The 57,671-nt window shown below is 58.0% G+C and carries 49 protein-coding genes and 1 tRNA gene (2 of these 50 running past the window's edge); 34 read left to right on the top strand and 16 right to left on the bottom strand.

Going from position 1 to position 57,671, the window contains the following annotated elements; translation table 11 throughout:
• The 4 genes in view from ASE07_RS04945 to cheB are tightly spaced (at most 8 nt apart) and all read left to right on the top strand, a layout consistent with a single transcriptional unit that may run on beyond the window.
• On the top strand, positions 1-581 hold the 3' end of the coding sequence (locus ASE07_RS04945) for a CheR family methyltransferase (RefSeq protein WP_057289696.1). Its footprint begins 667 nt before the window's first position; only the last 581 of its 1,248 coding nucleotides appear in the window; its start codon lies beyond the left edge, outside the window; the stop codon is at positions 579-581.
• 8 nt (positions 582-589) lie between these two features.
• A complete protein-coding gene (locus tag ASE07_RS04940; RefSeq protein WP_235548354.1) occupies positions 590-1,252 on the top strand; it encodes a chemotaxis protein CheW in 663 nt (220 codons plus the stop codon).
• Entirely contained in the window at positions 1,252-3,588 is a 2,337-nt protein-coding gene (locus ASE07_RS04935; protein WP_057289694.1) for a hybrid sensor histidine kinase/response regulator, read from the top strand. Before ASE07_RS04940 ends, ASE07_RS04935 begins: the two co-directional genes overlap by 1 nt.
• Positions 3,585-4,610 carry a chemotaxis-specific protein-glutamate methyltransferase CheB gene (gene cheB / locus ASE07_RS04930; protein WP_057289693.1) on the top strand — a complete coding sequence of 342 codons (1,026 nt, stop codon included), beginning with the start codon at positions 3,585-3,587 and terminating at the stop codon, positions 4,608-4,610. The genes ASE07_RS04935 and cheB overlap by 4 nt, the downstream gene beginning before the upstream one ends.
• Before the next feature lie 30 nt (positions 4,611-4,640).
• Here the strand turns inward: cheB and ASE07_RS04925 are convergent, their stop codons facing one another.
• Positions 4,641-7,955 carry a UvrD-helicase domain-containing protein gene (locus tag ASE07_RS04925; protein WP_057289692.1) on the bottom strand — a complete coding sequence of 1,105 codons (3,315 nt, stop codon included), beginning with the start codon at positions 7,953-7,955 and terminating at the stop codon, positions 4,641-4,643.
• On the bottom strand, positions 7,949-10,651 hold the full coding sequence (locus tag ASE07_RS04920; RefSeq protein ID WP_057289691.1) for a PD-(D/E)XK nuclease family protein: 2,703 nt from the start codon (positions 10,649-10,651) through the stop codon (positions 7,949-7,951). Before ASE07_RS04920 ends, ASE07_RS04925 begins: the two co-directional genes overlap by 7 nt.
• Before the next feature lie 291 nt (positions 10,652-10,942).
• On the opposite strand from ASE07_RS04920, the gene trxA reads away from it, so the two are divergent.
• The gene (trxA, locus tag ASE07_RS04915) at positions 10,943-11,269 is read left to right on the top strand and encodes a thioredoxin TrxA (protein ID WP_057289690.1); all 327 of its coding nucleotides are present in this window, start codon (positions 10,943-10,945) and stop codon (positions 11,267-11,269) included.
• A gap of 116 nt (positions 11,270-11,385) precedes the next feature.
• Positions 11,386-12,651 carry a transcription termination factor Rho gene (gene rho / locus ASE07_RS04910; RefSeq protein ID WP_057289689.1) on the top strand — a complete coding sequence of 422 codons (1,266 nt, stop codon included), beginning with the start codon at positions 11,386-11,388 and terminating at the stop codon, positions 12,649-12,651.
• A 101-nt stretch (positions 12,652-12,752) separates the two neighbouring features.
• Here rho and ASE07_RS04905 read toward each other — a convergent pair whose 3' ends face one another.
• Positions 12,753-13,031 carry a hypothetical protein gene (locus ASE07_RS04905; RefSeq protein ID WP_057289688.1) on the bottom strand — a complete coding sequence of 93 codons (279 nt, stop codon included), beginning with the start codon at positions 13,029-13,031 and terminating at the stop codon, positions 12,753-12,755.
• Positions 13,032-13,367: 336 nt separating this feature from the next.
• Positions 13,368-13,790, bottom strand: a complete 423-nt coding sequence (locus ASE07_RS27935) for a DUF2778 domain-containing protein (protein WP_268793405.1) — start codon at positions 13,788-13,790, stop codon at positions 13,368-13,370.
• Between the two features lie 276 nt (positions 13,791-14,066).
• Between ASE07_RS27935 and ASE07_RS04900 the strand changes: the two genes are divergently transcribed.
• The 6 genes from ASE07_RS04900 to ASE07_RS04870 all read left to right on the top strand — a co-directional run bounded on the left by ASE07_RS04900 (position 14,067) and on the right by ASE07_RS04870 (position 23,518).
• Positions 14,067-14,333 carry a type B 50S ribosomal protein L31 gene (locus ASE07_RS04900; RefSeq protein ID WP_057289687.1) on the top strand — a complete coding sequence of 89 codons (267 nt, stop codon included), beginning with the start codon at positions 14,067-14,069 and terminating at the stop codon, positions 14,331-14,333.
• Between the two features lie 201 nt (positions 14,334-14,534).
• Positions 14,535-16,250, top strand: a complete 1,716-nt coding sequence (locus ASE07_RS04890) for an ArnT family glycosyltransferase (RefSeq protein ID WP_057289685.1) — start codon at positions 14,535-14,537, stop codon at positions 16,248-16,250.
• The gene (locus ASE07_RS04885; RefSeq protein WP_057289684.1) at positions 16,247-17,611 is read left to right on the top strand and encodes an MATE family efflux transporter; all 1,365 of its coding nucleotides are present in this window, start codon (positions 16,247-16,249) and stop codon (positions 17,609-17,611) included. Before ASE07_RS04890 ends, ASE07_RS04885 begins: the two co-directional genes overlap by 4 nt.
• Before the next feature lie 177 nt (positions 17,612-17,788).
• On the top strand, positions 17,789-19,216 hold the full coding sequence (locus ASE07_RS04880; RefSeq protein ID WP_057289683.1) for an efflux transporter outer membrane subunit: 1,428 nt from the start codon (positions 17,789-17,791) through the stop codon (positions 19,214-19,216).
• 44 nt (positions 19,217-19,260) lie between these two features.
• Positions 19,261-20,388 (top strand): efflux RND transporter periplasmic adaptor subunit, encoded by a 1,128-nt coding sequence (locus ASE07_RS04875; protein WP_057289682.1) that lies wholly within the window; start codon positions 19,261-19,263, stop codon positions 20,386-20,388.
• Positions 20,389-20,398: 10 nt separating this feature from the next.
• Entirely contained in the window at positions 20,399-23,518 is a 3,120-nt protein-coding gene (locus tag ASE07_RS04870) for an efflux RND transporter permease subunit (RefSeq protein ID WP_057289681.1), read from the top strand.
• Positions 23,519-23,590: 72 nt separating this feature from the next.
• Here the strand turns inward: ASE07_RS04870 and ASE07_RS28650 are convergent, their stop codons facing one another.
• Both ASE07_RS28650 and ASE07_RS04860 read right to left on the bottom strand, forming a co-directional pair.
• Positions 23,591-23,731 (bottom strand): hypothetical protein, encoded by a 141-nt coding sequence (locus ASE07_RS28650; RefSeq protein ID WP_156396397.1) that lies wholly within the window; start codon positions 23,729-23,731, stop codon positions 23,591-23,593.
• Positions 23,732-24,304: 573 nt separating this feature from the next.
• Complete coding sequence (locus tag ASE07_RS04860) at positions 24,305-24,844, bottom strand: DUF2939 domain-containing protein (protein ID WP_057289679.1); 540 nt, start codon at positions 24,842-24,844, stop codon at positions 24,305-24,307.
• A 552-nt stretch (positions 24,845-25,396) separates the two neighbouring features.
• Here ASE07_RS04860 and ASE07_RS04855 point away from each other — a divergent pair.
• The gene (locus ASE07_RS04855) at positions 25,397-25,792 is read left to right on the top strand and encodes a hypothetical protein (RefSeq protein ID WP_156396395.1); all 396 of its coding nucleotides are present in this window, start codon (positions 25,397-25,399) and stop codon (positions 25,790-25,792) included.
• A 147-nt stretch (positions 25,793-25,939) separates the two neighbouring features.
• On the opposite strand, the gene ASE07_RS04850 is transcribed toward ASE07_RS04855, so the two are convergent.
• A complete protein-coding gene (locus tag ASE07_RS04850) occupies positions 25,940-27,895 on the bottom strand; it encodes an APC family permease (protein WP_057289677.1) in 1,956 nt (651 codons plus the stop codon).
• A gap of 127 nt (positions 27,896-28,022) precedes the next feature.
• On the opposite strand from ASE07_RS04850, the gene ASE07_RS04845 reads away from it, so the two are divergent.
• Together ASE07_RS04845 and ASE07_RS04840 are read left to right on the top strand one after the other, a co-directional pair.
• A tRNA-Leu gene (locus ASE07_RS04845) sits at positions 28,023-28,109 on the top strand.
• Between the two features lie 258 nt (positions 28,110-28,367).
• Positions 28,368-29,297, top strand: coding sequence for a 5'-nucleotidase (locus ASE07_RS04840; RefSeq protein WP_057289676.1), 930 nt, complete (start codon positions 28,368-28,370; stop codon positions 29,295-29,297).
• Positions 29,298-29,490: 193 nt separating this feature from the next.
• Here the strand turns inward: ASE07_RS04840 and ASE07_RS04835 are convergent, their stop codons facing one another.
• Positions 29,491-31,803: an NADP-dependent malic enzyme gene (locus ASE07_RS04835; RefSeq protein ID WP_057289675.1), complete on the bottom strand. Its 2,313-nt coding sequence runs from the start codon at positions 31,801-31,803 to the stop codon at positions 29,491-29,493.
• Between the two features lie 240 nt (positions 31,804-32,043).
• Here ASE07_RS04835 and ASE07_RS04830 point away from each other — a divergent pair, with 240 nt between their 5' ends.
• The 6 genes from ASE07_RS04830 to ASE07_RS04805 all read left to right on the top strand — a co-directional run bounded on the left by ASE07_RS04830 (position 32,044) and on the right by ASE07_RS04805 (position 36,390).
• Positions 32,044-32,520 (top strand): rubrerythrin family protein, encoded by a 477-nt coding sequence (locus tag ASE07_RS04830; RefSeq protein WP_057289674.1) that lies wholly within the window; start codon positions 32,044-32,046, stop codon positions 32,518-32,520.
• 79 nt (positions 32,521-32,599) lie between these two features.
• On the top strand, positions 32,600-32,764 hold the full coding sequence (locus ASE07_RS04825; RefSeq protein WP_057289673.1) for a rubredoxin: 165 nt from the start codon (positions 32,600-32,602) through the stop codon (positions 32,762-32,764).
• A 23-nt stretch (positions 32,765-32,787) separates the two neighbouring features.
• The gene (locus ASE07_RS04820; protein ID WP_057289672.1) at positions 32,788-33,969 is read left to right on the top strand and encodes an FAD-dependent oxidoreductase; all 1,182 of its coding nucleotides are present in this window, start codon (positions 32,788-32,790) and stop codon (positions 33,967-33,969) included.
• A gap of 115 nt (positions 33,970-34,084) precedes the next feature.
• Positions 34,085-35,056, top strand: coding sequence for a thiamine-phosphate kinase (gene thiL / locus ASE07_RS04815; protein ID WP_057289722.1), 972 nt, complete (start codon positions 34,085-34,087; stop codon positions 35,054-35,056).
• Positions 35,053-35,577, top strand: a complete 525-nt coding sequence (locus ASE07_RS04810; protein WP_057289671.1) for a phosphatidylglycerophosphatase A family protein — start codon at positions 35,053-35,055, stop codon at positions 35,575-35,577. The genes thiL and ASE07_RS04810 overlap by 4 nt, the downstream gene beginning before the upstream one ends.
• A gap of 318 nt (positions 35,578-35,895) precedes the next feature.
• Entirely contained in the window at positions 35,896-36,390 is a 495-nt protein-coding gene (locus ASE07_RS04805) for a CinA family protein (protein WP_057289721.1), read from the top strand.
• 6 nt (positions 36,391-36,396) lie between these two features.
• On the opposite strand, the gene pyrF is transcribed toward ASE07_RS04805, so the two are convergent.
• Entirely contained in the window at positions 36,397-37,230 is an 834-nt protein-coding gene (gene pyrF, locus ASE07_RS04800) for an orotidine-5'-phosphate decarboxylase (RefSeq protein WP_057289720.1), read from the bottom strand.
• Positions 37,231-37,308: 78 nt separating this feature from the next.
• Here pyrF and ASE07_RS04795 point away from each other — a divergent pair, with 78 nt between their 5' ends.
• The 4 genes from ASE07_RS04795 (at position 37,309) to ASE07_RS04780 (ending at position 40,242) form a co-directional block, all read left to right on the top strand.
• On the top strand, positions 37,309-38,208 hold the full coding sequence (locus tag ASE07_RS04795; RefSeq protein ID WP_235548352.1) for a DMT family transporter: 900 nt from the start codon (positions 37,309-37,311) through the stop codon (positions 38,206-38,208).
• A gap of 89 nt (positions 38,209-38,297) precedes the next feature.
• Positions 38,298-38,891 (top strand): LemA family protein, encoded by a 594-nt coding sequence (locus tag ASE07_RS04790; RefSeq protein WP_057289718.1) that lies wholly within the window; start codon positions 38,298-38,300, stop codon positions 38,889-38,891.
• 28 nt (positions 38,892-38,919) lie between these two features.
• A complete protein-coding gene (locus ASE07_RS04785) occupies positions 38,920-39,741 on the top strand; it encodes a TPM domain-containing protein (RefSeq protein WP_057289717.1) in 822 nt (273 codons plus the stop codon).
• The gene (locus tag ASE07_RS04780; RefSeq protein WP_057289670.1) at positions 39,742-40,242 is read left to right on the top strand and encodes a TPM domain-containing protein; all 501 of its coding nucleotides are present in this window, start codon (positions 39,742-39,744) and stop codon (positions 40,240-40,242) included. It begins immediately after the preceding gene.
• A gap of 160 nt (positions 40,243-40,402) precedes the next feature.
• Here the strand turns inward: ASE07_RS04780 and ASE07_RS04775 are convergent, their stop codons facing one another.
• The 3 genes from ASE07_RS04775 to dacB form a co-directional block, all read right to left on the bottom strand.
• Complete coding sequence (locus tag ASE07_RS04775) at positions 40,403-41,551, bottom strand: M48 family metallopeptidase (RefSeq protein WP_057289669.1); 1,149 nt, start codon at positions 41,549-41,551, stop codon at positions 40,403-40,405.
• A complete protein-coding gene (locus ASE07_RS04770; RefSeq protein ID WP_156396393.1) occupies positions 41,548-42,831 on the bottom strand; it encodes a YjgN family protein in 1,284 nt (427 codons plus the stop codon). Before ASE07_RS04770 ends, ASE07_RS04775 begins: the two co-directional genes overlap by 4 nt.
• 160 nt (positions 42,832-42,991) lie before the next feature.
• Positions 42,992-44,404, bottom strand: coding sequence for a D-alanyl-D-alanine carboxypeptidase/D-alanyl-D-alanine endopeptidase (dacB, locus tag ASE07_RS04765; protein WP_057289667.1), 1,413 nt, complete (start codon positions 44,402-44,404; stop codon positions 42,992-42,994).
• A gap of 57 nt (positions 44,405-44,461) precedes the next feature.
• Between dacB and ASE07_RS04760 the strand changes: the two genes are divergently transcribed.
• The 5 genes from ASE07_RS04760 to groL all read left to right on the top strand — a co-directional run bounded on the left by ASE07_RS04760 (position 44,462) and on the right by groL (position 48,379).
• Positions 44,462-44,932: a MarR family winged helix-turn-helix transcriptional regulator gene (locus ASE07_RS04760; protein ID WP_057289666.1), complete on the top strand. Its 471-nt coding sequence runs from the start codon at positions 44,462-44,464 to the stop codon at positions 44,930-44,932.
• 158 nt (positions 44,933-45,090) lie between these two features.
• A complete protein-coding gene (locus ASE07_RS04755; RefSeq protein WP_057289716.1) occupies positions 45,091-45,510 on the top strand; it encodes an organic hydroperoxide resistance protein in 420 nt (139 codons plus the stop codon).
• A 259-nt stretch (positions 45,511-45,769) separates the two neighbouring features.
• Entirely contained in the window at positions 45,770-46,192 is a 423-nt protein-coding gene (locus ASE07_RS04750; RefSeq protein ID WP_057289665.1) for a VOC family protein, read from the top strand.
• A gap of 203 nt (positions 46,193-46,395) precedes the next feature.
• Complete coding sequence (groES, locus tag ASE07_RS04745) at positions 46,396-46,686, top strand: co-chaperone GroES (RefSeq protein WP_057289664.1); 291 nt, start codon at positions 46,396-46,398, stop codon at positions 46,684-46,686.
• A gap of 37 nt (positions 46,687-46,723) precedes the next feature.
• Complete coding sequence (groL, locus tag ASE07_RS04740; RefSeq protein WP_057289663.1) at positions 46,724-48,379, top strand: chaperonin GroEL; 1,656 nt, start codon at positions 46,724-46,726, stop codon at positions 48,377-48,379.
• Positions 48,380-49,189: 810 nt separating this feature from the next.
• Here the strand turns inward: groL and ASE07_RS04735 are convergent.
• The 3 genes from ASE07_RS04735 to ASE07_RS04725 form a co-directional block, all read right to left on the bottom strand.
• Positions 49,190-49,972, bottom strand: a complete 783-nt coding sequence (locus ASE07_RS04735; RefSeq protein ID WP_235548351.1) for an enoyl-CoA hydratase — start codon at positions 49,970-49,972, stop codon at positions 49,190-49,192.
• Positions 49,962-50,885, bottom strand: a complete 924-nt coding sequence (ylqF, locus tag ASE07_RS04730) for a ribosome biogenesis GTPase YlqF (RefSeq protein WP_082583959.1) — start codon at positions 50,883-50,885, stop codon at positions 49,962-49,964. Before ylqF ends, ASE07_RS04735 begins: the two co-directional genes overlap by 11 nt.
• Before the next feature lie 126 nt (positions 50,886-51,011).
• Positions 51,012-51,953 carry a histone deacetylase family protein gene (locus ASE07_RS04725; RefSeq protein ID WP_057289660.1) on the bottom strand — a complete coding sequence of 314 codons (942 nt, stop codon included), beginning with the start codon at positions 51,951-51,953 and terminating at the stop codon, positions 51,012-51,014.
• Between the two features lie 245 nt (positions 51,954-52,198).
• Here ASE07_RS04725 and ASE07_RS04720 point away from each other — a divergent pair, with 245 nt between their 5' ends.
• Genes ASE07_RS04720 through mltB form a run of 4 tightly spaced genes read left to right on the top strand, consistent with a single transcriptional unit; the run spans position 52,199 to position 57,310 of the window.
• A complete protein-coding gene (locus ASE07_RS04720) occupies positions 52,199-53,119 on the top strand; it encodes an AAA family ATPase (RefSeq protein ID WP_057289659.1) in 921 nt (306 codons plus the stop codon).
• Positions 53,116-54,156 carry a DUF58 domain-containing protein gene (locus ASE07_RS04715; protein ID WP_327196042.1) on the top strand — a complete coding sequence of 347 codons (1,041 nt, stop codon included), beginning with the start codon at positions 53,116-53,118 and terminating at the stop codon, positions 54,154-54,156. The genes ASE07_RS04720 and ASE07_RS04715 overlap by 4 nt, the downstream gene beginning before the upstream one ends.
• Positions 54,153-56,195, top strand: a complete 2,043-nt coding sequence (locus ASE07_RS04710; protein ID WP_057289658.1) for a transglutaminase TgpA family protein — start codon at positions 54,153-54,155, stop codon at positions 56,193-56,195. Before ASE07_RS04715 ends, ASE07_RS04710 begins: the two co-directional genes overlap by 4 nt.
• Positions 56,192-57,310: a lytic murein transglycosylase B gene (gene mltB, locus ASE07_RS04705; RefSeq protein WP_156396391.1), complete on the top strand. Its 1,119-nt coding sequence runs from the start codon at positions 56,192-56,194 to the stop codon at positions 57,308-57,310. Before ASE07_RS04710 ends, mltB begins: the two co-directional genes overlap by 4 nt.
• A gap of 47 nt (positions 57,311-57,357) precedes the next feature.
• On the opposite strand, the gene ASE07_RS04700 is transcribed toward mltB, so the two are convergent.
• A protein-coding gene (locus ASE07_RS04700; protein WP_057289656.1) for a YaeQ family protein crosses the window boundary here: on the bottom strand, positions 57,358-57,671 show its 3' portion. It continues 232 nt past the right edge of the window; 314 of the gene's 546 nt are visible here — the last part of the coding sequence; its start codon lies off the right edge, out of view; its stop codon occupies positions 57,358-57,360.

Below are 57,671 nucleotides of genomic sequence, written 5' to 3'. Positions count from 1 at the left end.
ATCTACTGATGAACGACGGTCTTCTGTTTGCCGGCTATGCGGAAGTCACCACTTTTTGCCAGCATGGATTTTCGATGGCGCCATTTCCGAAAGCCTTTGCGTTGCGCAAGACGAACAGCGTGGTCCAGTTTGCGCCCCTGGCCTGCCCCAAGCCGCCAATGCGTCGAAGTCCCATGCGTACGGCGGCAGCGGCAGTCGCGGAAAGTCGCCCACGCCTCCGGATACCCGAAGCGGCGGCTCCCGCCGCTCCCCTCGATGACCTGCTCCAGCGCGGACGCGAGCTGGCGGATCGCGGCGCATTTGATGATGCGGAGCGGGCCTATCGGCAGTGCCTGCAGATAGCGCCGGATTGTGCAGAAGCTTACTTCATGCTGGGGCTGCTGAACGAGCAGAGCAACAACATTGCTGCGGCGGCCGAGTATCTTCGACGCACTATTTATCTTGACCCGAATCACTACGATGCATTGTGTCACCTGGCGTTGCTGGCCGGGCATGAAGGCGATAGCAACACCTCTGAACAATACCGAAGGCGCGCTGCGCGTGTCTATCAGCGCAGAAGTACGGAGCAAAACGAGCCATGAGCCAGCATATGACTGAACAATCGGTTGAGGATTGCTGGAACCGCATCGGCGTACGCGGCGATCGCAGCTGCGACCGACTGCCGCAGCATGGACATTGTCGGCACTGCGATGTGCATGCTGATGCTGCCTCCGCACTACTACAACGTTCCCTGCCACCAGATTACCGTCAGGAGTGGGCACGGGAATTTGCACCGGTGGCGAAAACGGAAGCCGCGGTCGACCAAAGCGCGCTGGTCTTCCGCCTAGGCTATGAATGGCTGGCTTTGCCGGCGCGAATGACGATCACCATTGCCGAGCGTGTACTTCCGCATCGATTGCCGCATCGGCATGGCGGCTCCCTGCTGGGGATCGTTAATGTCAAGGGAAGGCTCTATCCCTGCATGTCGCTCGACCGCCTGCTGGGTATCTCTCCCGATGAACCGCCGGCAGTGCCAGGGCAGCGTGTCTATCCCCGCCTGCTAGTCATGCAGTTCGAGCAGCAGTCTTTTGCCTTGCCGGTACAGGACCTGACCGGCATTCACCGTTATGCTGCACATGACTTGCAAGCCTTGCCAGCCACGTTCAACAGTGCGATGCGGCGTTTCCTGACTGGCATGCTGGTGGTCGGTGATCGACGCGTGGGTTGCCTTGATGCGCAGCTGATTGGCCATCAGCTTGCCGGAGAACTGTGATGAACGGCGAAGACGACTACAGCCAGCTGTCGCTGCACCAGCTATTCCGCAGCGAGGCGGAAAGCCAGGCGCAAATACTGACGCAGGGGCTGCTCTTGCTGGACCGGAACGGCCAGGACTTGAAAGCGATCGAGCCACTGATGCGTGCCGCCCACTCACTCAAGGGGGCGGCACGCATCGTTAACATGGAGCCGATCGAAAGACTGTCGCATGTGATGGAAGATTGCTTCGTCGCAGCGCAAAAAGGAAAGCTACAGCTGACCGGTGCGCGTATAGACCGCCTGCTGTCGGGTGTCGACCTGATCACACAGCTTGCTTCCCTGAGTGAAGCCGACGTGCCAGCCTGGCTTGAGCAGAACAAGCTGCATGTCGCAAATCTATTGGTCAGCATGTACGATGCGGCCGATCCGGCCAAGCTGAATGATCCATCGCCCATCGCACCTCCGTTGCCTTCGACCACTGCTGTCACTGCTGCCGCTGCTGCCACTGCTCCCGCGCCATCTGTACCCGATGCAATTGCCGCCGCCACTCCTACGATCGTGCCCACGGCTATCCCCGTTGCTCCCATTACGCCATCCGCCATTCCGCGCGACGAACAAGTATTGAAAGTCAGCGTGCGCAGCTTCGACCGGCTTCTGTCGCTGGCAAGTGAATCACGGGTAGCCACGCATTCGCTGGGGCCTTACGTGCAGGCGATGCAGCGCTATAAAAAGAAGAAGCATGAAATGGTGACGGCGTTCGAACAGTTGTCGGACGCACTGTCTTCGATGCCAATAGACGATACCGTGCGCGAACGGCTGTTGCAGGTACGCCAGCGTATTAATCCCGTACGCCAGGAACTGGTATCACGTATTGCGGAACTGGAAGCCTATGAGCGGCGTCTGCTGGCGGCGTCACAGGAAATACTGGATGAAGTGCTGACCCTGCGCATGCGTCCCTTCCGCGACGGTGTGCAGGGCTTTCCACGAATGGTGAGAGACCTCGCAAAAAGTCTGGGGAAAGATGCACATCTCGAGATCGTCGGTGAAGATACGCTGGTCGACCGCGACATTCTTGCCCGGATTGAAAGCCCGATTAACCACATGCTGCGCAATGCGATTGACCACGGCATGGAAGTTCCGGAACAGCGACTCGCCAATGGAAAGCCGGCACGGGGAAACCTGCGCCTGGAGGCGCGCCACAGTGCCGGCATGCTGACCATCCTCATCAGTGACGATGGTCAGGGCGTGGATCTCGATAGCATCCGTAAAAAGCTTGTCGAACGGAAGATGGCTAGCGAGGCAATGGCCGCCGAAATGAGCAGCGCTGAGCTGCTCGACTTTCTACTGCTGCCGGCATTCAGTCTCAAGGACACCGCGACGCACGTCTCGGGCCGTGGCGTTGGGCTTGATGCCGTGTCCGCTACGGTGCGGCAACTGAACGGCACCGTTCGCCTTGAAACCGAACGCGGCAAGGGTTTTTTCATCACCATCACACTTCCCTTGTCGCAGTCCGTTGTTCGTGCGCTGGTAGTGGATATCGCGGGCGAACCTTACGCAATTCCGATTACTAAAATCGATCGCGTGATGGAGATCTCGCCGTCCGATATTTTTTCCCTGGAAAACAAACAGTTCTTCGCCATCGGCAAAGACCATATAGGCATGGTATCGGCAGCGCAGTTGCTGGACCTTGGCGATACGCAGACGACAGACCGTAACCTGCCGGTCATCATTGTCGGCTCGGGCCAGCGCCGTCATGCGCTTGCAGTGGATGCCATCATCGGGGAACAAAGTCTCGCCGTGCAACCGATCGACGCCATCTTCGGCAAGCTGCGCGACATATCGGCGGCAGCATTGCTGGACGATGGTTCCCCGGTGCTCATTCTGGACATCGACGATGTACTGATCAGCATCGACAAGCTTGCCAGCGAGGGTTCATTGCGGCAGGTACAGCGTGTAACACCAGAACTCGATGCGATGGCGAAACGTGTACTGGTGATCGACGACTCACTGACGGTACGGGAAATGGAACGCAAGTTACTGTCTACGCGCGGGTATAAGGTCGACGTCGCAGTGGATGGCATGGACGGATGGAACGCTGTGCGCAGCGTGAACTACGACCTGGTCATCACCGATGTCGACATGCCGCGCATGGATGGCATAGAACTCGTCACGCTGATCAAGCAGGATGCGCGGCTGCGAACGATCCCGGTGATGATTGTGTCGTACAAGGACAGGCCCGAAGACCGGGCGCGCGGCATCACTGCCGGTGCCGATTACTATCTGACAAAAGGCAGTTTCCATGATGAGACCCTGCTGGACGCCGTGGTTGACCTGATCGGAGAAAGCGACAAATGAGAATCGCTATCGTCAATGATGTATTGATTATTGGCGAAGCCCTACGCCGCGTCATTACCAATACGCAAGAACATGAGGTGATCTGGGTTGCGCGCAGCGGCGAACAGGCAGTGCAATTCTGCATGAATAACCGCCCTGACCTTATCCTCATGGATCTCGTGATGCCTGGTATGGATGGCGTTGAAGCCACGCGACAGATCATGCAGAATTCTCCTTGCGCGATCCTCCTGGTAACGGCATCGCCGGAAGACAACACCGGCATGGTATTTCGCGCGCTTGGCGCAGGGGCGCTTGATGTTGCGGCTACCCCGCTCATCACCGGGCAGCCGGGAACCGATCTCGCATTGCTATCCAAAATACGCACCATTGGCAAACTGATCAGCGCAGACGCCCAGACAGCGCGCCCGGCATCCCCCCGCTCCAATTCTTCCGCAAATCATGAGCAGGAACCTGAAGTGCTGGTCGCGATCGGCGCCTCCACCGGCGGGCCGATGGCACTGGCCAAGGTCTTTGGTCAATGGACGCCACCGGAGGACGGCGCAGCGGTCATCGTGCAACACATCGACCAGAATTTCACCGATAGTTTTGCCAGCTGGCTGGGCGACCAGATTCGCGTGCCGATCACTGTGATCGATGAAAGCACCCGCCTTGCGCGTGGCAGGATCTACATCGCGAAGACCAATGACCACCTGGTCATGGATGGCCGGCATCGATTGAGTTATAGCGCTACGCCACTCGATTATCCTTACCGGCCTTCAGTCGATGTGTTTTTTCAATGCGTCGCCAAATACTGGCAAAAACCGGCAGTAGGCGTCCTCCTGACCGGGATGGGGCGTGATGGTGCGCGCGGCCTGCTGGCGATGCGTGATGCCGGCAAGACGACTATTGCGCAGGACCAGACGAGTAGCGCGGTATATGGCATGCCGCGCGCGGCGGCCGATCTGAATGCCGCCGAAATGATTCTTCCGCTGGACAAGATCGGGGCGACGCTTCGTCAGCGAACGCAGCGCAACGGCGAATAAGCGACAGCGCTGTCAATACTTTCCCTGCCGTCATAGCTCCTCGATTTGCCACAACTGGCCATCGGACGTGATCAGCGCCGCGCGCAGTTCCTTGCCCGGGAAGACTTCCTTCGCCGCTTCCCGGTAACGATCCAGTTGCGCCTGATAGCCCGCGCGTTCCGCATCCAGCAAGTCGCGCTTGTAATCAAGAATCCATACTTCCCGCTCGCAGACGACGGCACGGTCGAAGCGCATAACCTCGGTCAGCGTGATGATTTCCAGCTCATTGAACGCCGCATTAAAATGCGCGGGATTGAAGAATCTTTCCAACGTGGGATGACTGAGGATGCGCACGGCCTGCTCGCGCACCGCCCTTGCAATATCCGGCGTGCAGCGCAGCCAGCGCGACAGCTGTCGCGTATCCGGCAGGATGAGGGGCCATTGCGGCCCAATGGTCATCCGCTCCAGCAAGGCATGCAGCGCAAGTCCTTCCTCGATGGCGCGATTGGTGAACTCCCTGATCGGCCGTGCAGGGCCTGACAGCACAGGGGGTTCGAATACCGATAGCTCGAACTCCGCGTCGACCGCCATTGTGCGGTCGGTAACCAACATCGCCGTATCAACCTGCATCTCCGGCACGGCAAGCAGACGGTGATACCAGCTACCTTCATAACAGCCATTGTCAACAGCGCCCCGGGTCGCCGCCACGCCACTGATTATCAGGACTTGCTTGGCACGCGTTGCGGCGACATACAACAGGTTCCAGTCCTCCTGTTCCTTGAAACTTTCTTCCGCCGCGAACAAGGTATCGCGCGCCGCGCCGCGCTCGGCCTTGCGTCCAAAGCAGGAAAAATGTGTCGGCGCATCGGCGTCCTGCGGCCAGTCGCACAGGATGCCTGCATCGTCGCGTGCCGGGTCGCTATGATTGGCATCGACCAGCACCACAATCGGCGCCTCCAGTCCTTTCGCACTATGGATCGTCAGGATGCGCACCGCATCGACCGCCGCGTCCACAGTGGCCTCGTCCGGCGCCTCGTTCACCACGCCGTTGCGCAGCAAACGAACTGCATCAATGAATTTTGGCAGGCTGGGGTACCGCCCGGCATCCAGATTCAGTGCGAGTTCGATAAAGGCATCGATGTTGCCCAGCACCTGTGCACGCACCATCGGCGGTGCAGATTGCGCATAGCGGGCGACGAGGCTGCCCTCATGCACGATCAGATCGAGCAGATCATGCACCGGAAGACGAGGAGCAGCGTCGAGCCAATGCCGCAGCAGTGCCGAAGCACGTTGCAATGCCGGCGATATGACGGCTTCCCTTGCCGCCTGAAGGCGCAACCACCATGTCGGCTCGGGCCGTTGAGCAAGAAGGATCAGATCGTCATCCGAGGCGCCAAAGATCGGCGATTTGAGAACGTGTGCGAGCGCCCGGTTATCGCCCGGCGTGATGAGGAATCCCAGCAGCGCAATCAGGTCGGCCACCTCCAGGGATTCCAGCAAGCCGCCGCGCTTGTCCGAAATGAACGGAATACCGGCCGCACGCAAGGCACTTTCATACGCCGTCAGATAGCTGCGCTTCTTGACCAGCAGCATGACGTCCGACCATTTCACCGGCGTGTCCTGTCGCCTGCCAAGTTCTTGCATCGCAGCGCGGATCACCGCCGCAACGGCCTTGCCCTCGTCGAGGCGACGGGCGTCTTCCTCTTCTTCGCGTGCCATGCTTAGGGGGTCGCGCAGGGTGAAGCCCCCAGCCGCCACCTGTTCTTCTTCCTCAATACGGATCAGCGGCAAACGCCACACTGTGCCGCCTTCGCTGCCCAGGGTAGTCTGCGCGGCATAGATGGGATTGCCGACAAATGCTGCATTCAGCACGTCCACGATCGCCAGCGCATTGCGTCGCGTCTGGTTGGTGCGCAACACATCGGCGCCTAGTCCGGCCAGCATGTCGCGCGCCGCTGTAAACACGCGCGGTTCGGCACGGCGGAATCGGTAGATTGACTGTTTGGGATCGCCGACGACAAATACGCTCGGCGCCTGCGTGTCATCGCCATAAGCATTCAGCCATGCCCTGACGATGCTCCACTGCAGCGGATTGGTGTCCTGGAACTCATCGAGCAGGATATGCTTGTAGCGTGCATCAAGGCGGCTCTGCAGATAGGCCGCATGATCGATGTCATTGAGCAAACGGTAAGCCTGCCATTCAAGATCGCTGAAATCGAATACACGTTGCTCCGCTTTGGCGGCCTGATAGTGTTCCAGGTAGGCGGGGCCAACCGTAAACAACGCTTCATTCAATGCCAGTACCTGACGCTCGCAGCTACGACGTTGCAATTGCAGAAAGTGCTCGGCGACCGAGGTGAACTCTTCTTCAAAGATAGTGGGTCCGTCCGGACCGATGTTTGTTTCGAGCGCCGTGAGCAGCTTGCCGCGCCTGTGATCGTTGCCGCGCGGCTTGCCCTTGTCGTCACAGAACTGGCTCTGCAGCTTGTCGAAATTGTCGATGCAGGCGCCTGCCGTCAACGCGCTTTCGATAGCGACCGCGCGGTCCTGATTGCGCTTGGCGCCCTGGCCGAGAAGCCATGCGATATTGAGCAGACGGGCGCGCAGCTTCTCGTCTTCCCAGACAAGCAATCGCGCATCGCTTACACCATCTTCGCCACACAACTCGCGCAGCCACTCCAGCGGCGCGTCGGTCGACTGCTGCACACTCGCCCACCACTCTGCCCGCTTGGATACGAAACTGTCGATCAGGCCGCGCGCGTTCCAGTCGCCGACCATTTCGTACAACTGCATCAGCGCAGCCCTGACGTGTTGATTATCATCGTCGTTCAGCGACTGCATGAAACGGCCGTAAGCTTCACGCAATAACTCGCCGGTCGATTCAGTGAGGCTGTAACCGTGCGGGACGCCGGAGGAAAGCGGCGCAATCTGCACCAGCCTCGCGAACCAGCTATGGAAGGTATCAATGGAAAGGCTTTGCGGGCTGGACAGGACGCGTTCATACAATCCGCGTGCCACCGGCAACAAGCGCGGCGCCTCATGTTGCGGGACACCACGTTCAACCAGCAGTACCGTGACGTCGGCTTCGGAGCGCAAGGCCAGGTCATGCAGCAGTTGCATCAGGCGCTCACGCATTTCCTGCGCCGCCTTGCGCGTGAACGTGATCGCCAGCAGTTCTGCCGGCTGGGCGCCAGCGAGCAGAAGGCGCAGCATGCGTGCGACCAGCAACCAGGTCTTGCCGCTACCCGCGCAAGCTTCGACCACAACGGAACGGGTGGGGTCGCAGGCGATCCGGGTGAAGGATGCGGCATCGACCGCTTCGCCATTGGCTTCGTAAGCACGTGGGGAATGCAGCGTCATCACCATGCTCCCTTACGGCACAAGCCGCGCACTTCGCAGAATACGCATACGCGTTCAATGCCGCTTGCCCGAAGCGGTGTGCCCGAAGCAATGGCGCTTACGTTAGCGACGATCTGTTTTTCCAGCATGGCTTGCCATTCGATGAAATTCTTTGCTTCGGCATCGCCGGTCTTGTCCTTGGTGACTTCGAGTGCGACGAAGTGCGCCGCAGCGACCGGGAGGTCCGACAACATGCCATAGAAAGCAAGCTGATGATCTTCCGTTTCCTTGATCTTGTCGCGTAGCGACTGCACATTGCGGGTCTTGTAATCCAGCACCGCACGTGAACCGTCTTCATGTTCGTCAATGCGGTCAATGCAGCCATGCAAGGTGATCTGCCCGCCATCCCAGTTCAGGATTTTTTCGAAACGCTGTTCGCCGAACACAAACCGCCATCCGCTGGCTTCGCGCTCATTGGCCCATTCCAGGTAAGCCGGAATCACCTTTTGCCAGCGCGCATAGTAGCCGAGCGCAGCGGCGCTTTGTGCCAGCGCCTCGCCAAAGATTTTTTGCGAGATGTCGCGCAACAGTTCTTCGCGCGCGGCCGAGGCTATCTTGTAATCGCGCACGGTCTCATGATAAGTCCTGAGGATGGCATGCAGCCAATCGCCGTAATCGCGCTTCTCGGGCATATCGGACAATTCGTCGAGGCCGGCGAGACCCAGCATGCGGGTTGCAAAAAACTGGTAGGGGCAGGCGACAAGGCTGTTGTAGGCGCTTGCCGAGAGCTTGCGCGGCAATAACTGCGGCGCCGCCGGCGACGGCATGCGTACCGGTAAAGTCTTCAGCACCTGGCGAGCGATGTCGATACTGTGCACAGGCAGTACTTCAGCACCAGCGCGTTCCAGTGTCAGTTGCAGGCGCTCGACCCAGGTGCTCGCTGCATTCGGCTCACCGTTGCGATATGACTGGTACGACAGCACGACATGCGGATTCGCATGTAACAACTCGGCAAAATCCCGCATTTGCATGCGTTGCCGCATTTCCTTTGTCGCCAGGCCAAGTTCGCGCCGTACGGCGTCGGCAAAGAACAGGGTTTCATTGAGCTGCGACGGCAGGTGATCGGCATCGGCGCCCACCATGATGACCGCGTCGAAGGTCCGAAGCTGGGCACCGTTCAATTGCAGCATGACGACACGGCGATCGAAATCTTCCGGCACATACGGTGTGGATTCCAGCTGCAGGCTGAGGAAGGCGCGCCATTCCGCAAATGAAAATGCGTGGTGCGTATCGCCACAGTCGTGGATCAGCATGTCGAGCAGGGACACGACCTGGACGCCTGCTTCATCGGTTTCGAGTGCGGCGCGCATGCCGAGCGCACGCAAGGCATTGTCTGTCGCCTCACCCCATTCGCTGAGTGTCTTGCGGCCGGTCAGTGTGCTCGCCTGCGCAGCGATCAATTCAATCAGCTGTCGTGATTCCGGCGCGTTCTTCAGTACGTTGAGCGCCGCATCCCAACCGCCCAGGATATTGTAGCGGCGTAGTGCATGTTCGATTTCCATCACGCGGTCGGGCTTGTCCGGCCGGTCGGAAAGTACGCATGGCGATTTGAGCAGGTCCAGCAGTGCAACGGTTTCCGCGCGCGTGCTGACGACATCGAGCAGCGCGGCGATCGCGGCTGCGGTACGCGTGGTCGAAAGCTTCCAGCCGGTCTCGTCGGACACGTAGATAGCGGCGCGCTCCAGCAGCGCACGGATACGGCGTGCCACCACCCGGTCCTGCGCGATGATGGCGATGCAGGACTTGCCTTGCTGCAGCCAGTCAATGATGGTCTGCGCCGCATGCCGGGCTTCTTCTTCGAGGCTGCCGCAGGCATGCAGCGACACGCCATCTGGCCTGGTGATGTGTGTCTCGTCGACATATGCCGGAGGCTGGTGTTCATCCTGCTCCGGCATTTCCGGCCAGGCCTTCGCAAACGCTGGCGCAATGACATCGGCATGCCAGTCCAGTCGAACTTGCTGCACTGCCTGTCGTTCGCCGTAGGCGCGCAGAAAAGCATCATGCAAGGCATCAGGCTTGCTCGGACTGATCCAGACCAGGGGCGCATCGGCAAGCGCCGCCAGGCGCATCATGCGCGCAAGACAAGCCGCGGTGGCGTCGTTATTGCCAAGCTGGGTTTTCCAGAGCGACCAGACCAGTTGTGATTCGTCGGAAAGGATATTGCGCGCCGGCAGAGGAAGCTGTTCAAGCGCCGCCTGCCATTTCTCTTCCGCCGCGTTCGGCTCGATGTGCATCGCGGGCAGCAGCGCTTCGCTCAGCTCATCGAACAGCGTCATCAGGGTTTGCGCCAGCGGCAGCAGGTCGACATTGCGGCGCGCGGCGAACAGTTTCTTCAGCCAGGCGTGCTGACGCAGTTCCGCATACAGCGACATCATGCGCTCGGTCCCGGAACTGATCGGCACTTCGGCCGGATCGGGCGGCAGCATTTTCAGCCAGGCCTGCAAGGTCGTGATGCGTGGCGGCACAAAGGTGCGGTTCAACTCGGCGGCCAGGGCGCTCTTGAGCAGTTGCGCATGGCAGAAATTGGGAACCAGTACCCGCACCGTCGAAAAATCGCCTGCTTGGCTATTCGGTTCCGATTCCCTCCATTGCCTGAGCAGGATGCGCGCAAGCTGGGGCCAGAAGTCGGCGGATGGAGGAAGCAGGAGGGAAGTAAGCGGCATCTGGTAGCAGAATGATAGGGAAAGCGGACACAGGCTGCGCCTGACTCTTTCCGCATTTTATGTGAGTCCCGGCAAAAATTGAGGTACCGGCTACACTTTTCACGAAAATCGGTTATGATTTACCAACTCCCCGCCGCACTACGTCTTGCAGCACCGTTCTACGGGCTTGAAATCGCGCAATGACGTCTCCACCTGCTTATTGCAATTCCGGACACAGTAGTCAACGGGATCGAGCAAGAACAGTCAGTCGCAGGCGCTGATTTACACCCTTGAACCTCTTCTGAGGAAACCATGAGCGAAAATATCAAATACATTACGGATGCATCTTTCGAGTCTGACGTTCTCAAGTCCGACAAGCCGGTGCTGGTCGATTTCTGGGCAGAATGGTGCGGCCCTTGCAAAATGATCGCTCCTATCCTGGAAGAAGTCGCCAAGGAATATGACGGCAAGATCCAGATTGCCAAACTGGACGTGGACGCCAATCAGGCGGTACCCGCCAAGTTCGGTATCCGTGGCATTCCGACACTGATCCTGTTCAAGAACGGCGTTCCGGCTGCACAAAAGGTCGGCGCGATGGCAAAAGGTCAGCTGACCTCGTTCATCGACAGCAACATTTAATGTAAGATTGCGGCGGTGCGTTCGTACCGCCGCAGTTGTATTAACGCTCTATTTTTGATTTAACCATCCTCGCAGTTCCCTCCCCCACCTTTTACTTCCCATCCCGGGACATCACTATGCATTTATCTGAACTCAAGGCGCTCCACGTCTCGGCTCTGCTGGACATGGCCATCGGTCTCGAAATCGACAACGCCGCCCGCTTGCGCAAACAGGAATTAATGTTTGCCATTCTCAAAAAGCGCGCGAAAAGCGGCGAACAGATTTTCGGTGACGGCGCTCTCGAAGTATTGCCGGACGGATTCGGTTTCCTCCGCTCCCCCGATGCCAGCTACATGGCGTCGACTGACGACATTTATATTTCCCCTTCGCAGATCCGCCGCTTCAACCTGCACACCGGCGATTCCATCGAAGGTGAAGTCCGCACCCCGAAAGATGGCGAGCGTTATTTCGCACTGGTAAAGGTGGACAAGGTCAATGGCGAACCGCCGGAGGCTTCCAAGCACCGTATCCTGTTCGAAAACCTGACGCCGCTGCACCCGAACAAGTTGCTCCACCTCGAACGCGAAATGCGCGGCGAGGAAAACATTACCGGCCGCATCATCGACATGATCGCGCCGATCGGCCGCGGTCAGCGCGGCCTGCTGGTGGCATCGCCAAAATCCGGTAAATCCGTGATGCTGCAGCACATTGCCCATGCGATCACAACCAACCACCCGGACACCGTACTGATCGTGCTGCTGATCGACGAACGTCCTGAAGAAGTGACGGAAATGCAGCGCTCGGTGCGCGGCGAAGTGGTCGCGTCGACCTTTGACGAGCCGGCCACACGTCACGTGCAGGTCGCCGAAATGGTCCTTGAAAAAGCCAAGCGCCTGGTGGAAATGAAGCGTGACGTCGTCATTTTGCTGGACTCCATCACCCGCCTCGCCCGCGCCTACAACACTGTGATCCCGGCATCGGGCAAGGTATTGACTGGCGGTGTGGACGCCAATGCATTGCAGCGCCCAAAGCGCTTCTTCGGTGCCGCACGTAACGTCGAAGAAGGCGGTTCGCTGACCATCATCGCTACCGCGCTGATCGAAACCGGCAGCCGCATGGACGACGTGATCTACGAAGAATTCAAGGGCACGGGCAACATGGAAGTTCACCTGGAACGCCGTCTTGCCGAAAAACGTGTCTATCCTGCCATCAACCTCAACAAATCCGGCACCCGCCGCGAAGAGTTGCTGATCAAGCCTGACCAGTTGCAAAAAATCTGGGTACTGCGCAAACTGCTCTACGGCATGGACGAGATCGAAGCGATGGAATTCATCCTCGACAAGATGAAGTCGACAAAGAACAATCTTGAGTTCTTCGACATGATGCGACGCGGCGGAAACTAAGATCTGTTGCTCGTACAAAGGGCACATGCGTGGAGCATGTGCCCTTTTTTCATGTCTGTTCCGGATCCAGAGAGTAAAGGAGGAATTCAATTGCTGAAACACTACCTTATTGATATCACTTTTGATCCTCCCTTCCATACAAGAATAGCAACTGCGGAAAGCAGTGACACAGCGACAAAAGACACAATAAGCATGTAATAGACAGTAAGTTGCTCGCTGTCTTCGGAACCATGCAACCCGGTCAGACAGACGATCCGGACTCCGACCCATTCCGGCAACTGCGGAAAGACATCAAGGTTCTTGCTCCAGATGAGCGCGTAAACATGTGCGGCGAACACCAGCCATAAAACGGTCAGGATGAATTTCGCTGAGCGGTTCATTTCATTACGCTTTTATCCTTTACTCGCAATAAGCAACCCGGCAACACTGCTTTGCAAGCATTTCGGGATTCAATCATGTTTTACCATTCGGTTTGCGGAGAGTGTTCCGCAAAATTCTGGCGATCAGAAATACGCATCCGACGGATAGCAATATTGACACAGCCAATGCAAGTAAAAGCTCGATATCCGAGGCAAGGCCAGGATCCGCTCCGCGATCAACCCTGTAATTAATCCAGGTCCAGACCTTTTCGGACCATTCGGTTTGAAGCCACCATCGTGTTAGCAGGATGGAAAGTAGCAGGCTGCAGACACCGGGCCAGAGGTACAGTCTTATTTTCATGAGACTTGCAATGTCCCGTAAACTTTTAAGTCAGTGCCGGTAACCTTTACGGGGCTTACGCTGGTTAAAACCATGCGAAGGTGGCGAAAATCAGCCTCATGATCAATAACAACACATCCTTCACTTCTTCCAAGCCCCCCTTTCGGATGTAATCTGAAATTACCTCTGCTAACCTGGTCGCAATAGGTCTCATCATCAAGTCGTTGGTCTATCGCATATAAGGAAAACCAATCTGTTCGTCCGGTTACCAAGTCCCTGACTTTTCCAAGTCGTCCCCCAGATTGCCGGTCAAGAATAAAGTACCTCCCGGGTGGAATGGGTCCGACGTGTTTCATACACGCCATAGCGCGTTGGTTTGCGTGTTTGCCTAAGCCGGAAAACGCTGAATAGACCTGCCCACTTAACCTGAAAGTGCTCATGGGTTGATTATTTAATTCAAATTCGTACTGAAACATCACTGATCCTTGAAAAGGCAAATTACACGGAACCGTATTTCGTAGATGCATTCTCCGGCGATATTGCAATTTAATCAACTACGATTATTAACCGTTCACCGATAGCAAAGAGCGGAAACCGCTCTTTCGATTGATGTATAATTTCCGGTTTTCACCCACGGCAAGTGACCGGCAATCGGGTCAAGAAGCGAGACGACCGACGAAGTGCCGATTGGCTACCAAACTAATCAGAGGAAAAGCATGAAAGAAGGCGCACACCCGAATTATCGCGAAGTCGTATTCCAGGACATGTCCAACGACTTCAAATTCATCACCCGTTCGACGATCCAGACCCGGGAAACCATCAACTTCGAAGGCAAGGACTACCCCCTCGTCAAGATTGAAGTTTCCGCTGAGTCCCACCCGTTCTACACCGGCAAGCACAAGATCGTCGACACCGCCGGCCGCGTTGAGAAATTCCGCCAGAAGTTCGGCACACGTGGTTCGAAGACACAAGCCGCAGGTTAATTTACTGCTGTTTGCGTGTTGTTTGGAAAAGGCAGCTCAGGCTGCCTTTTTTGCTTTTCAGGCAGCATGGGTAGTGCTTTTCCGGCACAATTACGCCGAACTTAATAACAAGGTTCCAGCCTGTACATTGCTGATCGCCAATTCCATGAATTGCGTCGGCATTCCGCAGCTGGGCACACAAAAACCATTCCAGTTTCCATCATGAAGCCTGTCCGCCTCCCTGCCGCTGCTACGCAGGCGCTTCCACGCGCGGCTTTGTTCGCGCTTTGCCTGCTCTATATCGTGCCGGGCCTGATCGGACGCGACCCTTGGAAAACTGATGATGCGGCTGGCTTCGGCATCATGTGGACCATGGCGCACGGTTCACTGGAAGATTGGCTATTCCCGCATATCGTCGGTCTGCCGATGGCGGAAAAGGGGCCGTTGGCTTACTGGATCGGTGCCGTTTGCATCAAGCTGTTCGGCTGGCTCCTGGGCGATGCGCTTGCTGCACGGCTCGCACCGGCCGGTTTCTTCCTGCTCGGTTCGATTGCAGTCTGGTACACCACCTATCTGTTGGGGCGACGCCCGGAAGCACAACCTTTGAGGCTGGCTTTCGGCGGCCAACCTGAACCTAGTGACTACGGACGCACACTCGCCGACGGTGCATTGCTTATTTTCCTTGGCTGCCTCGGCCTGCTGCTGCACAGCCATAGCACCAGCACCGAAGCGCTTCAGGTATCGTTGGTGGCCTTCTGCCTGTACGCCGCCACGACGCTGTTTGAAAGATGCTCACTGCGGGCTGCCGCCCTGCTCGGCCTGAGCATGGGTTTGCTGGTCCTGTCGCGCGGCTGGGTGGTTCCGCTAGCGCTCTGGCTCGGTCTGCTATCTCTTGCATCATTCCGCGAGCGCACCATTGTCCTGCGGCTGGTGGCAATAACGTTTCCGGTAGCAATTGCCGTTGCCAGTCCCTGGCTGATCGCCAGTAGCATCGTACGACCATTCGACAGCACGCCGTATGACGCGTGGATGCTCTGGAACTATGGCCAGCTCGGCTGGCCATCGTATGAAACGCTGCGCAACTTTTTCAAGAACGGTATCTGGTTTGCCTGGCCGGCATGGCCATTTGCCGGATGGGCGGTTTATGCTTGGCGCCGGCAGTACCAGGCGCCGCACATCACCATTCCGCTGACTTTCTTTATTGCCTGCGCCCTGCTCGCCCTGTTTCATACCCGCTCCGAGGAAGGTGTGTTGTTGCCGATGCTGCCGCCGTTGGCAATTCTTGCCGCATTTGGCCTCCCGACAATGAAACGCGGCGCGATCAATGCTGTCGACTGGTTCTCGGTCATGACGCTGACGACTTGCGCCGGGTTTATCTGGATTGGCTGGATTGCCAAGCAGACAGGATGGCCGGCACAGATTGCCAAGAATGCGTTCAAGCTGGCCCCGGGTTTCAAACCGGAATTCAACTTGCTGGCTTTCCTTGTCGCAGTCTTTGCCAGCATCGGCTGGGTGTTACTGGTGCGCTGGCGCGTGGCGCGGCGCCCATCCGTGCTGTGGCGAGCGGTAGTGCTGTCGTCCGGTGGCGTGATCTTGTGCTGGCTATTGCTGATGACGCTGTGGCTGCCATGGATTAACTATGGCAAGAGTTACGCCAGTGTCGCCCATCAGCTTGCCGAACGTCTGCCGCAGGGGAAGTACTGTATCAATACCAATGTCGGCCCGGCGCAACGCGCATCGTTCGTCTATTTCGGGGAAGTGCCGTTTTCGCAACGCCATGATGCGGACTGCAGGTATCTCCTGCTGCAGGATAGCAAACGCGGCCGGGATAACATCAAGACGGTCCAGTATGGCGGCAGCAAATGGCGCCTGCTCTGGGAAGGACGCCGTCCGTCAGACAAGGACGAGCGCTTCCGGCTATTTGAACGCTTGAATTGAAAGAAACTCGCAACCACACCACACGCATTGCAGCCCTCGCCTGGCCCATTCTGGTCGGCCAGCTGGCAGTGATTGCCAACGGGGTCATCGATACCGCGATGACTTCGCGCTTTTCGGCAACAGATCTGGCCGCGCTCGCCATCGGCACATCGGTCTACGTGAGTATTTTCGTCGGCCTGAATGGCGTACTGGCGGCGCTCTCTCCTGTGGTCGGACAACTGTTCGGCGCGGGGCGTTACCACGATATCGGGACCGAAATGAAACAGGGCGCATGGCTGGCCCTGTTTCTGACCATTGCGGGATGCATTGCACTGGTTTTTCCCGCACCCTTGCTGTCGCTGGCGCACGCTTCGTCCGAACTGAATGACAAGGCGACGCTTTATCTGCGTACGCTTGCCTTCGCCCTGCCGGCGACCATGGGCTTTCGCCTGTACGCGTCTCTCAATACCGCGATCGGCCGGCCGAAAATGGTGATGGCACTGCAAATCGCCGGCCTGGTCTTGAAGGTGCCAGTCAATGCCCTGTTCATTTTTGGTGGCTTGGGTATTCCGGCCATGGGTGGACCTGGGTGCGCGCTCGCGACCACGCTGATTTCATGGTTCATATTCATCACTTGCGCGGTGATCTTGCGCACCGGCGCCAGTTACCATGCTTACGGACTGTTTGGGACTGGCTTCATCCTGCCAAGCTGGAAGGCGCAGCGCGAGTTGCTTCGGCTCGGCATTCCGATGGGCCTGAGCTATCTGATCGAAGTCACCGCCTTCACTTTCATGGCCTTGTTTATCGCAAGGCTGGGGGCGACTACTCTGGCCGGTCATCAGGTCACGGCCAACTTTGCGACGGTTCTGTACATGCTGCCGCTGGCGATCGCGAATGCCAGCGGCACCCTGGTCGCGCAAGCGATCGGCGCCCGTGAGCTGGACACCGCGCGCCGTATCGGCACATCCGGCATCCGGCTCGCCGCAATACTGGCGGTCAGCATCGGATGCGTGGTGTGGTTATCACGAGGCCTGATCGTGCGCGCTTACACCCCCGACCCGGCGATCGTGACAGCGGCGCTGCCCTTGTTCGTTTTCATCGCGTTTTATCAGCTTTTCGATTCGGTTCAGGTGACAACGGCGTTCGTGCTGCGGGCCTACAGGGTAGCCGTCGTACCAACGCTGATCTATGCAGTGGCGCTGTGGGGTATCGGACTCGGTGGCGGATATATTCTCGGCCTGGATCCCTACGGCATTGCGCCGCCGGCACTGCAGGGCGCCGCCGGATTCTGGATGGGGAATAGCGCCAGCCTTGCATTAGTCGCCGCCGGCCTGCTCTGGTATCTGAAAATCGTGCAGCGACGGGCGCGTTATAGTCATTGAATGCAATGGTAACCGGATGTCTTTTGCCTATACCATGGCGAGATTTAGCGCAGTTTTCACAGGGGATGGGACTATGGGATGGCATTCCCCGTTTTTGTTGCCCGATAGCGGCCTGCGACCATAAGCCCATAACAACCATGCATGCAATACGCATATGACTATCCATATGAAAGAAGCATGAAGACATTTAGACTGTTTGCAACAGCCAGCGTGCCACTCTTACTGGCAGCCTGCTCGCCCACCATGCCGCCGGTCAAGGTGGAGGCTAACGCACCGCCGCAGTGGCACGCCGCCCTGCCCGCCGCATCCATCGACGCACAACCCGGTTTGCCGCATGGCGGAAGCGTGGAAAACCTTTCGCACTGGTGGCAACAGCACAACGATCCTTTACTGGTTGAATTGATTACGGCGGCACAGGAAGCCAGTCCCACTGTCTCCGCGGCCGCCTCACGTATCGCCCAGGCACGTGCCAGCCAAACCATTGCCGGCGCGTCCCTGCTGCCTGCACTCGATGGCTCCGTTAGTGCAACCCGCGCCCGCTCGCAGCCGCCGACACCAACCGGAAGCGCCTTGCAGACTGGCCTTCAGGCAGGATGGGAAATCGATCTGTTCGGCGGCAATCGCGCTGCGCGTACCGCAGCGGAAGAACGCCTGGCCGGCGCGCAGGCCGGCTGGCATGAAGCGCGGGTGTCGGTCGCTGCTGAACTGGCGGCCCGGTATTACCAGCTACGCGGCTGCGAACTGCTGCTGGCCATTACCAGATCAGATGCCACATCGCGCGCAGAGACGGCGCGCCTGGCCGGACTGAGCGCCGAAGCCGGCTTTCAGGCACCTGCCAATGCCGCGCTTGCCCGGGCCAGCGCGGCGGATGCCAACAGCCGCGCGACTCAGCAACAAGGTCAATGCGAAGTGCAATTGAAAGCGTTGACATCGCTGACCGCACTACCCGAGGCGTCACTCAGGCAGCGCCTTGCCAGTTCCCCCGCAGTGCTTCCGCAAAGCTTTTTGATGTCGGTTGACAGCCTGCCCGCCAACATCTTGTCGCAGCGGCCCGACGTGTTCAATGTCGAGCGTGAAGTCGCTGCTGCTAGTGCCGACGTCGGCGCCGCCGATGCGCAACGTTACCCGCGCCTGACTCTGAACGGATCAGTGGGTGCGACGCGGTTCCGTACCGGCGGCACGGATCTTGACCTGTCGACCTGGTCAATAGGGCCGCTTGCGCTCAGCCTGCCGGTGTTTGACGGTGGACGGCGCGCAGCCAATGCCGAAGCGGCACGCGCGCGTTATGACGATGCCGTGGTCCGCTATCGGGCGCAAGTCAGGCAAGCGGTACGCGAAGTCGAGGAAGCCCTGGTCACTTTGCAAAGCACAGCCTCACGCGGCGACGATGCACGTGTGGCGGCAGAAGGCTATCGCAGTTCCTTCGCCGCGACCGAAGCACGCTACAAGGGAGGGCTTGCCAGCCTGGTCGAACTCGAAGAATCTCGCCGCACCCGCCTGGCCGCGGAACTCGCCGTCGTTGCGCTGCAAAATGAACGTATCAATGCATGGATTGCGCTGTACCGTGCCGCCGGTGGCGGATGGAATACCACGCAGTACCGATAACACTGCCCCATGCACTTCCCTTATGACATGGACACACTGAAAACATGAAACGCATTCCTCTCAAACCGCTTTCGATTGCTTTGTTTGCCGCAGCCGTGTTGGTGGCGATGGCGATCATGCTGTTATCGGGCAAACCGGTCGCTGCCGACGACAAGGGCGGCCCAGGTCCGAAACCGGCACTGACCGTCACCACCATCAAGCCGTCGCAAGCCAACGTGCCTGTCAGGCTGGCGGCGAACGGCAATATCGCGGCCTGGCAAGAAGCCATCGTCGGCAGCGAGTCCAATGGCTTGCGCCTGACCGATGTGCGTGTCAACGTTGGCGACACGGTACGCGCAGGGCAGGTCCTCGCAACGTTCGCCGATGAAAGCGTCAAGGCGGATGTGGCACAGGCCCGCGCGGCGCTCATGGAAGCACAGGCCAACGCCGCCGATGCGGCGGGTAATGCGGCCCGCGCCCGCACACTGCAAGAGACCGGCGCGCTCAGCACCCAGCAGATCAATCAGTACCTCACCACCGAGCAGACCGCCAAGGCCAAGGTCGAGGCAGCCAGGGCAACCCTGTCAGCACAACAGTTGCGCCTGAAGTATGCACGCCTGACAGCCCCGGACCACGGCATCATCTCGTCGCGCAGTGCCACCGTCGGCGCGGTCGTCCCTGCCGGTACCGAGTTGTTCAGGCTGATCCGTCAGGGCCGTCTTGAATGGCGCGCCGAAGTCACGGCAACCGAACTAGGCAAACTACGCGTCGGCACACCTGCCGTGGTGACCGCCGCCAACGGCACCGACATCAAGGGCCGGATTCGCAAGTTTGCGCCAACGGTCGATCCGCAGACCCGATCCGCACTGGTCTATGTCGATCTCACACCGACCGCGGAAAACCTCGCACCCGCCAAGGCCGGCATGTTTGCCAAAGGAGAGTTCGATCTCGGCACGTCTGCAGCCCTGACCGTTCCGCAGCAAGCCATCGTCGTCCGTGACGGCTTCAGCTATGTATTCCGCCTCAACCCGGACAATCGTGTCAGCCAGGTAAAAGTTAAAACCGGCCGTCGCCTTGCAGATCGGGTCGAAGTACTCGAAGGCATCAACGCCGAAGCCGCCGTCGTCGCAAGCGGTGCCGGCTTCCTCAACGACGGCGACCTGGTCAAGGTCGTGACGCCGGCCGCCAAATAAGGATTGCAGCGTGAACTTTTCCGCCTTCTCCATCCGGAACCCTATTCCGGCCATCATGCTGTTCACGCTGTTGACGCTGGCCGGACTGCTGGCCTATCGGGCGAATGCAGTACAGGACTTTCCCGATATCGAACTGCCTATCGTGATGGTCAACGCGTCCCTGCCCGGCGCCGCACCGGCGCAACTGGAAACCGAAGTCGCCCGCAAGATCGAGGACTCGATCGCATCGGTACAAGGCGTCAAGAACATGTACACCAAGGTGCTCGACGGGCAGGTACAGATCAGCGTCGAGTTCATCCTGGAGAAGCAGATCGCCGAAGCGGTCAACGATGTGCGCGATGCGGTCGCGCGCGTACGCGCCGACTTGCCCAGCGAATTGCGCGATCCGTCGGTCACCAAGAACCCGACTGCCGGGCGCGCGGTGCTGACCTTCATCGCCAGCGTCGCGCCGGGTATCGAAAGCCACCTCGACCAGCAAGAGCTGAGCTGGTTTGTCGACGATGCCGTGACCAAGCGCATCCTTGCCGTGCCGGGAGTCGGTGCCATCAAGCGCATCGGCGGCGCAACACGGGAAATCCGCATTGAGCTTGATGCCGGCAGGATGGCCGCGCTGGGGGTCTCCGCCATCGACGTGTCACGCCAGCTGAGGCTGGTGCAGCAAGAAGCACCCGGCGGTCGCGGCGATGTCAGCGGTGCCGAGCAGGCGGTGCGTACCATTGCTACCGTCAAGACAGCGTCCGAACTCGCGGCCCTTGATATTCCCTTGCAGGGTGGAAGACGTATCCGACTGGATCAGATCGGCACGGTCAGCGATACCATCGCTGAACAAAGATCGGAAGCGACCCAGGATGGCCGCAAGGTGGTGGGCTTTGAAATTTTCCGTACCAAGGGTGCAAGCGAACTCGCGGTCGCCAAAGGTGCTCGTGCGGCCATTGAAGAATTGCAAAAGGCGCATCCCAATATCGCGCTCAAGGAAGTGATCGACAACGCCCGGCCGGTGGAAGAAAATTTCGACGGTTCCATGCACCTGCTCTACGAAGGCGCCCTGCTCGCAGTCCTGGTGGTGTGGTGGTTCCTGCGCGACTGGCGCGCGACCCTGGTGGCCTCAGCGGCGCTGCCACTGTCGGTGATTCCGACCTTCCTCGGCTTGTCTTACTTCGGCTATACGCTCAACACGGTGACCTTGCTCGCGCTGGCGTTGGTGGTCGGTGTCCTGGTGGACGATGCGATCGTCGAAATCGAAAACATCGCACGCCACCTGCACATGGGAAAAACACCGATGCAGGCCGCGCTGGAAGCGGCGGATGAAATCGGCATGGCCGTGATCGCCACGACCTTTGCGCTGGTCGCGGTTTTCCTGCCGACCGCTTTCATGGGCGGGATACCCGGCCTGTTTTTCAAACAGTTCGGATGGACCGCCGTCATCGCCATCCTTGCGTCACTAGTCGTGGCTCGACTGCTCACGCCCATGATGGCCGCCTATTTGCTCAAGCCGGTGAAAGTGGTCGAGCAAAAAGACGGCTGGATCATGCGTCGTTACATGGTCGTGATGCAATGGTGTCTGCGCCACCGGCTGATAACGGCGATCGGCTCCGCGGTATTTTTTGTGGGTTCGATTGCGCTGGTACCGCTGCTGCCAACCGGCTTCGTACCTGCCGCCGACCGCAATCAAACACAGATCAATATCGAACTGCCCCCCGGCAGCACGCTGGCTGAAACCCGTGAAGTGTCAGAACGTGCCCGGCTTGCAGCGATGCAGGTGAATGGCATTGTCGGTGTATTCAGCTCTATCGGCGGCGGGTCCAGCGGTGACGCCTTCGCACCCGGCGCGGCGGCAGAAGCGCGCCGTGCGGTGCTCACGCTGACCACCGTGCATCGTACCGAGCGCGAGGAATCGATGTCGGCGCTCGAACAACAATTGCGCCAGCGGCTCGCCGACATACCCGGAGCCCGCTTCAATGTCGGCCCGCCGGATACCGGCGTCAAGATGCAGCTGGTATTGCGCAGCGAAGATCCGATCGCCTTGCAGGAGTCCGCACAAAAGGTCGAACGTGAGTTGCGTACGCTGAAAGGTATCGGCAATGTGAGTTCCAGCGCATCGCTGGTGCGGCCGGAAATCATCGTGCGCCCCGATTTCGCCCGGGCGGCCGATCTCGGCGTGACAGCATCCAGTATCGGCGAAACAGTCCGTGTTGCGACGGCGGGTGACTACGATATCAGCCTGCCGAAGCTCAACCTATCGGAGCGCCAGGTACCCATCCGGGTCAAGCTGCCCGATGAAGTACGCGCCGACCTGGAATCTATCGAACGTCTTAACGTCCCCGGCAAACATGGCCCGGTCATGCTCGGCAATGTCGCAAGCGTCACCATCGAGAGCGGACCGGCGCAGATCGACCGTCTCAACCGCAGCCGTAACGTCACGCTCGATGTCGAACTGGGTGGTCGTTCGCTGGGAGAATTGAATGCGGAAGCACGCGCCCTGCCGTCGATGAGGAACCTCCCGCCTTCGGTACGCATCGCGGAACTCGGCGACGCCCAGGAGATGCAGGCGCTGTTCGCAAGCTTCGGCACTGCCATGCTGATTGGTGTTCTGTGCATCTATGGCGTGCTGGTACTGCTCTTCAAGGACTTCATGCAGCCAGTCACCATTCTGGCGGCCTTACCTCTTTCCATCGGCGGCGCCTTCGTCGCGCTGCTGCTGACCGGCAAGGCCTTGTCAATGCCGTCGATGATCGGCCTGATCATGCTGATGGGTATCGTGACCAAGAATTCCATCCTGCTGGTGGACTACGCGATCCTGGCGCGCCATGCGGGCATGAATCGATTCGACGCGCTGGTTGACGCCTGCCACAAACGCAGCCGTCCCATCGTGATGACGACGATTGCCATGGGAGCAGGCATGATGCCACTGGCGTTGGGATGGGGAGCGGACCCGAGCTTCCGTTCGCCGATGGCGACGGCGGTGATCGGGGGACTGATTACGTCAACACTGTTGAGCCTGCTAGTGGTGCCGGCGGTCTTTACTTATATCGACGATCTCGAGCACTTACTGCGCCGCCTGCTTCGCCGACGCAAGCCTGGCAATCAGCTTGTGCCGACATCCGAGCCTGAGCGCAGCGAAATACATTGATGGCGTTGTGAAGCCTTGGCGTTCTGAGGCTTCACACGCTTTGCGATGCGGTGCATCGTTACCTCCTGTTGGTCAGCGCTTGGCGCAGATTGACCGTGTCGCGTCTTCTTCACAACGCATGTCAATGATTGCACGCACCGCAATGGTGCCGACGATGCCAAGAATCAGCAGCACGATCATGGTTTGAATAATTGTCCAGCCTTGTTGCTTCATGATTTCCCTCTGTATGGCCTTGTGCCTGTGACAAATGAGATCGATGGATTTTTTTGACTGGCAAGGCGCAGGAGGAGTCAATAGCGGGCTATTGACGACGAGTGCAACGCAGGCAGGCGGAAAAAGACACGATCTCATGTTGCGTTATGGGTTGGGATTGGTATTAAGTGCCCAGCCAAACAGCTGTTCGACATTGAAAGCGCTACGCAATCTCGTCACACCCCGAGAAGGTAGGCGATGTGATGGATGCAGGTAATTATAAAGGGCGTGGTGCGAGACGCTAATCTTCGTTAAACCACGCGCCAACGAGGCCGCACAGCAATATTATGGCGCCCGCCATAATACAGACCATGGACATCAGGGCCGCATCCATATTTGCGGCCACAACCCCAACCCCGAGAAGGACAATGCCCAGCCTCTGCAACAGTTTGTATTCCACGCGCGTCCTGTAGTCCGAAGTTTTGCAAAAAATGCAATTAAACCGGATATCGGACATGGACACATGCCATGTCTATGGGAGCCGCGTGCTGACTCAGCAAGACCAGGAATTGGCGCAGGAGGCACCTGAGAACATTATTTGGTCGCAGTGTTCAATTCCACTGCGGCCAGTTTCCAGGTCCACCACCCCTGGCGCTGAAGCACAAAATACCCGCTTGCTTCCGGCAACCCTTCAGCGCGAAACAGCACATTGTCCCAACCACGATAAGACAATTTCATGTCGGGAAGCGCCGAAATGTTCGGTACCTGGGTCACAGTGCTCGCAACCACCGATTGCGTTACACCAGGCTTGCCAGCGCCCAGCATCTCGATAACACCGGCCGGTGTCAGCATCACATCAATCAACGGCCCCGCCAGGCCGCTGACGATCGCGCGCGTTAGTGGCTCCAGTGGATTGCCGTTATCCTGATCGACCCTGTCGTCGTCGCCTTTCCCTGTCATCTGCTGTTTAAAGCTGTTACGCAGTGAAGTGAAATCGACATACGATGAAAACGCCTTGTAATCCCGGCTTTCAACCGCGCTGCGCATCCGATATAGCGTCCAGTGCGGGCTGAAATAACTGGCCATACCCAGTAGGCTGACCAGCGCGACGGCGACGATAACAACTTTTTTCATGATGCTTTCTTATAAGGGATGCGCAGACCAGCACATCGCTGGTGTGACAGTGTCCGCATAGTACATCGGAGAACGACCAGCCTGGGAGGGATTCCGTTTCCGACTTTGTTCGCATTACTCGACGCGAACCGAACGCGGCATGTACTCGTCGACGTATTCCTTGCACACAAAAGTCTTCAATAAGTTGATGATCAATCGGATAGACGTCCAGTGCAGTAAGGCAGTGCCGAATAACAATAATGCGTCGTCAATATTAAACGCAGGACAACCATTTTTACCTGACTGGCTGTCTTAATCGTAGCCGCATTTTCTCCTTTCAGGCAGGAATAAACTGTATAAATGCACAGTCTTTTTCATACTAGCTATTGCCTGTTTCGCTACGGTGGTGAGACGGACAGCCCGGCAAATGGCTGTCTGTTTTATCGTATCCACCTAGCCTCCACACAAGAGTCAGAGCCAGTAATTTGATGGTTCTCAAGATTTCTACCTGGCATTCCCATCACGGTGAAACGCGCGCGTATGATTCGAGGAAATCTGCTTTCTTCGCTTGCCATGACAATCGCAACTTACCAACCGATCCCGCAGCTCTGGGTTGAACCCGTGGGTGATCTCATCCTTGGCCGTATCAGGGGCGTACCGACGCAACAGCTATTGCGCCAATGCCAGGAACAGATTCTCCAGCTCGTTGAAGACCTCGGCCATGGGCGTGTCTTGCTCGACGCCCTCGAGATGGAGCCGCCTTCCGTGGATGTTGTGCTGTCACAGCGCGCACTGGACGAACGACTTGAGAGAGTCCCATTCCGACGGGCGATTGTCGTACCGAACGCAAAGCTCGCCTATCTCGCCCGATTGGCGTTTGGTGAAGGCGACTATCGCGTTTTCTACAATGATATGACTGGCGCCATCATGTGGCTGCATGAAGCCGACGTCAACGCCTTGGGCCCTTGACTGAAGGGCTCTTGCTAGCACCAGAACGTCTTGCGTCCAACGCGCGTGATACCGAGCCTTCGAATTACATTGAGTTGAGCGTAACGGTTAGACGATAAGTCAATCCGTTGAGGCACTACCGTGGACCCGATTAGGGAAGTACGGATGTTAGACTTTCATCGGCAGAATCACCATTTGCAAACTCTCGAAATGCAGCCTGCGCTGAATCGCCAATGCCGCCTGGTTATGCAATAAGCGGGTGAACCAGTTGTCGTGTTCAAAGATCAGTTTGCTGGTGAAGAAAATGGAATTTGGATATTCCTTGTTGATGGTTTCGCATAGCTTGGTTACTTCGTCGACCACATCTGTACCGAATCCCAGATAAGCTGCCGACGCCATATTATGGCTGTGGCAAAAATCGACGAAGAACTTGAGGGTGGCATTCGCTTCGGCGCGTAAGTGTTCGACAGCACCCTCTCCGCCATAAGCATGCGAGTCCACTGTCCGTGCGTTCACAAAAATGAAGTTCTTGAAGTGCCCTGGGAACATGCGCTGCACCCAGAGCAACGCATGCAGGCCACCGCCTCGCGATGAGCCGACGATGAAGATTGCCGTCTGCGCCTCAGGGTCCGGATCAATGGCACCGACATGGCTGCCGAATGGCTGGTTGGCGAACACTTGGTCCACCTGGTGAATCGCATTCTTGGTATCGCGGTAATGGTTGCGGATATAGATGCATAGCGCCGCAATTGCGCCGATGATGACTGCTGCAGCCCAACCGCCTTCGGTGAACTTTTCAACCAGCAATACGCACAGGATACCGGCGCAGATGATAAAGCCGGTCAGCGACAACAACAGGCGACGCATCCAGTATTGCTGGTCGCGATGGCGCCACCAGTACAGGCATAAACCGAAAAGCGAAATGGCGAAGGTGAGGAACACCGATACCGAATACAACACGACTAGCAGCGTGACGCTGCCGCCGGTCCAGAACAGGATCGCAAGCGCCGCGATGCCCATCACGAGGATACCGTTTTGCGTGACAAGGCGGGTCGAGAGGTAACGGAATTTGTGCGGAACCCAGGAATCCGCCGCCATATTCGACAACACCGCCGGTCCACCGAGGAAACCGGTATTAGCCGCAACGAACAGCAGACCCGCCTCGAACGCCAGTACCAGGGTCAAGGCAATCTGATTGCTCCAGGCGCTGAAGCCGAGGCTTTCAATGATGGCGCGAAAGGTAGATGCATTCAGCGTCTGCCCTTCAACCGGCTTGGCATCCCACAAGAGATAAAGCAGGATGATGCCGCTGGCTGTGAAAGCGAGCGATAATGCCATGTAGATCATAGTCATCTTGCCGGTGTGCACGCGCGGTTCGGCAAGAATATTAACGTTGTTCGATACTGCTTCCAGGCCGGTATAAGTGCCGCCGCCCTGCGAATAAGCCAGCAGCAGCATGCCGGCCACACTGATCCAGCCAATGTTGTCGGCCAGTGAAGTCGTTTCCGACAAAGTGCTCGGTATCAGTGACGGCAGGTAGGATGCATGGGCGAATATGCCGTAGACGATCAACGCAAAATGCGTAACCACAAACCCAAGGAAGATCGGCAACAGGATGCGGATGGCTTCCTTCATGCCGCGCAGGTTAAGGATGATTAACAGGCCGATGAAGAAAGCTTCGGCAGGTAATTTGTAGGGATGGAATCCGAGCGGCAACAGGGATGCAAGCGCTTCCACGCCAGCCGCGACAGAGATCGCCACGGTGAGGACATAGTCAAGGATCAGCGCGCAACCGGCTATAAGACCGAGATAAGGGCCGACCAGGATGGAAGCGACCCGGTAACCGCCGCCGCCTGTCGGGAACAACTCAATCACCTGGTTGTATGCCAGCGCAATAATGAATACGGTGATGGCCGTGGCGAGCGCCATGTAAAGGCCAAGATGACTGTGCTCGCCAAGGGCCCGGAAAGTTTCTTCTGGTCCGTATGCGGACGACGATAATCCATCCGCCCCCAGACCGACCCAGGCAAGAAAGGCGACCAGGGCAAGCGAGTGGCGGGTCTCGCTCTTCATTGGGTCTAATGCTTTGCCGAGGACGATCTCGCGGATTTTGGCGGACTTCATTAATATAATGCGAGGTAATGAACAGGAAGTAGGCGATGATACGCCTTTCGATTCCGATATGACAATGTAATCGGGCAGCATCCGTGTTGCTCGATTGCTGCAAATCGGCGATAATAGCGGTCGCGTTGCCGAGATGGCGGAATAGGTAGACGCACGGGACTCAAAATCCCGCGCTGGAGACAGCGTGCCGGTTCGATTCCGGCTCTCGGCACCAATCGTAAGCAGTATAAATACGCACCCTCAGAGGTGCGTTTTTTATTTTGGAAACTGTTTTTGTGCATTGTTGTTCTTGATGTTCAAACCTTTCGCCTTCAATTGGCAAGCAGATAATCCATTCTCGCTGCACCATGACTCGCTCCACGATGACGCGAGACTGGGTAACCGCCGGTTATACTAATGTGGATGGCGGTTGTACAGCGCCAGCACTTGTGGTTTCACTCATAGCCCTGGTACGCCCCATACAGTCAACGTCATGCCCTTTTCTCTCGACAATCTGCTGGTCGTAGGTATTTCTTCCCGTGCATTATTTGACCTGGAAGCAGAAGAAACGATCTTTCGTACGCAGGGGCTCGAGGCTTACAGGAAACATCAGATCGATCATGAGAATGAAATCCTGAAACTTGGTTCAGGCTTTGCGCTTGTCAGAGCGCTGCTTAAGCTGAACATGCTGGTACATAACCAACGTTTCGTGGAAGTCGTCATCATGTCACGCAATTCTTCTGAGACGTCGATGCGGATTTTTAATTCAATCCGTCATTATGATCTTGACATCACACGTGCGGTGTTGTCAGGAGGAGCGCCGCTGGCACCCTATTTGCACGCATTTAATGTCAGCCTGTTCCTGTCGTTGCATGAGGACGATGTGCAGGCGGCAATCAATTCCGGTGTAGCGTCCGCCCTGCTCTATCAGAAACCGGAAAACGCGTTCGAAGAACTTGATCAGATCCGCATTGCCTTCGATGGCGACGCGGTGATTTTCTCGGATGAATCGGAACTGATTTACCAGACGCAAGGCATCGAGGCCTTTGAAGATCATGAACGCGAGAACGCGCTCAAGCCTTTGCCGGAAGGTCCGTTTGCGCGCTTGCTCAAGGCCCTGTCGTATATCCAGAATAATTTCACCTCACCCGATGGTCGCTCCGGACCCATCAGAACTGCGCTGGTCACCGCACGTTCCTCGCCCGCTCATGAACGCGTTATCCGGACGCTGCGTGCATGGAATGTCGCGATTGATGAAACATTCTTCATGGGCGGCGTCGCGAAATCCGATGTGCTGGCCGCATTCAAACCGCATATTTTCTTTGATGATCAGCTCGCGCATTGCGATCGTGCCGCGCCGCTGGTGCAGACTGGTCGCGTCCCGTTGAAGAAGCTGCTTGAGCAGACGCGCAGCGAACAGTAGTTCCGGTTCTTGCTGCCTCTGAATTACCCGAGGGGCGGCATCTCGCCTCATCTGCGGGTTTGCATCCGCTCGACTTGTACCGCCCGTAATAAATAAGCCAATAGAAAAGCCGCTCCCCCTTTTGGAAGAACGGCTTTCTTATGTGCGCTCTTGCTTTGATAGGCGCTCCTGATTTTCAGGAGCGCCTCGCGGATTAACGCTCGGCCACGGCATCCATGACGCACAGCGCTGTCATGTTGACGATACGACGAACCGTTGCCGACGGTGTCAGCACGTGAACCGGTTTGGAACAGCCGAGCAGGATCGGGCCAATGGCGATGCCGTTGCCGGCAGCGGTTTTCAGCAGATTGTACGAAATGTTGGCCGCGTCGATATTCGGCAGCACCAGCAGATTGGCGTCACGCTTGAGCGGCGAATCCGGCATCACGGTTTTCAGGAGAACTGGATCCAGAGCGGTGTCGCCGTGCATTTCGCCATCGGCTTCCAGATCCGGCGCACGTTCGCGGATGATCTCGAGCGCCGCACGCATCTTGCGGGCCGATTCGCTGTTGCTGGTGCCGAAATTGGAATGCGACAGCAGCGCGGCGCGCGGCAACAGGCCGAAACGACGCATTTCCTCCGCGGCCAGGATGGTGATCTCGGCAAGCTGTTCGGCCGTCGGGTTTTCATTGACGTGCGTGTCTACCATCGCAACCTGGCGATCCGGGAGGATCAGCGCATTCATCGCGGCGTAGACATTGACGCCTTCGCGCTTGCCGAGCACCTGGTCAATATAATGCAGGTGCAGCGCAGTGGTGCCGAAGGTGCCGCAGATCATGCCATCGGCCGCGCCCTTATGGATCATCATCGCGCCGATCAAGGTATGGCGGCGGCGCATTTCCAGTTTTGCGTACTGCTCGGTCACACCCTTGCGACGGGTCATCGCAAGGTATTCCTGCCAGAACTCACGATAACGCTCGTCGTATTCAGGATTGATCGTTTCGAAATCCACTTCCGGCCGCATGCGCAAGCCAAACTTCTCGATGCGCTGCGCCAGCACGGCGGGACGGCCGACGAGAATGGGCTGTGCCAGCTTTTCGTCGATCACGACCTGCACCGCACGCAGCACACGCTCTTCTTCGCCTTCGGCAAACACGATGCGTTTGCGGGCCGCCGGTGCCTTCTTCGCGATCTGGAAGATCGGCTTCATGAAGGTGCCGCTGCGGTAGACGAATTGCTGCAGGCTGTCGATATACGCCTGCATGTCCTGGATCGGGCGCGAAGCGACACCGGACTCTTCCGCCGCCTTGGCGACTGCCGGCGCGATCTTGATCATCAGGCGCGGGTCGAAAGGTTTCGGAATCAGGTATTCCGGGCCGAACGACAGGTTGCTGATGCCGTAGGCCGTAGCAACGATATCGGATTGCTCGGCCTGCGCCAGGTCGGCAATCGCATGCACCACCGCGATTTCCATTTCACGCGTAATGGTGGTCGCGCCGCAGTCGAGTGCGCCGCGGAAAATATACGGGAAGCACAGGACGTTGTTGACCTGGTTGGGATAGTCGGAACGACCGGTCGCGATGACGGCATCGTTGCGCACCGCCTTGACTTCTTCAGGCAGGATTTCCGGTGTCGGGTTGGCCAGGGCCAGGATCAGCGGACGCGCCTTCATTCTGGCGACCATTTCAGGCTTCAGCACGCCGCCGGCGGACAGGCCGAGGAAAATATCGGCATCCGGGATCACGTCGGACAATGTACGTGCGCTGGTCTCCTGCGCGAAACGCTCCTTGTCAGGATCCATTAGTTCGGTACGGCCTTTATAGACCACGCCGGCAAGGTCGGTAACAAAAATATTTTCGATCGGGAAGCCGAGGTCGACGATCAGGTCTAGACAGGCCAGGGCAGCTGCACCTGCTCCGGAGACGACAAGTTTGCAATTCTTGATGTCCTTGCCGACGACCTTGAGGCCGTTGAGGATGGCTGCACCGACGATAATGGCGGTGCCATGCTGGTCGTCGTGGAAGACCGGAATCTTCATGCGGTCACGCAGTTTGCGCTCGATGTAGAAGCACTCGGGCGCCTTGATGTCTTCAAGATTGACACCGCCAAAGGTGGGTTCCAGCGCGGCGATGATGTCGCACAGCTTGTCCGGGTCGGTCTCGTTGATTTCAATGTCGAACACGTCAATGCCGGCGAACTTCTTGAACAGCACGCCCTTGCCTTCCATGACCGGCTTGGAGGCCAGCGGGCCAATATTGCCAAGGCCGAGTACCGCGGTACCGTTGGTGATGACCGCAACGAGGTTGCCGCGCGCGGTGTATTTGAAGGCATTGGCCGGATCGATGACGATCTCTTCGCAAGCCGCAGCCACGCCCGGGGAATAAGCCAGTGCCAGATCGCGCTGGTTGGTCAGCTGCTTGGTCGGTGTGACACTGATCTTTCCGGGGGTCGGGAATTCATGGTACTCGAGTGCAGCCTGCCGTAATTGCTGGCGAAGCGCTTCTTTTTGATCCGTCGATGATTCCATGATGTGGCCTTCCTTTTTAGCTTGCGGAAAGCGTCTGATTTTATCAGAGGGAATAGTCACAAATCATACGTATTTGTCCTAGTTAAGTTGACGTTTGGTACCAGAATCGCGAGGTTTCCTGTTTGAACCGAAAAACTATCAGATTCATATAAACAATCAATTTTCTTTATTTAATGTAAAAAACTATTATCTTCTTCAAGTTGATTCATTTTATAAATCAAACAGACAAAGGAGTAAACCATGGCAACGCAACAGGATTTCGTCACCGTGAAGAACCTCGAAGCCGCTTTTGCGGGCGAGTCGATGGCGCACATCAAATACCGTTACTTCGCCAAGCTGGCACGCGAGGCCGGTGCGGACGATGTGGCCAGGATCTTTGAAGAGACCGCGGACCAGGAAGTCATGCACGCATTCGGCCACCTGGACCTGCTGTATCCAAAAGCAAAGCTCACTCCGGCCAAGGCGCTTGAAATCGCGATCGAAGGGGAAACCTATGAATATACCGAGATGTACCCGCAGTTCCGGCATCTTGCGGTCCAGGAAGGCAATGCAGCAGCCGTGGCCGAATTCGACGAGCAGATCGCGGAGTCGAAGGAGCATGCCGACGCTTTCCGCCGCACGCTGGAGATGGCTGCGAAGCGCTTTGCCGCACTGGCAAAGGTAGAAGAGCGCCACGCCAACAATTACCGCAAGGTGCTGGCCGCGACGACGGAGTGACGGGCCGGCAACGGTTCCCGGACGGTAGTGATCTTCGCATCGCATCATCAATCAAACTTTAGAATCAGAGAGGACTTGCATGAAAACCTATCAATGCATCGTTTGCGGCTTTATCTATGACGAAGCGGCAGGCTTGCCCGAAGAAGGCATCGCCCCCGGCACGAAATGGGATGACATTCCCGCCGACTGGGAATGCCCGGATTGCGGCGTGGCGAAAGCCGACTTCGACATGGTTGCCATCTAATCGAACTGCAGCGCGAGGAAAGCATGACACCCACGATCATCATCGGCACAGGTATGGCGGGCTATACACTGGCACGTGAATTTCGCAAGCTGGACAAGACCAGGCCGCTACTTATCCTGACTGCCGACGATGGCGGTTTTTATTCCAAGCCGATGCTGTCAAACGCCTTTGCGCAAGGCAAATCGGCGGTGCAGCTGATCACGCAGACTGCAGCGAACATGGCTGGTCAGCTCAACGTCACCATCATGACCGGAACACGTGTCCACACCATTGATACCGGTTCCAGGACAGTTAACACGTCGAGCGCGTCGTTTGAGTACGACAAGCTGATCCTTGCGGTCGGTGCCCAGCCGATACGTCTTGCGATAGAAGGCGATGGCGCCGAGGACGTGCGCTCAGTCAACCACGTCGAGGATTATCAGCAATTCCGTGACGCGATCGACCGCACCGGCGAATCCACCCGGGTAACCATCCTTGGGGCAGGACTGATAGGCTGCGAGTTTGCCGATGACCTTGCCGGCGCCGGACATCGCGTGACGCTGGTCGACCCCAATCCGTTACCACTGGCCGCGCTGGCCGCACCTGCGCTGTCACGCGGACTGCAGTCCGCACTCATGCAGCGCGGAGTCAATCTGCAGCTTGGCACGGCAGCCTCACGTATCGACCGGGCCGCGGAATCGCTGCGTGTAACACTGGCCTCGGGTGCTGTTCTGGATGCGGATATCGTGCTGTCAGCGGTTGGCTTGCGCCCGGACCTCCGACTGGCGCAAGCTGCCGGCCTGGCGACAAACCGCGGCATCCTGGTTGACCGGTACGGCAGGACGAGCGATCCCGCTGTGTATGCATTGGGTGACTGCACCGAGTATCTGGTCAGCGACGGCCGTCCCCAGACTCTGCCCTATATTGCACCATTGATGACCGCCGCACGCGCCATTGCCCGCACGCTGACCGGCGACGCGACCGCGATCGACATCAAGGCAGCACCCGTCATCGTCAAGACGCCATCCTTTCCGCTCGCACTGGTGCCGCCACCCGTTGGCCACACCAATGGTGGATGGCATGAGACACGGGATGGAGAACGCATCGTCTGCCGCTACTTCGACCATGAGGGCATCCTGCTCGGCTTCGGCGTGGCACCGCAGGAAGCGAGCGTGCGTCAGGGCTTGCTGGCCGAACTCGGCACCGCGAGCCTGAGCGCCGCATAGTGGGCCAGCTTGAACTGGAACGTTCAGCGGAAAGACGCCACGCGCCGCTTTGCGGCGCATTTTCCGTGGCATCCCGATTCCAGCCTCGGCCCCATTCCTTCTGTACAATTCCGGGATGCTGTCCGAATTTGATCTTATCGCCCGGTATTTCACCCGTCCCTCTCGTCGCCCGGCGGACGCCGTTGCGCTTGGCATCGGCGACGACTGCGCACTGGTCACGCCTAGGGTCGGAATGCAACTGGCGATTTCTTCGGACATGCTGGTTGAAGGCCGGCATTTTTTTGCCGGCGCCGAACCTCGCCAGCTTGGTCACAAGTGCCTGGCCGTCAATCTCTCCGATCTGGCTGCCATGGGAGCAACACCACTGGCATTTACCCTTGCGCTATCCCTTCCCGCCGCCGAGCCGGCGTGGCTGCAGCCTTTCTCTGCCGGTTTACTGGCGCTGGCCGATGAGCATGGATGCGAGCTGATTGGTGGAGATACCACCAAAGGGCCGTTGAATATCTGCATCACGGTATTCGGCGAAGTGCCGCCCGGACAAGCACTACGCCGGGATGCCGCACGCGAAGGGGACGATATCTGGATTTCCGGAACACTCGGTGATGCCCGCCTTGCGCTGGCCGGATACCGTCATGAAATTCCGCTGGAACAAGCGTCGCTGGATCAGGCTGCAACCCGGATGCACGCACCTACACCTCGCGTGGCACTCGGCACCGCCCTGCGTGGCATCGCCCATGCGGCGATCGACATTTCTGACGGACTTGCCGGCGATCTGGGACATATCCTGACGAAATCAGCGGTTGGCGCAACGCTTGCGGTCGACCTCCTTCCGGCAGGCCCGGTGCTTGCGCAACAGGCGCTTGACTTGCGGCGGCGCTTCACGCTGGCCGGTGGAGATGACTACGAATTGTGTTTTACCGCCCCCGCTGCGTGCCGCGATGCCGTTCTTGCGGCCGGCCACCTGGCAAACATAGCCGTCACCCGGGTCGGGCGCATCGAATCCACACCGGGCTTGCGCCTGGTGGATGCCGACGGTGCCGCGCTGACATTGCAAGCTACTTCCTTCGACCATTTCGCCTCGCCATGACCCCTCTGGAATCCGGGCGCACCGCCTACATCACCAAGCCGACCGCCCGCTTCATGCTGTCCCATCCGGCGCATGTGCTGGCCCAGGGGTTTGGCAGCGGATTGTCGCCTATCTTGCCGGGCACCACCGGCACCTTGCTCGGCTGGCTGCTGTTTAATGTGCTGTCCGCTAGGTGGCCGACCGTATTTACGGTGACCGGCTGGACGGTGGCAATTGTCGCCGGCTTTATTATCGGGATCTGGGCATGCGACAAGACCGGAAAGGACATGGGCATTTCCGACCACGGCAGCATGGTGTGGGATGAAATCATCGCCTTCTGGCTGGTGATGTTGCTGCTGGCGCCCGCGACATTGTCGACCCAGGTCTGGGCTTTCCTCTGGTTCCGTTTTTTCGACATGGTGAAGCCGGCACCGATCCGTTACTTCGACCGGCATGTCAAGGGAGGATTCGGGGTGATGTTGGATGACATCCTGGCGGCGTTTTATACGCTGCTGCTGTTCGCCGTCTGGCGCACAATTTAATGTTGACCGCAGCCGGGAATCCTGTTTGACGCCTGAATGCGTTACCTGAACTTGCCGTATCCAAAAAAATCGCGGTCCGAAGACCGCGAAAGCTCGAATCTGCACACCGCTGCTCAAACAAGCCGCCTGATCGCTCAATCCGGCAACGCTTGTTCGACTTCATTGTGCGCGATATGCACACCCTGTTTGTTGAGATAGATCACACCGCAGTCGCCAAGCGCGTAGTCCGTTCATAAGGAGGAAGCGCGGGTGCATCGCGAATTGCAGGCTTTGCATGCGCGATGTTTTGTTGAATTCAATTGCAAGGAAGATCAGATGATGAATGACATCATGGCGTTGGCGGCGCACGCAGGATGGGCGCTGCAGGAAAAAGGGTTGATGCTGGCAACGGCCGAATCGTGTACCGGCGGCGGTGTAGCACAAGCAGTGACGGATATCGCCGGTTCTTCGACATGGTTTGAACGAGGCTTCGTGACGTATTCCAACGCGGCGAAGAACGAGATGCTTGGCGTCCCTGCCACATTGATCGAGCAACACGGTGCGGTCAGCGAAGAGGTCGCAGCAGCCATGGCATCGGGCGCACTGTCCAATAGTCACGCGCAAATTGCGCTATCGACCACCGGCATTGCCGGACCGGGAGGCGCCGTACCAGGCAAGCCGGTCGGCACCGTATGCTTTGGCTGGGCACATGACGGCAAGATCTATACCGAACGCCATGTTTTTCCAGGCGATCGCCAATCGGTAAGAGAGCAAACCGTGCGCCATGCGCTGGAGGGCTTGTTGCGAATGCTGGGAATGCTGGAGCAGACTTGATGGGCGCTAAGACGCTGAACGAAAACGATTGATATCGTCGCGCGTCGCTTGCGCAACACGCCGTGCAGCCTTGACCCAGTCCTCGCCAGCCGCTTCATCCGGCTTCGCATACAGGATGGCGCGCGAGGAATTGATCATCATCCCCAGCCCCGCAGCTGTGCGCCCGGCCTTGACTGTCGCTTCGACATCGCCGCCCTGTGCGCCAACGCCGGGAACCAGCAAGGGCATGTCACCAACGATGCGGCGAACCTGCGCCAGTTCATCGGGAAAGGTCGCGCCGACCACCAATCCGCACTGGCCATTGGTATTCCATTTATCGGCAACCAGTTGCGCCACGTGCTGGTAGACCGGCCTGCCGCCGGCATTCAGAAATTGCAGGTCGGAGCCACCTGGGTTGGACGTGCGGCACAGGATGATGGCGCTGCGGTCTTTCCATTCCAGGTAAGGCGCAACCGAATCGAATCCCATGTAGGGATTGACGGTTACCGCGTCGGCGCCATAGCGCTCGAAGGCCTCGCGGGCGTACTGCTCGGCAGTCGCGCCGATGTCGCCGCGCTTGGCGTCGAGCACGATGGGAATGCGCGGATAAGTTTCGCGGAGGTAGTCGCACAACGCTTCGAGCTGGTCTTCCGCGCGCAATGCCGCGAAATAAGCGATCTGCGGTTTAAAGGCGCAGGCCAGATCAGCGGTCGCATCGATGATTTCCTTACAGAACGCATAGATCGGATCGGGGCGGGTCTTGACCGTCGAAGGGAATTTGTTGATGTCAGGGTCGAGTCCCACGCAGAGCAGGGAGTTGTTGGCCGCCCAGGCGGCGCTCAGCTTTTCGATGAATTTCACGGCAGGCATCGGAGTAAGAAGGAATAGCCCTACATTGTAACTTGCCATCCAGGCGGCCCGGCATGATATCTTTCCGTCATGAATTCAACGCTGACCCTGACGCGCAAAGACTGGATCCTGCTGGTGTTGCTGACCCTGTGCTGGGGCATCAACTGGCCGATCATGAAGATCGGCGTGCGCGACTTCCCTCCCCTGACGTTTCGTACCATGAGCATGATAGGCAGCCTGCCTATCATCTGGCTGGCGGCTCGCATGCAAGGGGTATCGCTGGCTATTCCCAAGGGACGTGTGGCGCAAGTTGCGCTGCTGGCGGTGCCCAATATGCTGATCTGGCATGTGTTCATGATCCTCGGCGTAAAGATGCTGGCATCCGGGCGGGCAGCGATCCTTGGCTATACGATGCCGGTGTGGGCTGTGCTGTTTGCGCTTGTTTTCTTCGGCGAACGACCAGCGCACCGTGCGTGGGCAGGCGTGGCATGCGCGTTTGCCGGTGCGCTGTTGTTGCTGTCCAGCGAATTTTCTGCGCTGGCAGGCAATCCGCTTGGCAGTGTCTTCGCGCTGATAGCCGCTGCGGGATGGGGTTACGGAACCGTAGCGATGAAGCGCTCATCCATTAACATGCCGACGATTTCACTGACGTTCTGGATGCTGGCGCTCACGACCTCGGCGATGATCATGGCGTCGACCTTGCTGGAAAGTTTCGCCTGGCACATGCCGGACCGTGCGACGTGGATGGCGATTGTGTACAACGCCGCCATTATCTTCGGCTTTGCCCATGTGGTCTGGTTTAACCTGGCGCGTACCTTGCCCCCGGTGGCATCCAGCCTGTCGGTGATGATGATTCCGGTGCTGGGTGTTTTTTCGGGCGCATGGATCCTGAAGGAAACTCCGCACTGGCAGGATTACGCGGCAATGGGGCTGATTCTTGTTGCAATGAGCACAGTCCTGTTGAAACCCAAAGCAGCCACCCATAAATAAAAGACAATACGAAAATATACGATCCGGCATGGCATGTTACATGCGATGCTGGCAGTTCAGATTTCAACCGGAAAAGAGGACAGACGATGATCAAGAGTTGGACCAAATGGCTGACGATTGCCATGTTCGCGACGCTGCTCGGCGGCTGCGGCTATAACGACTTCCAGGACAAAGACGAGCGGGTCAAGGCTGCTTGGGGGGAAGTGGTCAACCAGTACCAGCGCCGCGCTGACCTGATTCCTAACCTGGTCAATACCGTCAAGGGCTATGCCTCGCATGAGCGCGAAACGCTGGAAGCAGTGACCCGTGCGCGTGCTGCGGCCACCAGCTTCCAGATCACACCGGAAGTGCTCAACAATCCCGAGGCATTCCAGAAATTCCAGCAGGTGCAAGGTGAATTGTCCAGCGCCCTGTCGCGCCTGATGGCGGTCTCGGAAAATTATCCAAACCTGAAAGCCGATACCAGCTTCCGTGACCTGCAATCGCAGCTTGAAGGAACCGAAAACCGGATTACCGTCGCACGTCAGCGTTACATCCAGTCGGTACGTGAATACAACGTATTGGCGCGGAGTTTCCCGACCAACCTGACGGCAATGCTATTCAATTACGAGGTCCGGCCGTCATTCACGGTCGAGAACGAAAAGGCGATTTCTAACGCGCCCGCCGTCAACTTTGGTAAATGAGACCGGCAAGACTGACCCTATGTCCAACATGTCCATTCTGCGCTTCCTGACCGGTATGTTGCTTGGCCTGGCGCTCGTCTCGGCGGGCGCGCAGGAATTCGTTCCGGTCCCGGCGCTGCAGGCGCGCGTCACCGACCAGGCCGGCATGCTGTCCGAAAACCAGCGCGCCACACTTGAAAACGTGTTGAAGGACTACGAAGCGCGTACCGGCAGCCAGATCGCCATTCTGCTTGTCAGCAAGACCGAACCGGAGGCGATCGAGCAATACAGTATCCGGGTGTTCGATGAATGGAAACTGGGCCGCAAAGGTGTTGATGACGGCGTGCTGCTGATGGTGGCGAAGGACAATCCACCCGCGCTGCGTCGGCTCCGTATCGAGGCCGGGCGCGGTGTCCAGGGCACGCTGACCGATGCACAATCGAAGCGCATCCTGCAGGATGTCATTGCACCGCATTTCCGGCAAAGCGATTTTTATGGCGGGCTGGCGGCGGGCGTATCCGCCATTGCCAGCCTGCTCGACAAGGAGAACCTGCCTGCCCAGAGCAAGACGCAGCAGGCTGCGGAACAGGCGTCTGACGGTATTTCGCTCGGTGTCTTCATCTTCTTTGTATTGCTATTCCTGCTGATGTCGCGCATCGGTTCCTCGCGCCGTCACGCTCGTTACCGTGATGGCTGGGGCCGGTCTTCTCCCGGGATAATCCTGGGGGGTGGCCTGGGGGGTGGCCTGGGTGGTTTTGGCGGTGGCTTCGGTGGTGGCGGGTTCGGAGGGGGCGGCTTCGGCGGAGGCGGCGGTGGATTTTCGGGTGGCGGCGGCACCGGTGATGGTGGCGGCGCTTCGGGGAACTGGTAAATGACTACTTTCGCACGCCTCTTCAAACACTTGCGCACGACCTCGGCGGCCGGTCGACGCGCGTTTCCTTCCGATACACTGAAAGCCATCGAGGCAGCCATCACCGAGGGCGAACGAAAACACCGGGCGGAGGTACGCCTGATTGTCGAGCCGGCACTGGGGTTGCAGGAAGTGCTGGCCGGCATGTCGCCGCGCGAACGTGCACGTGCGTTGTTTGCCCAGTATGGCGTCTGGGATACCGAAGAAAATTGCGGGGTGCTGGTTTATATCAACCTGGCCGACCATCAGGTGGAAATCGTCGCGGACCGTGGTGTAGGCAAGGTAATCAGCGCGAGCGACTGGCAAACCGTTTGCCGTACGATGACCGAAGGCTTTGCCCGCAATGACTACCATGGCAGCACGCTTGCCGCCCTTGCGCAAATCAATGCACTGCTGCAGCAGCACTATCCGGATGACGGATCAACAAGGAACCAGTTGTCCGACAATCCGGTGATGTTGTAGACATCGGTGATGCGGTGAATGTTGCGGACGTTGCGGGTTGCAGGGTTGCCCGCAACAATTGCCAGCAAGCGTGTCAGCGCTCCGGTCCCCGGTGATGCGGTCCGGCGCTGCCAGTCAGCATGCCGCCGCTTGCTGCTTTACTTATCCGGCCGCTGTTATTTCAACCACCTGCCGCTACGGCCGCCCCGGCCTTTCCATCGGCAGCCTTCAACCGCTTGATCCGTTCTTCATCGCTTGGATGTGAGCTCAGATATTCGAACGACTTGGCGGCACGGGACTGACCGTCACGCCGGCCGTTCGTCGGCCTTGGCGCGGATGGCGTGCTTACCTCTGTGTGGTCTGCGTCCTCTTCATCGATGTCATCCTCATTTTCATCGTTCGATGCATTCGCAGTGCGGTGTGCGTGCGCGGCGCCCATCTTTTCGAACAACTCAGCCATTGGCGACAGCGGCATAGCATTCGCATGCATCATGTCAATGGCGTACTGGTCCGCCTCGCGCTCAAAATCACGTGAATACTTTTGATCAAGCAGGAAGGTGGGCACCGCAGCCAATGCGCTCGACACATCGCCGATGAACAGATTGATCACCACGCCTACTCCCAGTGCCTGCAATAGCCGACGCAAGGAATGCCGTCTCTGCACGTGTCCCAGCTCATGGCCAAGCACGCCCAGTACCGCCTGATCGCTGGCGGCAAGCTTGACAAGCTCATCCGTCATCACGATTACGCCATTGGGCAAGGCGAAGGCATTCGGGCCCATCTTGCTATGCCTGAATTCAAGCCGGTATGGCGTCTGTTCGCCACGCGGCTGCCGCAGTCCCGCAAACAGCTTGCGTATCCTCGCCTGCTCCTCGACGCTCAGCCTCGACGGCTCCATCCAGCGTGAATCAATCAGGCTCAGCTGTTCGTCACCGATCCGCTTTTCCATGGACGGCGGCAGGTTCTGCGCCAGGGTATCGGCTGCCCATGGCAGGCCCCATTGATAACCGGCCACCAGGATAACCAGCAGCGAAATCAGCGCACAGAGAGACAGTGGCCAGTTGCGCTGCCAGCGCACGACGCGCGGCTCACGATAGCCGTTGCGGCGCAACAGCTTTTCCAGCCCCGCATCGCTACTCTCGATATATCCGCCCTCGGGGAGGTGCAAGATACGTGGCGCATGCTCCAGCCGTTCGGAAACACGCACCTTGGAAAGCCGCACCGAACGGCGTACTCCCTCACCGCTGACCGCGAGAATGCCCTTGTGCAGCAGCAGCTGGACTGTGTGCCGGCGTGTCGTGTTGCCGTCGTAAAAATAAGCGTCGATCATAAGGCGATGTCGATATCAAACAGGTCGCCGGCTTCCTGTCCGGCGGAACCAACGTTGTCTTCATTGCGATCCGCAATAAAATCTTCCAGAGTCCCGCCGGGAATCAGGGTCAGGCTCTGCACCCGATACTTGATCAGCCGGATTGCGGCGAACGGTTTATAGAGGCCAAGCGTGAAGGTAATCAGCAACAGGTTGGTCGCGTGTATCCAGAGCAGCTTGCGTGCGGCGGCGTTGCTCTCGAAGCGATGCTGCCCGAGTTCGGTATGGTTCCAGACCATATTCTGCACGCGGCTGTCGAGGTAGGCGCGCACGAACAGGTAAAACGCATAGGCGCTCAAAGCACCATAGAGCAGCGTAAAAAGCCAGCCGAACATGGTATCGACCAGCAGCCCATGAATTTTTCCCGTCAGGAAGCCAAAGATACCCGCCGGGATCGAACCGAGAAACAGAAAGCCAAGTGCCTTGGCATAGGTCTTGAAGAACCCCGAGGCTCGACCATGATAGTAAAACGCCGTGGTACCGAAATCGGCATGTTCGTGCTGATAGCGTTTGAGGAAGTGATGCGCAAGCGGAACCGTTGCTGCCAGTGCCAGCAAGGGCAAGAGCACAATCAGTAAAATCATGCCAAAGCCCGGATTGCGAGAAAACGATGTGGCGACACTCCACACGAACAGGCCGATGGTGCCCAGCATCACAGGAAAAATAATCAGCTTCCGATAGGCTTCGCCGACCGTGCCGCGAAACCGGAAATGCACCCCGCGATAACTGGAGTTCACCATCTTGAAGCGAAATGCGCGTGCCAGCAGCCATGGCATTACCGCACACAGCACCACGCCGACGCCAAGAGCGGCAACCGGCGAAATATTGAATGCAAGCTGATAGGCCCCGACCAGCGCGACCGCGACGATCCGGCCCTTGAGAATGGCGATTGGCTTGCCGTGGTAATCGAATACCGCGCCATTGACACGCGTGTTCCGATAAAAATACTGCAGGCGACGCACCTTGGCCCAGGCAGAATAGATTCCCACCGTGAGAATGGTTAGCAGCAGGTTGACCACCCAAATGCGGAAGTATTCTCCGCCGGTGCCGATGAACTCGAATGGAAGCGGCGCTTCGGGATCAGGCTCGGCAGGCTGTTTGCCAAAGCGGGTCCGGCTCGTCATGAGCGGCGCCAAGCCAGGCTCCGGCTTTTCAATGCTGGGTGAAAGCGCTGTTTCCATGCCTTCGATCATCAACTCCGCCATGCCGGTTCCCTGATTCAGTTCTTGAGGTAATGCCACGGCACTGCTGCCGCGATCGGAAGAATTGCAAGAATTCTATCAGGCAACATGGCTGCGACAGAGGTTTTTTGCTGTCATGGATAACAACGCCATCAGCGCTTCCGTCTTTGCCGCTTTTGACCAGGAATCGGGTTTATCGCCTTTTTGCCGCGCTATTCTGTTACCCCTTCTCGTACACCCACTGCAACAACGCGTCCTGCGCATCGCGACCGCGTTCTGCGTTCGGGTGGTTAATCAGGCAAACCACAACATAACGCTTGCCGGAAGCCGCCAGTACATAGCCGGCGACGCTGCGTACTTCATTGAGCGACCCGGTTTTGATATGCGCTTTTCCCGCCACCGTCTGATTGACTAGGCGCGAACGCATGGTGCCGTCATAGGCGACCAGCGGCAGTGAAGAAATGAATTCCGGCATGGTCGGGCTGCGGTAAGCTTCCACCAACATGCGTCCCATGGTGCGCGCCGATATGCGTTCGGTTCGCGACAAACCGGAGCCGTTATCGATACTTAATTCAGGCGCATCGATGCCCTTGTTGCCGAGCCAGGTACGTACCACGGCCCCGCCGTTTTCAGGCGTGCCTGGCAGGTGTGTGACATTGGCGGCCAATGTCAGCAACAGTTGTCGCGCCATTACGTTGTTGCTGTATTTATTGATGTCGCGGATGATTTCGGCAAGTGACGCGGATTCCCATTCGGCGACAAACTGCGCAGCTTGTGGCAGCGTACCATTCTTGACCTCACCCCTGAGCACGCCTCCCATGTCGGCCCACAACTTGCGAAACGTCAGACTGAAATACTGGGTATGCGTCATCTGGTAAGGATGCACATACCAGATTTTTTCGCCACAGGATGCGGACATGGTGCCCGGGAAATAGGCACCCGACGGATCAATGACCGCACGCAGCCCGGCACGCCAGGCGCCACAATCGCCATTGGTCAGGCGTGGCGCCGCAAGATTGTATGGCGCCAGCGGCGGGTCGATCGTGACCTGAACGGAACGCGTCGCCGGATCCGGTGTAAAGCGAAAACCCAGGGCCTTGTAATTCAGCAGCAAGGCATCGGGTCCCACGTTGTAGGGTTTGGCCGGATCGCCGTCGAATGCTGCTGCATCATGTGGACGGTCTTCAAAGAAACTGCGGTCGAGCAAAACATTGCCTTGTATTTCACGTATGCCGCGTGCGCGAATCCTGCGCAGAAACAACCAGAAATTTTCGAGTACCAGTTTAGGGTCGCCGCTGCCCTTGATGATCAGGTCACCGTGCAGCACGTCTCCTTGCATCGCGCCGATCGCGTACGCTTGCGTTTTCCAGGCATAGGTTGGACCGAGGATCTCAAGCGCGGCGTTGCTGGTCACCAGCTTCATGGTGGACGCCGGGTTGAACGGCGCCATGTCGTTCGATGCGACCAGGGCAGGCGCATCGCTGACTTCCTGCACATAGATTCCGCTGGCAGTCAGCGGAATCTCTGCGCGCTGCAAGGCATCGGCAACAGGAATGGGCAACTCTTGTGCGGAAACCCGTGCGGCGAGCACAAATAGAAGAAAGGCGACTTGGATACTGAAGGAAATTCGCATAGGATGGGAGACATTAGATCACACACAATTAATTATCCCACGCCGGACCAGCAGACCATGTCCAAATCCGCAACTTCTTCCCGTCATCCAGTATTCGACCCATTGGCACTGGACAATCAGTTTTGCTTCGCGCTGTACTCCGCGTCACTGGCGATGACCAAGACCTATAAACCCTTTCTTGACAAGCTCGGCCTTACCTATCCGCAATACCTCGTCATGCTGGTGCTGTGGGAGGAGGACGATATTCTAGTCAAAGCCATCGGTGAAAAGCTTTTTCTGGATTCTGGCACTCTTACCCCCCTTCTGAAGCGGCTTGAAGCATCGTCGCTGATTGTCCGTACGCGCGATGAAGCAGACGAGCGGCAAGTACGAATCACGCTGACCAAGGAAGGTCGCGCGCTGAAGAAGAAAGCGCAGGGCATTCCCCATCAGGTATTGTGTGCCAGCGGCCAGACTCAGAATGCATTGGAGAACCTGCGCGGCCAGCTTTCCATGATTCGCGACGACCTCGCGAAGTCACAGGGCTGATCAACTTGCCTCCCGGGTCAGTTAAAGTCTTCCGCAATTTAAATTGCACACAATTTAATTGAGTGCTATATTTCAGCCATCGTCTGCTGGCAAACCAAATGGACAGAATGGCCACCGCGGACCAGACAGACGCCCCCACCTTCATCAAGGAGAAATCTATGCAGATTCTGTACACAGCACACGCAACCGCAACCGGTGGCCGCGATGGCCGCGCAGTGACCGACGACAAGAAACTCGAGGCTAAGCTGAGCACCCCCAAGGAACTGGGCGGCGCGGGCGGCGACGGCACCAATCCGGAACAACTGTTTGCAGCTGGTTATTCGGCCTGCTTCCTATCAGCACTCAAGTTTGTGGCACTGGCCACCAAGACGACGCTGCCCCAAGACGCCGCCGTGACTGCGGATGTTGGTATCGGCCCGAACGATCGTGGCGGTTTCGGTCTGGAAGTACAGTTGAGCGTTTCTCTGCCCGGTATCGAACAGGGCGCCGCTCAGGCACTGGTCAATAAAGCGCATGAAGTCTGCCCGTACTCCAATGCAACGCGCGGTAACGTCGATGTCAAGGTTGGCCTCGCCTGATATCGCGCCAAGTTGACGGAGTATTGCAAAAAGTACAAAAGCCCCTGCACGCAGGGGCTTTTGTATTTCGGAATACGCATTGAATACGCATTGAATACGTATGGATATCAGGGCAGGATTACGGGCTTGATCCATCCGAAGTAATTATTGATTAATTGCAAACAGGTATTTAAGTAAATCAAACTCCAGCCAATCTTTACCGCCATCCATGCCGCCGCCATTAGAATGGGGGCCGCCTTCATCCACCCAGGAGTTCACCATGGCCGTCATCCATCCATTTCACCTTGCTTTCCCGGTCCATGACCTTGATAAGGCGCGCGAATTCTACGGCAGGCTATTAGGTTGCCAGGAAGGACGCAGTTCTGAAGAATGGATCGACTTCGATTTTTACGGGCATCAGATCGTGGCGCACCTTGCTCCGCAAGCACCCCGTCCTGAAGTGACAAATGCGGTCGATGGCCATCATGTGCCGGTTCCACATTTCGGCGCCGTCCTGCCCATGGCGGAATGGCAGACCCTCGCCGACCGCCTCCGCGCCGCCGGCGTCGAATTTGAAATCGAGCCGCATATCCGTTTCCAGGGCCAGGTTGGTGAGCAGGCCACCATGTTTTTTTACGACCCCAGCTGCAATGCCATTGAAATCAAAGGTTTTGCCGATATGGACCAGCTTTTTGCCAGCTGAGCTCGCCCCCCGGATAACAAATTGAAAATGGGTGCTCTTGAAAAAACGAATTGACGCCCATATACTTAGCACTCGTCGGGGGAGAGTGCTAACAATTCCCTCCGGCTACCCAATTTTTCCAGTGCGGTACCGCTGCACGGTGAAATACGCTTTGCAGCATCTCGCCGCAAAAATTATAACTTATTGATTTTTAAGGAGTTTGTATGAACCTTCGTCCATTGCACGATCGCGTCATCGTCAAGCGCCTCGACCAGGAAACCAAGACTGCGTCCGGCATCGTTCTCCCAGAAGCAGCAGCGGAGAAGCCGGATCAGGGCAAAATTCTGGCTGTAGGTAACGGCAAGATCCTCGAAGATGGCAAAGTTCGCGCCCTGGAAGTCAAGGTCGGCGACGTCGTTTTGTTTGGCAAATACTCCGGCCAGACCGTCAAAGTCGAAGGCGACGAGCTGTTGGTGATGCGCGAAGAAGACATCATGGCAGTCGTTCAGAAGTAATACAGATACCTCACAAATAAATTAAGGAGTTTCGAACATGGCAGCTAAAGACGTAGTATTCGGCGACGCCGCCCGTGCCAAGATGGTCGAAGGCGTCAACATTCTCGCTAACGCCGTTAAAGTTACCCTCGGCCCGAAAGGCCGTAACGTTGTTCTCGAGCGCTCCTTCGGCGCCCCGACCGTCACCAAGGACGGCGTTTCGGTCGCGAAAGAGATCGAACTCAAAGACAAGCTCATGAACATGGGCGCACAGATGGTCAAGGAAGTCGCTTCCAAGACATCCGACAACGCTGGTGACGGCACCACAACCGCTACCGTTCTGGCCCAGGCTATCGTCCGCGAAGGCATGAAGTTCGTTGCCGCCGGCATGAACCCGATGGACCTCAAGCGCGGTATCGACAAGGCAGTTGCTGCCACTGTCGAACAGCTCAAGACCATCGCCAAGCCCTGCACCACTTCCAAGGAAATCGCCCAGGTTGGCGCGATCTCCGCCAACTCCGACCAGTCGATCGGCGAACGTATCGCTGAAGCGATGGAAAAAGTCGGCAAGGAAGGCGTGATCACCGTTGAAGACGGCAAGTCCCTGAACGACGAACTCGACATCGTCGAAGGCATGCAGTTCGACCGCGGCTACCTGTCCCCGTACTTCATCAACAATCCGGAAAAGCAAGTTGCCGTCCTGGAGAACCCGTTCGTCCTGCTGTTCGACAAGAAGATCTCGAACATCCGTGACCTGCTGCCGATCCTGGAGCAAGTTGCAAAAGCCGGCCGTCCGCTGCTGATCATCGCAGAAGATATCGAAGGCGAAGCACTGGCAACCCTGGTGGTCAACAACATCCGCGGCATCCTGAAGACTTGCGCAGTCAAGGCTCCGGGCTTCGGCGACCGTCGTAAAGCCATGCTGGAAGACATCGCCATCCTGACCGGTGGCCAGGTCATCGCTGAAGAAGTCGGCCTGACTCTCGAAAAAGCAACCCTGAACGATCTCGGCCAGGCAAAGCGCGTCGAAATCGGCAAGGAAAACACCACCCTCATCGACGGCGCAGGCCAGGCTGCTTCGATCGAAGCACGCGTCAAGCAGATTCGTGTCCAGATCGAAGAAGCAACTTCGGACTACGACCGTGAAAAACTGCAAGAGCGCGTTGCCAAGCTGGCAGGCGGCGTTGCGGTGATCAAGGTTGGTGCTGCTACCGAAGTCGAAATGAAAGAGAAGAAGGCACGTGTCGAAGACGCACTGCACGCAACCCGTGCAGCTGTTGAAGAAGGCATCGTTCCTGGCGGTGGCGTAGCCCTGCTGCGCGCACGTGCAAACGTCAAGAATCTGAAGGGCGACAATCCCGATCAGGACGCTGGTATCAAGATCGTTCTGCGCGCCATGGAAGAGCCGCTGCGCATGATCGTGACTAACGCTGGCGACGAAGCTTCCGTCGTTGTCGCCAAGGTCATGGAAGGCCAGGGCAACTTCGGCTACAACGCAGCCAACGGTACCTACGGCGACATGGTCGAAATGGGCGTTCTGGATCCGGCCAAGGTGACTCGTTCGGCACTGCAAAACGCCGCATCGATCGCTTCCCTGATGCTGACTACCGACTGCACCGTTTCCGAGCTGGTCGAAGACAAGCCGGCTGCTGGCGGCGGCATGGGTGGTATGGGCGGCATGGGCGGCATGGGTGGTATGGACGGCATGATGTAATTTTTGCCGGCCGGTGAAAGGCAGCAATGCCTTTCACTGACCAGCTGGTCTCTGGTCTCTGGCGTTCAATATCCAGAGCTTAGGGTCTGGTGCAATCCGCTTGACAATGAAGAAGGTCCGCAGGGCAATGTCCCTGCGGACCTTCTTCTTTTTTCTTCTCCGTTTTCATCTCATCCGGCATGTGGTTATTCGAAGTTCTACTGTGATGGCATATGTCTTGCAGCACAGTTCGCTTCAGTAATGAATTGATGGAGCATCTTCATGAAAGCATTTCCCACCGCATTGCTTCTCTCGGCGTTAACGCTATCAGCAGGCCTTGCCTCGGCGCAAGCTCAGAAAGACACGACCAATCCCCAGTCGGGCCATCCCAACTCGGGCGAAGCAACTCCAGGGCTCGGTCGGCCAGAGGCTGGCACTCCCGGTTCAACCGGCGGCTCACGTACGCCCGGAACATCCGCATCAGGCGCCTCCACCAAGTGCCCGGATCTCACCATGCACCCAAGCGACGGAGCGAATCCAAATCAGGGTACAGGACGTAATCAAGGTCCCAAACTTGCGCGAAAAGAAAGTGGCAGCGCAAGTAATACGTATTGTGCTGACGCGCCCGCAGCAACTTCAGGCAGCTCGGGGGGCTCGGGTGATACTGCCAGGTCCACAGGCTCTGCCAACTCCGGAAACGGGGCCAGCAAGGTAAAACAATCGAACGGCAATCAGAAAGGCGCGCAGTAATTCAGCACGCCGCTCTCGGGTATAAGCTGGTCAGACGATGCGAGATAAGGCTTCATGTCCATGCGGTGACGGCGGTTTACGCTAATTTTTCCAGGAAGGTTCACGCTTCTCGATGAAAGCTTGCACGCCTTCAATCGCCGCATCATCCATCATGTTGCACGCCATGGTCTGGCCGGCGAGCTGGTAAGCGGCACCGACGCCCATTTCGATCTGCTTGTAGAACAATTGCTTCCCCATTGCGACTGCAACCGCGGGCTTGGCCAGGATGCTCGCACAGAGCTTGTCGATTTCAGCATCAAGCTGCTCCTGCGGTACCACGCGATTGATGAGACCGCGTTGGCACGCCGTCTCGGCATCGATGAATTCACCGGTCAGCAGCATTTCCATTGCCTGCTTGCGCGACATATTGCGCGACAAGCCGACCGATGGTGTCGAACAGAACAAGCCATAGTTGATGCCTGAGGCCGCGAAGCGCGCGTCGGCGGAGGCGACAGCCAGATCACACATCGACACCAGCTGGCAGCCGGCGGCAGTCGCAATGCCTTGTACCCGGGCGATCACCGGTTGCGGCATCTGCTGGATGGCAAGCATCAGCTTGCTGCATTGATTGAACAGCGTCTTGTAGTATTGCTCGGAAGGCTGCGCACGCATCTGCTTCAGGTCATGACCGGCACAAAATGCCTTGCCAGCGGCGGCAAGTATCACGACGCGGACGCCCTCATCGCGTTTTGTCTCATCGACCGCCTGCTGCAGAGCGGCCAGCATTTCCTCGGACAGGGGATTGAATTTCTCGGCGCGGTTGAGTGTCAGCGTCAGAACGCCACCACGATTCTCCCGCAGGACGTAGGCCGCTTCAGCGCTCATCTTCATCCTCCTCGACATCCGGTTGCTGCCGTTCGCCCAGCGACGGCGGCGGATTATAAGTGGCCAGCAAATGCGCCCTGCTTTCCGGTGTCTCAAGGCTGATGCGCCCGAGTGCACCGCTGCGGTAATCCAGCAGCAGCGTATGCGCAGCCTTTTCGTAATCCGGATCGCCGCCCTTCAGGCGGAAGGCACGACGTTTAGCAATGCCTTCGATGACGCTGACCGCATCGATTCCTTCCGTCGGAAAACCGTAGCGGCCAGTGATCAGTTGCGGATAATGCAGCAGCAACTGCTCCGCCAGGAAAGTCGCGACTTCCTCTTCGATCACGGCGTTGGTACCAACCGCATGGCTCGCCGCCAGCATCAAGCCATCGGTCGGGTGCGCAATCTTTGGCCATAGCATGCCCGGCGTATCGATCAGGACCATATTGTTGCCGAGGTAGAGCCGCTGCTGGGTCTTGGTCACCGCAGGCTCATCGCCAACTGCCGCGACGCGCTTCTTGAGCAGAGCGTTCATCAGTGTCGACTTGCCGACGTTGGGAATGCCCATGATCATCATGCGCAAGGGCTTGAGTGCCGTGCCGCGATGCGGTGCGACCTTGAGCGCAAGACCAGGCACCTTGGCGACGTCGGCCGGCTTCTTGCAGCTGAGTGCGACCGCATGAACATCTTTCTGCGCACTGTAGTAATCAATCCATGCCTTGGTGGCAGCCGGATCGGCAAGGTCGGCCTTGTTGAGGATCTTGAGGCAGGGCCGCTGGCGCTCCTTGCGCAACTGCTCGATCATCGGATTGGAACTGGCTTGCGGCAGGCGTGCGTCCAGCACCTCGATCACGAGGTCGGTCTTTTCCATGGATTCCGCCGCCTTCTTGCGGGCGGCGTTCATGTGACCGGGGAACCATTGTATGGACATGCGGGAATCTGTTCTGAGGGGAAGCCGCTATTTTAACCGCTGCGGCCCTATTTCCCTTATCCATGACGGGAACAAGTGTGCGCTGCACACAGACATCACCATGTCAGGCGGTCAACACAAACCGCTTCAATCGAGTGAAGCCAGGACCTTCACATGCGCAACGACACTCCGCGCCAGCGCGGACAAGTTGTAGCCGCCTTCCAGGCAGCTGACGATGCGGCCTTTCGCGTGTTCACGGGCCACTTGCATGATCTGTTGTGTAATCCATGCGTAATCGGCCTCAACCAAACCCATCTGGCCGAGGTCGTCTTCCCGGTGAGCATCGAAACCCGCGGAGATAAAAATCATTTCCGGCTTATGTGCATTCAGCGCAGGCAGCCAGCGCTCCAGCACCAGGCGGCGCACTTCATCGCCCTTGGTGTAGGCGGGCACCGGCAGATTGACCATATGGGGCACCGAATCCAGGACCGCACTGTAGGGATAGAACGGATGCTGGAAGAAGCTGACCATCATGACCCGCGGATCATTGAGAAAGGCTTCCTCCGTCCCATTTCCGTGATGAACGTCGAAGTCGACAATGGCGACGCGCTGGAGGCCACGCACATCGAGCGCGTGCTTGGCCGCGATGGCGACATTGCCGAACAGGCAAAAACCCATCGACTCGCTCGGGCGCGCATGGTGACCCGGCGGGCGGATCGCGCAGAAAGCGTTTTCGATTTCGCCATCGATCACGGCATCGGTTGCAGCAACGGCAGCTCCCGCTGCACGCAAAGCCGCATCCCAGCTGTGGAGGTTGAGCATGGTATCGGCATCCAGCGGGTAGTAATCCGATCCCGACGCCGCCAGCGCACTGACGTTTTCCTTTACGCGCTGAATCGCCCCATCGGTATGCACCCGCCGGATTTCCTCGACATCGACCGCTGGCGCCTCCCGGTACTCGAGCAGTCCATCAATACGGCTGGCAATAAGCTGGTCTTCAATGGCCTGCAGTCGCGCGGGCGATTCGGGATGCCAGTCCCCCATTTCGTGGCGTTTACAGTCGGGATGGGAATAAATCGCGGTCGTCATGTCGGCAGGGTAACGGTTGCAGCAGTTCTCGAATAGAATCTTGAGCTGGTTTTGTCGATATCAATATGCTGGATCGACACAAGCCTGTATTCAGTATTGCTAGTGTAACCAAGAAAAAGGCTCGTAACCGTCCCTTTGTTGACAAACCGGATAGCCAGCCATGCAATCCCCGTCAACCGGGGTGCATAGAACAACGGAATATTGTTTTTAACCCAGGTCCAGCATATCTCATCACTCGGAAGCCCATGTTTGCAAAACTTCACGCCGTCGCCAGACAAGTCAGCCAGATCGTAGTCGGCAAGGACCAGCAAATCCGCCAGTCACTTGTTTGCCTGCTCGCTGGCGGCCATTTGTTGATCGAAGACGTACCCGGTGTCGGCAAGACGACGCTGGCCCATGCGCTGTCCATTTCCCTGGGACTGAAATTTAACCGCCTGCAATTCACGAGCGACCTGTTGCCGGCCGATGTGGTGGGTATTTCGATTTTCAATCGCGAAAAGAATGGCTTCGTATTTCACCCCGGCCCGGTGTTTACGCAAGTGCTGCTGGCCGATGAAATCAACCGGGCGACGCCCAAGACCCAATCCGCGTTGCTGGAAGCGATGGAAGAACGGCAGGTTACCGCAGACGGCATCACCCGTGATCTGCCGCGCCCCTATTTTGTCATCGCGACCCAGAATCCGGGCCATCAGATTGGCACTTTCCAGTTGCCCGAATCACAACTGGACCGCTTTCTGATGTGCCTGTCGCTTGGCTATCCCGACGCTGCCGCCGAGCGCGCGCTGCTGATGGGCGACGACCGCCGTGCCATGCTGAAAACCCTGCCTACCGCGATGCATCCGGAGGAACTGATTGCCGCTCAAGCCGCATTGCGCGAAGTGCATGTATCGCCGGCTTTGGTCGACTATATCCAGGCCCTGGCGCAGGCATCGCGCCAGAGCGGCCTGTTTGCAGAAGGCCTGAGTCCGCGTGCATCGATTGCGCTGCTGCAGGCAGCACGCGCCTGGGCTGCGATGGAAGGCCGCAACCATGCAATTCCCGAAGACGTACAGGCTGTGCTGGTGCCGGTCGCCGCACACCGCCTGCGTCCGCTCAAGTCGGCCGGCAGTTCGGCGCTCGGCAGCCGCGACCTCGTACTGCAACTGATGAAATCCGTACCAGTGTGAACGATCAGGCGAACAAACAGACTGTCAAGCGGCGCCTGTCGCTGTATGCCCGCTTCGAGCACAGCATCCGCAGCCGGCTGAGCAAGTGGCTGTACCGGCATCGCGGCGCCGAACCGGGTGAAGTTTTCCTGCACCAGCGCCGCGTGTTCATCGTACCGACGCATCCCGGCATCCTGTTTTGCGTGATGCTGATGGCGCTGTTCATTGGATCGATCAACTATAACCTCAGCCTTGGTTTCGGCTTCACATTCCTGCTGGGAGGCTGCGCGCTGATCGACATGCACCTGACGTTTCGCAACCTCGCCCACCTGCACCTGGTCGCCGGCCGCGCAAACCCGGTCTTTGCCGGCGAAGAGGCGCAATTTGAACTGCATCTGGTTAACCGCCGCAAGTACGATCGCTATGCGATCTGGCTCGACTTCGTGGCTGACGACAGGCCCGACCTTGCGCAAGCCGCCGACGTTGCCGGCAATACCACCCAGCGCATCCTGCTGCTGACACCGGCGCAGCAACGCGGATGGCTGCAGGCGCCGCGCGTACGCCTGCAAACGCGCTTTCCGCTCGGATTGCTGCGCGCATGGAGCTACTGGCAGCCGGACGCCCGGGTGCTGGTCTATCCTCGCCCCGAAGATGACGCGCCGGCGCTGCCCTCGGCTGAAGCCGAACAGGACGATGGCCAGGGCACGGCGGGGCAGGATGACTTTGCCGGCATCCGCGGCTACCAGGCGGGCGATTCTCTCAAGCGCCTCGCCTGGCGCCAGATCGCGCGTGTCGACGTCGAGCACGGCGGCACACTGGTAACCAAACATTTCGAAGGCGGTGCGGCGACTGAAATTGCAATCGATTTTGCGGTGCTGCCGCCGGCGCTCGATACCGAGCAAAAATTGTCACGCATGACGCGCTGGGTGATGGAAGCTGAAGCACGCGGCATCGCTTATGCATTCCATCTCGGTAACGTGAAACTGGACGCGGCGCTCGGGCCGGCCCACCGTGAAGCCTGCCTGACTGCCCTCGCCTTGTACGGGAAAAACGCATGAGCTCCCTGACGCGATTTTTTCAGTCGCTGACTGGCCTGAAATCGCGGCCCATGACGCGCGAGAAAGCCGACACTTTGTTGCTGCTCGGCGCATGCGCGCTGGTGCTCCTGCCGCATGCCAGTCACCTGCCGATGTGGATCGTTGCCAGCTGCGGCTTGCTGCTGGGTTGGCGTGGCTGGCTGACCTTCCGTGGCAACCGCATGCCGCCACGCTGGCTGCTGTTGCCCGTCGTCGCGCTGGCCATGGCTGGCGTGTACTGGACGCACAAGACCTTCTTCGGACGCGATGCAGGGGTTGCGATGCTCACCCTGCTGCTGACGCTGAAGCTGCTGGAAATGCATGCCAGGCGCGATTTGTTTGTCGTGCTGTTCCTGAGCTTCTTCCTGATCCTGTCGAGTTTCTTTTACTCGCAATCGATCGGCACCGCGCTGACCACTGTCGTTGCCGTCATTGCCCTGCTTACGACACAAATCTCTTTCCAGTACACCGGCGTGGTGCCGCCGCTGCGCAAGCGCCTGCGTGTCGGCGCCACCATCCTGGGGTTGGCCGCGCCGGTGACACTGGTCCTGTTTCTGCTGTTTCCGCGGATCGAAGGCCCGCTCTGGGGCATGCCGGGTGACGCCCAGGGCAGCGGCCGTACCGGGCTGTCGGACTCCATGTCGCCCGGGAATATTTCCAAGTTAGCCAATTCAGAGGAGATTGCCTTTCGTGCCAAATTTGAAGGACCCGTTCCCGAAAAATCGCAGCGGTACTGGCGCGGCATCGTACTGAGCAATTTCGATGGCCGGACCTGGACGCCGTTGCGGCCGCACCAGCAGCGCCGCATGGTGCAGATCGACTTCCTCGGCGACCCATTGCATTACCAGATCACATTGGAGCCGCATGGCCGGCGCTGGCTGTTTGCGCTGGATGTGCCGCAGGGGCTGCCGCACATTGCGGGTAACTCCGCCGGTTTCTCGCAAGAGCTGCAATTGTCCGCGTCCCAACCTATCACCGACCGGCTGCGCTACGACGTTGTGTCGCATGTCGACTATCGTCTGCAAGCCAATGAAAGGCCGGGCTACCTGCAGCAATGGCTGGATTTACCGCCGGGATTCAATCCGCGCACGCTCGAATATGCGGGACAGCTCAGCCGGAATGCACGCAGCAACGCCGAACTGGTCGATGCGGTACTGAAGAATTTCCGCGAGCAGAATTTCCGTTATACGTTGGAGCCGCCGCCGCTTGGACGTCATGTGATCGACGAATTCCTGTTCGATACCCGTGCCGGTTTTTGCGAACACTACTCGGGGGCATTTGTCGTACTGATGCGTGCGCTCAGCATTCCCGCCCGTGTAGTGACCGGCTATCAGGGCGGAGAAATCAATCCGGCCGACGGCTTCATGACCGTTCGGCAATCGGATGCCCATGCCTGGGCCGAAGTCTGGCTGGACCAGCGCGGCTGGGTACGTGTGGATCCGACTGCAGCGGTGGCGCCGGATCGTGTCGAAAAGAACCTTGGCAGCGTCATTCCCCGCCGCGTGCTGGGCGGCCTCTTCTCGCTTGATGCCTCCGGCAATGGCTTCGTTCAGCGATGGTTATCCTTACGCCAGAACCTGGAAGCAGTCACCAATACCTGGAACCAATGGGTATTGAATTACACGCCACAAAGGCAAAAGAAATTCTTCGAGTCAATTGGTTTTCCGGACGTTGATTGGCAAACCATGGTCAGCGTGATGCTGGCTTGTGTGATTGCTGCGGTCGCCGTTGTAGTTTTGCCGCTGCTGTTGCAGCAAAAGAAACGTGATCCGCTCGACGCACTGTATCAACAATTTTGTCAACGCATGGCCCGTCACGGTGTGCAACGTGAACTTCATGAAGGACCGCGTGCCTATGCTACAAGGTTGACGTCGGAAGCGTCGCCATTACGCCCGGAAACAAAGCTAGCCCTTGCGCGCTTTCTCGAACTCTATGAAACTGTGAGATACGGCGCTCCCGCAGGCAATACGCGGTCGAGCCATCTCTCCACACTAAAATCCCTATTAGCTGAATGTCGATGAATTTTTACAAGCCCGCCACCTGCTCCGCAGTCGTGGCCTCCCTTCTCTTCGGTCTTGCTTTTTCAAATACCAGTTTTGCTAATGAAGAAAAGAAGAAGTCAGGCAAACCGGCCGTCCGCAAAGTTGTGGCGACGAATCCTGACGACACTGGCGAATTCGCCAACTTTATCCATTGGAAAGATGTGGCCGAATTCATCGACAAGATGGCGACCGAGCACAATTTCGATCGTGGCGAACTCGAATCGGCGTTCAAGAAAGTCCGCTATGTCGACACCACCATACAGCTGATCAAACCTGCACCCGCTGGCCGCCCGAAGAACTGGAAGGCTTATCGCGCGCGCTTCGTCGAACCGGTTCGCATCAACGCCGGCCTGGCATTCTGGGATAAACATGCGGATGCGTTGGCACGGGCCGAGGAACGTTACGGTGTACCCGCCGAAATCATTGTCGGCATCATCGGCGTCGAGACGGTTTATGGCCGCAACACGGGAAATTTCCGCGTGCTGGATGCGCTGACCACACTGGCATTCGACTACCCGCCAACACCGACACGCGAGGCGCGCATGGCGTTTTTCCGTGGTGAACTTGAAAACACGCTGCTCTTCGCCCGTGAAACGAATATCGACCCCTTCTCGCTGTATGGATCCTATGCAGGCGCCATCGGCTGGCCGCAGTTCATGCCGGGAAGTATCCGCAAATTTGCCGTCGACTTCGATGAAGACGGCCGGATCGACCTGCGCAATTCACCCGTTGATGCCATCGGCAGCGTCGCCAATTTCCTGGTTGAACATGGCTGGAAACGCGGCGAGCCTACGGTCTTTCCTGCCACCATTGCGATGGCGGATAGTGGCCGCAGCTGGGACATGTTTATCAACCAAGGACTGGAAGCCAGGTTCAGGTTGGACGAATTGAAGGCTGTCGGGGTGACGCCGAACGTCGCGCCGCCCGCGGATCTGCAGTTTGGTCTGGTCGATTTGCAAAATGGCGGTGAGCCCACGGAATACTGGCTGGGAGCGAATAACTTCTTTGCCATCACTCAATACAACCGCAGCTTCTTTTACGCCATGTCGGTCATTGACTTGGGCCGCGCGGTGCGCACGGCACGTACGCGGTAAGCTTGCCATGGGCTTGCGCAATGTGAAAATTTAATTGTGCAAGCCGGTCAGCCCTGCCCGTTCTTGAAAGCGGAGAGTTCGATATGCACAGTCTCGTCGCCGCCGCTGAACCAGATTTGTCCGTCCTGCACTGTGCACTGCAGCTGCATGGAACGTTGTGCCAGCGCCGATAGGGCAAGGCTTGCCTCTGTCGGCACCCGATACACACGCAGGTTTCTTGCACGTTCGAGCTTGGCGGCGCACTGGTTCCACCATACATTGGCAGCATTGCTATAGCTATAGACAATGACTTCTCCTGCGCGTCCGCATGCCTTCAGCAACCGTTTCTCATCCGGCTGTCCGACTTCGAGCCACAGGTCAA

Origin of the sequence: Noviherbaspirillum sp. Root189, assembly GCF_001428545.1 — a bacterium.
Lineage (GTDB): Bacteria > Pseudomonadota > Gammaproteobacteria > Burkholderiales > Burkholderiaceae_D > Noviherbaspirillum.
The sequence above is the reverse complement of the archived record's forward strand: the minus strand, read 5'-3'. Positions and strand labels throughout refer to the sequence as shown.

What these genes read in the sequence shown, in the direction of transcription:
- ASE07_RS04940 (WP_235548354.1), top strand. Translation starts at nt 590, where the DNA reads ATGACTGAACAATCGGTTGAGGATTGCTGGAACCGCATCGGCGTACGC.
- ASE07_RS04935 (WP_057289694.1), top strand. Translation starts at nt 1,252, where the DNA reads ATGAACGGCGAAGACGACTACAGCCAGCTGTCGCTGCACCAGCTATTC.
- cheB (WP_057289693.1), top strand. Translation starts at nt 3,585, where the DNA reads ATGAGAATCGCTATCGTCAATGATGTATTGATTATTGGCGAAGCCCTA.
- ASE07_RS04925 (WP_057289692.1), bottom strand. Translation starts at nt 7,955, where the DNA reads ATGGTGATGACGCTGCATTCCCCACGTGCTTACGAAGCCAATGGCGAA.
- ASE07_RS04920 (WP_057289691.1), bottom strand. Translation starts at nt 10,651, where the DNA reads ATGCCGCTTACTTCCCTCCTGCTTCCTCCATCCGCCGACTTCTGGCCC.
- trxA (WP_057289690.1), top strand. Translation starts at nt 10,943, where the DNA reads ATGAGCGAAAATATCAAATACATTACGGATGCATCTTTCGAGTCTGAC.
- rho (WP_057289689.1), top strand. Translation starts at nt 11,386, where the DNA reads ATGCATTTATCTGAACTCAAGGCGCTCCACGTCTCGGCTCTGCTGGAC.
- ASE07_RS04905 (WP_057289688.1), bottom strand. Translation starts at nt 13,031, where the DNA reads ATGAACCGCTCAGCGAAATTCATCCTGACCGTTTTATGGCTGGTGTTC.
- ASE07_RS27935 (WP_268793405.1), bottom strand. Translation starts at nt 13,790, where the DNA reads ATGAGCACTTTCAGGTTAAGTGGGCAGGTCTATTCAGCGTTTTCCGGC.
- ASE07_RS04900 (WP_057289687.1), top strand. Translation starts at nt 14,067, where the DNA reads ATGAAAGAAGGCGCACACCCGAATTATCGCGAAGTCGTATTCCAGGAC.
- ASE07_RS04890 (WP_057289685.1), top strand. Translation starts at nt 14,535, where the DNA reads ATGAAGCCTGTCCGCCTCCCTGCCGCTGCTACGCAGGCGCTTCCACGC.
- ASE07_RS04880 (WP_057289683.1), top strand. Translation starts at nt 17,789, where the DNA reads ATGAAGACATTTAGACTGTTTGCAACAGCCAGCGTGCCACTCTTACTG.
- ASE07_RS04875 (WP_057289682.1), top strand. Translation starts at nt 19,261, where the DNA reads ATGAAACGCATTCCTCTCAAACCGCTTTCGATTGCTTTGTTTGCCGCA.
- ASE07_RS28650 (WP_156396397.1), bottom strand. Translation starts at nt 23,731, where the DNA reads ATGAAGCAACAAGGCTGGACAATTATTCAAACCATGATCGTGCTGCTG.
- ASE07_RS04860 (WP_057289679.1), bottom strand. Translation starts at nt 24,844, where the DNA reads ATGAAAAAAGTTGTTATCGTCGCCGTCGCGCTGGTCAGCCTACTGGGT.
- ASE07_RS04855 (WP_156396395.1), top strand. Translation starts at nt 25,397, where the DNA reads ATGACAATCGCAACTTACCAACCGATCCCGCAGCTCTGGGTTGAACCC.
- ASE07_RS04850 (WP_057289677.1), bottom strand. Translation starts at nt 27,895, where the DNA reads ATGAAGTCCGCCAAAATCCGCGAGATCGTCCTCGGCAAAGCATTAGAC.
- ASE07_RS04840 (WP_057289676.1), top strand. Translation starts at nt 28,368, where the DNA reads ATGCCCTTTTCTCTCGACAATCTGCTGGTCGTAGGTATTTCTTCCCGT.
- ASE07_RS04835 (WP_057289675.1), bottom strand. Translation starts at nt 31,803, where the DNA reads ATGGAATCATCGACGGATCAAAAAGAAGCGCTTCGCCAGCAATTACGG.
- ASE07_RS04830 (WP_057289674.1), top strand. Translation starts at nt 32,044, where the DNA reads ATGGCAACGCAACAGGATTTCGTCACCGTGAAGAACCTCGAAGCCGCT.
- ASE07_RS04825 (WP_057289673.1), top strand. Translation starts at nt 32,600, where the DNA reads ATGAAAACCTATCAATGCATCGTTTGCGGCTTTATCTATGACGAAGCG.
- ASE07_RS04820 (WP_057289672.1), top strand. Translation starts at nt 32,788, where the DNA reads ATGACACCCACGATCATCATCGGCACAGGTATGGCGGGCTATACACTG.
- thiL (WP_057289722.1), top strand. Translation starts at nt 34,085, where the DNA reads ATGCTGTCCGAATTTGATCTTATCGCCCGGTATTTCACCCGTCCCTCT.
- ASE07_RS04810 (WP_057289671.1), top strand. Translation starts at nt 35,053, where the DNA reads ATGACCCCTCTGGAATCCGGGCGCACCGCCTACATCACCAAGCCGACC.
- ASE07_RS04805 (WP_057289721.1), top strand. Translation starts at nt 35,896, where the DNA reads ATGAATGACATCATGGCGTTGGCGGCGCACGCAGGATGGGCGCTGCAG.
- ASE07_RS04795 (WP_235548352.1), top strand. Translation starts at nt 37,309, where the DNA reads ATGAATTCAACGCTGACCCTGACGCGCAAAGACTGGATCCTGCTGGTG.
- ASE07_RS04785 (WP_057289717.1), top strand. Translation starts at nt 38,920, where the DNA reads ATGTCCATTCTGCGCTTCCTGACCGGTATGTTGCTTGGCCTGGCGCTC.
- ASE07_RS04780 (WP_057289670.1), top strand. Translation starts at nt 39,742, where the DNA reads ATGACTACTTTCGCACGCCTCTTCAAACACTTGCGCACGACCTCGGCG.
- ASE07_RS04775 (WP_057289669.1), bottom strand. Translation starts at nt 41,551, where the DNA reads ATGATCGACGCTTATTTTTACGACGGCAACACGACACGCCGGCACACA.
- dacB (WP_057289667.1), bottom strand. Translation starts at nt 44,404, where the DNA reads ATGCGAATTTCCTTCAGTATCCAAGTCGCCTTTCTTCTATTTGTGCTC.
- ASE07_RS04760 (WP_057289666.1), top strand. Translation starts at nt 44,462, where the DNA reads ATGTCCAAATCCGCAACTTCTTCCCGTCATCCAGTATTCGACCCATTG.
- ASE07_RS04755 (WP_057289716.1), top strand. Translation starts at nt 45,091, where the DNA reads ATGCAGATTCTGTACACAGCACACGCAACCGCAACCGGTGGCCGCGAT.
- ASE07_RS04750 (WP_057289665.1), top strand. Translation starts at nt 45,770, where the DNA reads ATGGCCGTCATCCATCCATTTCACCTTGCTTTCCCGGTCCATGACCTT.
- groES (WP_057289664.1), top strand. Translation starts at nt 46,396, where the DNA reads ATGAACCTTCGTCCATTGCACGATCGCGTCATCGTCAAGCGCCTCGAC.
- groL (WP_057289663.1), top strand. Translation starts at nt 46,724, where the DNA reads ATGGCAGCTAAAGACGTAGTATTCGGCGACGCCGCCCGTGCCAAGATG.
- ASE07_RS04735 (WP_235548351.1), bottom strand. Translation starts at nt 49,972, where the DNA reads ATGAGCGCTGAAGCGGCCTACGTCCTGCGGGAGAATCGTGGTGGCGTT.
- ylqF (WP_082583959.1), bottom strand. Translation starts at nt 50,885, where the DNA reads ATGTCCATACAATGGTTCCCCGGTCACATGAACGCCGCCCGCAAGAAG.
- ASE07_RS04725 (WP_057289660.1), bottom strand. Translation starts at nt 51,953, where the DNA reads ATGACGACCGCGATTTATTCCCATCCCGACTGTAAACGCCACGAAATG.
- ASE07_RS04720 (WP_057289659.1), top strand. Translation starts at nt 52,199, where the DNA reads ATGTTTGCAAAACTTCACGCCGTCGCCAGACAAGTCAGCCAGATCGTA.
- ASE07_RS04710 (WP_057289658.1), top strand. Translation starts at nt 54,153, where the DNA reads ATGAGCTCCCTGACGCGATTTTTTCAGTCGCTGACTGGCCTGAAATCG.
- mltB (WP_156396391.1), top strand. Translation starts at nt 56,192, where the DNA reads ATGAATTTTTACAAGCCCGCCACCTGCTCCGCAGTCGTGGCCTCCCTT.